This window comes from Aeromonas sp. FDAARGOS 1409, from assembly GCF_019048705.1.
In the GTDB taxonomy this organism is placed as follows: Bacteria; Pseudomonadota; Gammaproteobacteria; order Enterobacterales; family Aeromonadaceae; genus Aeromonas; species Aeromonas sanarellii.
Window position 1 is genome coordinate 1,877,425 of sequence record NZ_CP077395.1, and the last position, 54,590, is coordinate 1,932,014.

Consider the following 54,590-nt stretch of genomic DNA (forward strand, 5'->3'; position numbering starts at 1 on the left):
GACGGCGTGACCGCCGACGTGGTGGTGATGGATCCCCCCCGCAAGGGTTGTGACAAGGCGGTGCTGCAGACCCTGGTCGCCATGGCCCCGCGCCGGTTGGTCTATGTCTCCTGCAACCCGCAGACCCTGGCCCGGGATCTCGCCTGGCTGGTCAAGCAGGGCTTCGTGCTGGACGAGGTGCAGCCGGTGGACATGTTCCCGCACTCCATGCACGTCGAAGCGGTCGCTCGTCTGAGCCTGCCGGCCAAGGCCTGAATTGAATTAGCCAGATGGCTCTGATAAAAACGACTCCAAATGGAGTCGTTTTTTTATGGCCGTGGACCGGTGTAACCACCAGGCAGGGAGATCGGGGGTGATGATTCGTCTGGCAGGGGTGGAGGATGCAGCGGCGCTGGATCACTTCTTTGGGCAACTGGACAGGGAGACCCGCTTCATGCTGTATGAGGCGGGGGAGCGCCCCTCGGATATCGAGGGGCAGCGCCAGCGGCTCGAGGCCATGGCGGCGGCCCCCAATCAGGCCATGTGGCTGCTGGTGCTGGCCGGGGAGGTGCAAGGGTTTGCCGTGCTCATCGGCGGCGGCCTGGCGCGCAACCGCCACTGCGCCCTGGTGGTGATGGGGCTGCGGTCGAGTGTTCGCGGGCTGGGATGGGGTGAACGGTTACTGCGCACCCTGATTGCGGCCGCCGGCGAGCTCGGGATCCAGCGGTTGGAGCTGGGGGTGATGGCCCACAACGAGGTGGCCCACGCCCTCTATCGCAAGTGCGGCTTCCGGGACGAGGGGTTGCGGCGGCGAGCCTATCGGCTGGATGAGGGTTATGTGGACGAGATCAGCATGGGGTTGCTGCTGTCGCCCGGAGCGCAATGACTTGGCTGACCCGGAGGGGGAGGCGACAGAGTGTCCGACGGCTTGATGAAGGGAGGAACGCGCTGATGAAAGGTATCTTGTTACGCTGGCTCGCTCGCTACGACGCCTGGTGCCAGGAGTGGGGACTCACCCCGGAGAACCGGCGCTGTTGCGCGCCGGTGCGCCATGACGAAGACGAGGATGCGCCAGAAACGCGCGACGACGCCCTCAATGATAATTGCGCGTCACGGCGCCGGTGACGCTGTTGTAGTCGAACGAGAGCCCCTCCGGATACGCCGGAAAGCGGCCGATGGAGTCGCGCAGGACATAGCGGCAGTTGTCGTGGCGCAGATTGCCTTCGAGTTGATCATTGGCCGGGATCAGCCGTGAGATATAGTCGCTTTTTGAATCTGTATGGCGTTCATCGGCTGCCGTCAGGTCGGTGTCGAGCAGGGCGCCGAACAGGCTCTCGCAATCGTCCCGGCTGCTGACGGAGATCTGATCGCTGTCGCCACCGGGGAAGATTGCATCGGGGCCCTGACCCCCCTGATCCTCCTTGGTCCCCACCGGCCAGCCATGGCGGTTGATGTCGAGATCCTGCTTGCCCATGCCGCTAAAGTTGTAGAGTGCCAGCGGCTCCCCCTTCACCTTGACCGCCCAGCCAGCGTGGGCGAGCTGCACGGCGCTGGCAAAACTGCCCGCCGTCGCCGAGACGCTGCTCTTGAGCGCATCGTCCTGGATGTTGATGAAACGGGGCAGGGCGGTGACGGCCAGGATCCCCAGCACGACGATGACCAGCACCAGTTCTAGCAGGGTAAAGCCGCGGGAAACGCGTGTTGACATGAGATGAACCCAGTGAGTACGACAAACGGATAGGCGCGATATGGAACTGATAGACACCCACTGCCACCTGGACTTTCCCGTCTTCGATGCCGAGCGGGAGGCCCTGCTGGTCCAGTGGCGCCAGTTGGGCGTGGGCGAGTATATCATCCCCGCCGTGGGAGAGGAGAACTGGGGACGGATCAGGACGCTGGCCGAGCGCCACGACGAGATCCGCTATGGGCTGGGGATCCATCCCTGGTATGTGGGGGCCCAGACGGAGGGGGTGCTGGCCAGGCTGGAGTCCCTGCTGGCGAGCCGGTCCCCTGGGTTGGTGGCGGTCGGGGAGTGCGGGCTGGATCTGCGCACCCAGGTGTCTCAGGAGGGGCAGATCGAGATGTTCGAGGCGCAAGTAAGGCTGGCCATGGCTTACGATCTGCCCCTCATCGTCCACTCGGTGCGGGCCAATGACACCGTCGCCAAGATACTGCGGCGCTTCAAGCCGGCGAGAGGGGGTGTCATCCACGCCTTCAGCGGATCTCAGCACCAGGCAGAGGCGTTCTGGCAGCTGGGGTTCAGGCTGGGGATAGGGGGCGTCATCAGCTATGAGCGGGCCAACAAGACCCGGGAGGCGATCAGAGCCATGCCGCTGGAAGCCCTGGTGCTGGAAACCGATGCCCCCGACATGCCGTTGCAGGGGGGCCAGGGGGAGATCAATACCCCGGGGAGCCTGCCGGTGATCGCCGACATGCTGGCACAATTGCGCCAGCAGCCGCTGGAGGATGTTATTTCGGTGTTACATGAATCCACCCGGCAACTTTTCCCACTGGGAAAATGAAGGTGCAACACTTTGTTAACGATTGATGCCGGTGTGATAAAAAACAGCGTCCATAAAAATCGTTTTCGGTCTAATTAAACGATGTTCAGCCCGTTTCTGGCTTATAAAATGTGACCAGTATTCTATTTTGTCGCACCGTAATTAGTATAATGCGCACCCTTGATTAGCGGCTTTAATGCACAAATCGTTAACAAGCTGGCTGGTGCTACTAAAGAGGAAGTCTGAATAATGAATCTGATAATGGGTCTGGTAGGGATGGCAACGCTCGTCCTTATCGCGGTGCTATTTTCCAGTAATCGCAAAGCAATAAGGGTGCGTACCGTCGCCGGTGCCTTTGCAATCCAAGCCGGCCTGGGTGCCTTCGTGCTGTACGTCCCGGTTGGCCGCGACATCCTGGTGGGCGTATCCGATGCCGTTTCCAGCGTCATCGGTTATGGTCAGAACGGCATCGAATTCCTGTTCGGTGGTCTGGTCGGCAACAAGATGTTCGAAGTGTTCGGTGGCGGCGGCTTCATCTTCGCCTTCCGCGTGCTGCCGGTCATCATCTTCTTCTCCTCCCTGATCGCCGTGCTCTATTACCTCGGCATCATGCAGTGGGTCATCAAACTGCTGGGTGGTGGCCTGCAGAAAGTACTGGGCACCTCCCGTACCGAATCCCTGTCCGCCACTGCCAACATCTTCGTCGGCCAGACTGAAGCCCCGCTGGTGGTACGTCCCTTCATCTCCAAGATGACCGACTCCGAGCTGTTCGCCGTCATGTGTGGTGGCCTGGCGTCCGTGGCCGGTTCCGTGCTGGCAGGTTACGCCTCCATGGGCGTCAAGATGGAATACCTGATTGCCGCCTCCTTCATGGCCGCCCCGGGTGGTCTGCTGTTCGCCAAGCTGCTGGTACCGGAAACCGAGACCCCCAGCTACGACGAGAATACCGCCGAGGGCGAGCTGGACGACAAGCCGGCCAACGTGATCGATGCCGCCGCCGCCGGTGCTTCCGCCGGTCTGCAACTGGCTCTGAACGTCGGCGCCATGCTGCTGGCCTTCATCGGCCTCATCGCCATGATCAACGGCATCTTCTCCGGCGTGGGTGGCTGGTTCGGCTATCCGCAGCTCTCCCTGGAACTGCTGCTGGGCTGGCTGTTCTCCCCGCTGGCCTTCCTGATTGGCGTGCCCTGGAGCGAAGCCGTGGTCGCCGGCTCCTTCATCGGTCAGAAGCTGGTGGTGAACGAGTTCGTGGCCTACCTGAATTTCGCCCCCTACCTGAAGGATGAAGTGCTGATCAACGGCGTGGCCATGTCCGAGCACACTAAGGCCATCATCTCCTTCGCCCTGTGCGGCTTCGCCAACCTGTCCTCCGTCGCCATCCTGCTGGGTGGTCTGGGCTCCATGGCTCCGAACCGTCGCGGCACCATCGCCAAGTTCGGTCTGAAGGCCGTGCTGGCAGGTTCTCTGTCCAACCTGATGTCTGCCACCATCGCAGGCTTCTTCCTGGCGCTGTCCGGCATGTAATACTGCCTGACCGTGAGGGTAAAGACGAACGCCACAGCGACTTGCTGTGGCGTTCTCGTTTGGAGCGGTGACAACCGTTTTCCTTTCTAGACTAATAATAAAATGAGTCAAATCGGAGGTTCTATGAATGAAGTGCTACTGGCAATGGCGGCCGGCTTTATCGTTGGGGTGTTGTTTTCTTTCCTCAAGTTGCCGATCCCGGCGCCTCCCGTACTGTCCGGGGTAATGGGGATTGTGGGGGTGTATCTGGGAGGGATTGCCTACTCCTGGATCCTGACCCGCTTCTTCTCCTAAAGCACCTTACAGTGCTGGATTTGCCGGGTGTGAGGTACCTCTGAAATTGGCAAATCCGGCTTGCAAACACGGGGTATCTCGGCTGAAATAGGCGATGCCAGCAGGGTGCTGGCATTGACTAATGCCCGATGAATTCGGGTGTTGGCGGTCAAATGGAATTGATTGGGAAGTCGGGTCAGACCTTGTCTGCCTTTCTCAAGTCTTCATGGAACCAAGTCCGCACTTTTGTAAGAAAGTGACAGGGCTCTTGCCTTATTTGCAGCCGTATTGCCTGTGCATTTGCGCTGCAATTCCATATCCCGTTGCTCCGGGAGCGTCTCTTGCCGACCCTCAGTGTCCGGTGACGGCCGTTCGCGGGTGATGGGGCTTATCAAGACTTTGGAGACATAGCATGACTGATCTGAAACTGGCCGCCCAACGTGCCCTGAACCTGATGGACCTGACCACCCTGAACGATGACGACACCGATCAGAAGGTGATCGATCTGTGCCGCAAGGCCAAGTCCCCGGCCGGCCTCACCGCCGCCGTCTGCATCTATCCCCGTTTCATCCCCATCGCGCGCAAGACCCTGCGTGAGATCGGCGCCGCCGACGTGCGCATCGCGACCGTGACCAACTTCCCCCACGGCAACGACGACATCGAGATCGCCGTGGCCGAGACCCGTGCCGCCGTCGCCTACGGTGCCGATGAAGTGGACGTGGTCTTCCCGTACCGTGCCTTCATGGCTGGCAATGAACAGGTCGGCTTCGATCTGGTCAAAGCTTGTAAGGAAGCCTGTGGCGCCAAGGTGCTGCTGAAGGTGATCATCGAGACCGGCGAGCTGAAAGAAGAGGCGCTGATCCGCCGCGCCTCCGAGATCGCCATCGACGCCGGTGCCGACTTCATCAAGACCTCCACCGGCAAGGTGCCGGTGAACGCGACCCCGGAAGCGGCCCGCATCATGATGGAAGTGATCAAGGCCAAGAACCCGAGCGTCGGCTTCAAGCCGGCGGGTGGCGTGAAAGACGCCGCCGTGGCCGGCCAGTATCTGGCCATGGCCGAAGAGATCCTGGGCAAGAACTGGGTCTGTGCCCGCACCTTCCGCTTCGGCGCCTCCAGCCTGCTGGCCAGCCTGCTGGCAACCCTGGGGCACGGCGACAAGCCGGCCAACACCAGCGGTTACTAAGCGACGGCAGGGGGCGGTGCGCCGCCCCCTCTTCGGATCCTGTTCGGTCTGTGTTCGTGCGTGACGCACGGAGGGAATGAAAGATGTTTTTGCCTCAAGAGATCATTCGCAAGAAGCGCAACGGTGAAGCGCTCAGTACCCAAGAGATTCAATTCTTCATTCAGGGCATTACCAACAACACCATAGGCGAGGGGCAGATCGCGGCGCTCGCCATGGCGGTCTACTTCCAGGACATGACCATGGACGAGCGGGTTGCCCTGACCTGCGCCATGCGCGACTCCGGCATGGTGCTGACCTGGGACCACCTGAACCTCGGCGGCCCCATCGTCGACAAGCACTCCACCGGCGGGGTGGGCGACGTCGTCTCCCTGATGCTGGGCCCCATGGTCGCCGCCTGCGGCGGTTTCGTGCCGATGATCTCCGGCCGTGGCCTGGGCCACACCGGCGGTACCCTGGACAAGCTGGATGCCATTCCCGGCTACCAGACCTCGGTGGACAACGATCGCTTCCTGAAGGTGGTGAAGGAGGCCGGGGTCGCCATCATAGGCCAGACCGGCGATCTCGCCCCGGCGGACAAGCGTATCTATGCGGTGCGCGACATCACGGCCACCGTGGAATCCATCGCCATGATCACCGGCTCCATCCTCTCCAAGAAGCTCGCCTCCGGGCTCGAAGCGCTGGTGATGGACGTGAAAGTGGGGTCCGGCGCCTTTATGCCGACGTTTGAGGCTTCCGAAGAGCTGGCCAAGAGCATAGTCGCGGTGGCCAACGGCGCCGGCTGCCGTACTTCTGCCTTGCTGACCGACATGAACCAGGTGCTGGCCTCCAGCGCCGGCAACGCGGTGGAAGTGCGCGAAGCGGTGCGCTATCTGACCGGTGAATACCGCAACCCGCGTATCCACGAAGTGACCATGGCGCTCTGCGCCGAGATGCTGATCTCCGCTGGTCTGGCCCGTGATGAGCAAGAGGCCCGTGCCAAGCTGCAGGCCGTGCTGGACAACGGCAAGGCGGCCGAGATCTTCGGCCGCATGGTGACCGGCCTCGGTGGCCCCGCCGACTTCATGGAGCGCTACGACGCCTATCTGCCCAAGGCCGCCATAGTGCGCCCTGTCTATGCCGCCAGCAGCGGTTTCGTGACCGCCATGGATACCCGCGAACTGGGTCTGGCCGTGGTGGCCATGGGCGGTGGCCGTCGCGCCGCTGGCGACAAGCTCGATTACGCAGTCGGTCTGACCGACTTTATCCGCCTGGGGCAGAGCGTCGAGGCTGACAAGCCGCTCGCCCTGATCCACGCTCAGACAGAGGCTCAATTTGCCGAGGCCGCCCGCATGGTGCAGGCTGCCGTCAAGATCGGCGACACTCGACCAGAGGCGCTGCCCGAGGTTTACCGTCGCATCGGTCTGGCTGATTTGTAACAAGGGGAAGTCCCATGAAACGTACCTTTATTCTGATGATGGACTCTTTCGGTATCGGCGCCGCCGCCGATGCCGACAAGTTCGGAGATGTGGGCGCCAATACCCTTGGCCATATCGCCAAGGCCTGCGCCTCCGGTGAGATCGAGGGCCGCGGCCCTCTCAATCTGCCGAACCTCAACAAGCTGGGTCTGGGTCACGCGGGTGAACTCGCGAGCGGCACCTTCCCGGCCGGGTTGAAGAAGGATGTCGAGGTGATCGGCGCCTACGGCTTCGCCCAGGAGCTCTCCTCCGGCAAGGACACCCCGTCCGGTCACTGGGAGATCGCCGGCGTGCCCGTGTTGTTCGAGTGGGGCTATTTCCACGATCACCACAACAGCTTCCCGCAGGAGCTGCTGGACGCCATCGTCGAGAAGGCCGGCCTGCCGGGTTACCTCGGCAACTGCCACGCCTCCGGCACCCAGGTGTTGGATGATCTGGGCGAAGAGCACATGCGCACCGGCAAGCCGATCCTCTACACCTCTGCCGACTCCGTGTTCCAGATCGCCTGCCACGAAGAGACCTACGGCCTCGAGAAGCTCTATGAGCTGTGCCACATAGTGCGCGAGCTGCTGGAGCCCTACAACATCGGCCGCGTCATCGCGCGTCCGTTCGTGGGCAGCGGCAAGGGCAACTTCAAGCGCACCGGCAACCGCCACGACTACTCCGTGCTGCCGCCGGCGCCGACCGTGCTGGACTACATGAAGGAGGCGGGCGGCCAGGTGGTTTCCATCGGCAAGATCGCCGACATCTATGCCCAGCAGGGCATCACCAAGCAGGTGAAGGGCACCGGCCTGACCGAGCTGTGGGACAGGACCCTGGAAGAGGTGAAGGCCGCCGGTGACAACACCATCGTCTTCACCAACTTCGTGGACTTCGACTCCTCCTACGGTCACCGCCGTGACGTGAAGGGCTACGCCGATGCGCTGGAGTACTTCGACTCCCGTCTGCCCGAGCTGTTCGCGCTGATGCAGGATGGCGACGTGGTGGTGCTGACCGCCGACCACGGCTGCGATCCGACCTGGAGCGGCACCGATCACACCCGCGAATACATCCCTGTGCTGTTCTACGGCAAGCCGGTCAAGGCGGGCTCCGTCGGTCGTCGCGAGACCTTTGCCGACATCGGCCAGAGCATCGCGGCCTACCATGGTCTGCCCAAGCTGCAATACGGCACCAGCTTCCTGTAATGCCGACCCGGGGCGGACCTGTCCCGGAGGCAAAGGGGATCTGTTTCCTGTAATGTACCGGCCCGTCGCCGCGAGGTGGCGGGCAACCCAATAAAGACAATAAAACTCAACCTAGTGTGAAGGAATAAAGAGAATGGCAACTCCTCATATCAATGCGAAAGATGGCGCCTTTGCTGATACCGTGCTGATGCCGGGCGACCCCCTGCGTGCCAAGTACATCGCCGAGACCTTCCTGGAGAACGTCGAGCAGGTGTGCGACGTGCGTAACATGTTCGGTTTCACCGGCACCTACAAGGGCCGTCGCATCTCCGTCATGGGCCATGGCATGGGCATCCCGTCCTGCTCCATCTACGCAAAAGAGCTGATCACCGACTACGGCGTGAAGACCCTGATCCGCGTGGGCTCCTGCGGTGCCGTGCGTGAAGACGTGAAACTGCGTGACGTGGTGATCGGCATGGGCGCCTGCACCGACTCCAAGGTGAACCGTCTGCGCTTCAAGGATCACGACTTCGCCGCCATCGCCGACTTCGATCTGGTGGCCAATGCCGTGCAAGCCGCCAAGAACAAGGGCGTGGCCGTGCGCGTGGGCAACATCTTCTCCGCCGACCTGTTCTACACCCCGGATCCCTCCATGTTCGACGTCATGGAAAAGTACGGCATCCTGGGTGTCGAGATGGAAGCCGCCGGTATCTACGGCGTGGCCGCCGAGTACGGTGCCAAGGCGCTGACCATCTGCACCGTTTCCGATCACATCCGTACCGGCGAGCAGACCACCTCCGAAGAGCGTCAGCTGACCTTCAACGACATGATCGAAATCGCGCTGGACTCCGTGCTGCTGGGCGACTGATCCCCGGCTTCGGCTCCATGCAAAACGGCGACCTGGGGTCGCCGTTTTTTTATGTCTCATTGGGGATGCAAGCCCAGAGGGCTGGCTGTGCCACCTAGGCTTCCTGGCCTCAATCAAGAGAGTAAGACCATGAAATGAAAGCATATGCTTACCCAATCGATCTTCATTCTGCTCCCAAGCATCGGGTGGGTCAGCGAGGGACCGACCGGCCCCGCGTCATCTTCTGTGATCTCCATGACGCTGCTCTCGGCCCATGCTAGCTGCCAAGCTCCTAGGGTAGATAAAGTGCCCTAATCCCCCTCAGCGCTAACCACCAGTGACCAGCTCTTGTCGGGATCAAACAGCTGGATCGCCTCGACAGCGGTGGCCGTATCGGCCCCGAGATCCTTTTGATAGACCCGTCCCTCGTGATTCACCATGAAGGTCATCACCCCGCTGGTGGCATAATCGGCAGGCCAGGCGAGCAGGGCGACACCGTCTCTTAACTGCCCTTCGACAAAGTACTCTTTCTGCCCCCCATTGGCAGCGGCTCCCTGAGCATACAGGATACGGTAGTAGTAGCCATGATAGGGGGTGCGTTGACCGACCACGGCCCTGTAGCCCTCGGCCGCGGCACGGACGACCTCCTCTCCGGCCGGGCTGGCTGGTTCTCCCTCGCCAACGGGCCAATAGAGCCCATTGTGTTGTCCTGGATCACTGCGCAGTTTTGCCGCAAAGAGTCCCGCAGGTTGGCCATCATGCCCCAGGGCGGCGTACTCCAGCTGTGCGTCGATAAAGCCACGGCACACTGCAATGGCCCCCAGCTCATTGCGACCGATGCGGCGATAGACGATCTCTTTGGCTCCGGCGGCGCCATCGAGATACCACTTGCCATTTTCGGCCACGAGGGGGATGGGCAGTGGCCAATCCGACTCCCCCACGACCAGGATCATTTTATCCCTGCCTTCGGCCACCAGTTGGTGCTTGCTCTTGAAGCTCGCGACGAAGGCGGAGCGATCATTGGCATCGGCCACCTCATCCCCCGAAGTGACGGCCTCCTCACTATTTTCACCGAGCAACAGCGTCAGTGCGGCGACGTCGTTCTGCTCCAGGGCCGTGATCAGGGCCTGCACCGCCTCATCCGGGGTCGCGAAGGTGCGCTGCGCCATGGCGCTCGCATCGCTGGCGCAGACCAGGGCCAGCAGGGCCAAACCCCATGAGGGGGCCCAACTCCATTTCAACAAACGCTTCATCATCGCGTACTCCGTCTGGGTTGAGTGGTGCGCCCTGTACGCGCGCTACTGGCCACGCTTTCGCGGCCACGTTGGCTGGCGGCGCGTTCGGTTCTGCCCGAGTTATGTACCCCTTGGAAGGCACTCCTTGCGGTTGAGGCCGAGGCCACAGGGGCTCTGCGCGTCGCCGTCTGTGTCGCACTCTTGGTGTGAGTGGTGCGTGGTTGGACATAGCCGCGGTCACGTGCTCCTGCGGTCTGTGGCGTGATTTGCGGGCGCTTGACCCTGTCTCCCGCGTAGTCGCCCTGGCGCGGCGTGCGCTGGGCCACATTCGCCTCCCTGTTCGCCTGTCTGGCGTCGCGCGTCACCTTGGCATTGTCGCCTTGGGGTTGGCGGTTGGCTCCCGCATAGCTTCCCTTCGGGGCGGTTGCGCGAGCCTCGCGGTTCACCTCGTTGACCGCGCGCGGTGCGCCGGCGTATTCGCCTTTAGGCTGGCGATCGGCCCCCGCATAAGTCCCCTTGGGTGCTGCATCTCGTTGGACCGCCCCTGCCGCGTTATTCAATGGGCGCTGTGCCAGGGTCGTCAGCTCAGGGCGGTTGGGGCGCGCCGCCGTGATGGGGCTGTCGGCCTGGCGCAGGTAGTTGTTGGGGCCGCGCTCAAACTTGTTGAAGTAATCGTCCCCCTTGGCGTTGATATAAATATTGTTGTTGGAGCCCCGCTGATAGTTAACCGGACGGTTGTAGCCACTGGTGGGACGAAAACCGTTGCCATAGTTGGGGTTGTAACGATAGGGGACGTAACCGCTGGGATAACCTGCTCCCCACCTAGGGTAATAGGGGTGATAGTCGTCCTCATAGTCATCGTCGTTGAAGACTTCGTTGACCAGCATGCCCGCACCAAAGGCGAGCAAGCCCGTCAGGACCATATCATCGCGGTCGTATTCATCATCGTCATCGCTGTCATGGTCGTGATCGTCATGCTCCACCACTGTCGTGGTCGTTGTCGCAGGCACGGTCGTTGTCGTGGTCTCTGTGGTCACCGGTGCCGGCCCGGCAGCCGGCGCGCTATAGACGGCGGTTGGGTCGTATTGCGGGGCATAAATGACGTCAGGGTTGGCAGGAGCAATGGTGACGATCTGCTGATTGTTCTGTTCATCTTTGGCGACGTCCATCTGCTCGGAGTCTTTCAGGTTGCCCACCTCCATTGCTTGCTGGCGCAGGCGCTGAACGGCAGCCAGAACGCCCGGCTCATCGGCCAGGAAGGCACTGCCCAGCTCGGTCGTCCACTCCATCTTCAAGCACATCATGTCCATGACGGTCGGGAAGTGCATCAGCGACATGGTTGGCGGAGTAAAGCCCAGCGGCGCAATGGCGGCTGTCAGTTCCTTCCCCTTGAGATTGGGGTGGGCGACCAGCCAGTTGCCGGCATCGAGCACCTCTTGCGGATTGGTGGCGCTGGCCAGCACCTGAGCCAATAACGCATCCGGGTAGAGCGCTACGGGTGCAAGCAAGGTCTCAAGCGCCTCTGGGGTATATTTCGATGCTTGCGCGTTAACGGGCTGCCCTTGCGGTGCGACCGCTGCACTGGTGGTGCTGGCGGCCGAGACCGCGTTGGGCTGAACACTTTGCGCGACGGAAGGCGGCTCCTCTTTGCAGGCAGCCAATCCCGTGCTGAGGGCGAGCATGGCTGCCAACACGCTCCGGCGAAATAGAGGTTGCTTCATGACTGTGCTTCCTTCTGCTGGAGTGGCTGATGCACCCCTTGCCTGATGATTCGCATAAATGTGGTATCTCATCGCATTCAAGGCGGGCGTTTCATACCGAAAACATAAACCACGAATCGAGATCACACCCAACACCGGCAGGAAAGGCGTGAAAAATTCGAGTGCGCCTGTCTCAGGCTATGCCCGGCACCTTAAGGTGAGCAGAATCAGATGGGCAGACAGTTGAACGCCGGTGCAGCGCAGATGGGGGGATAGCCTTCAGGCAACGGCGGCATGAGGTGAGCGAGGAGAGGTCACTTCGTTGACGGGCGTTTCGGCGACGACGGCGTGCCAGACGCCTCGATGCTCCGCTCGATAGTCATCTCGAGCAGTTGAGGGAGACGGGTATCGCGAGCAGTACCTTATTCGATGCCAGGCGGTGGGGCATTGTCGCCTGTCTGGGGCGGTGCCGGGCGCTTCTTGTGCTTGCGCACCCGCACGTAGTTGCGGCGCACCCCGTAGGAGATGAGCAGGCCGGCCAGCAGCATCACCAGCAGCATCAGCCGCTGCTTCTCCTGGCTTATCTTGAGCTGGGTGTCCTGCGCGGCCAGCAGCTTCTGCTCCTCCAGGGTGATCCTCAGGTAGCCCAGGGTCAGGTTCCCCTCCAGGATCTCCTGGACGAACTGGATGCGCCCCTTGCCCTGCTCCGGCAGGGACTTGTTGTCGGTGCCGATGGGCAGCAGGCTGTCCAGCGGCACCGCCTGATCCGACTGGGCGAGGGGGATGCCGCGGGCGTCGTAGAGGGTGACATCTAGGATGTCGGGGTCGGCGGCGAGATCCTGCGCCAGCCGCTCCAGCTCGCTCTCCTTGTCTTCCTTGATCCAGCGCCCCATGTCCCGGGCGGCATAGGCGACCAGCGCCTGGGCCCTGTCCCGTGCCGCACTGTGCAGCGCGGCCTGGCTCTCTCCCTGCATGTGGATGAGCAGCACCAGCACCCAGAGGCCGAGCAGGATCCCTGCCGCCAGGCTGATGACTCGTTTGATGGGAAGGTGACGCACAGCACAGAGCCTCTGGTGGTGAATGAAGGAGGGGCCGGGTTTCTGGTGGCCCCTCGGCGGGGCCGGGAGGGGCCTGCGGCACCGCAGGCGGGATCTTGGCGCTTGCCTGTACAAAAAGCAATACGCTACTCTGGGCCGGCATGATGAACCCCATGATTTCCAAGGAAGGCGTCTCTCTTATGTTGTTGTCCCAACTCCCCCGCTCCCTGCACGACTGGTCCAGTGCCCTGTGCAGCGCGCCCTGCTGGCAGCTCACTCCCGAAGCCCTGCTGCCTGCGTCCCGTGCCCACGATGGCGCCTGGCTCGTCCTGTTTGGCAGGGCGCTGGACGCCGGCCATCTGGGGCGGCTGGCCAGGCTGCTGGCCAGCCACGAGGTGGAGGCCAGTCTCTATCCCGTGGGGGAGCAGGCCGGCATCCCCCTGCTGCTGCTCGGGGCGAGCCGCTTCTCCCCTGAACTGGTGCAGGAACTGAAAGCCCAGGAGTGGGACATCGATCTGTGCCACCTGCCGACCCTGCCCACCCTGGGGGAACCCGGTTTGCTGGTGATGGACATGGACTCCACCGCGATCCGGATCGAGTGCATCGACGAGATAGCGCGGCTGGCGGGCGTGGGCGAACAGGTGGCGGCCGTCACGGCGGCGGCCATGCAGGGCAAGCTGGAGTTTGCCGACAGCCTGAGGGCCAGGGTGGCCCTGCTGGAAGGGGCGCCGGTCACCATCCTCGACGAGGTGGCGGCGAACATGCCCTGGATGCCCGGCTTGCCACTCATGGTCGATACCCTCAAACAGGCGGGCTGGAAGGTGGCGATCGCCTCGGGCGGTTTCACCCGGTTCGCCGGTCAATTGCAGCGGGAGCTTGGACTGGACGCCGTCTTCGCCAACGAGCTGGCGGTGGAGGGGGGTCTGCTGACCGGCAAGGTGAGCGGCCCCATAGTGGATGCCGCCGTCAAGGCCGAGGTGCTGCGGCGGCTCGCGGCGGAGCACGGCATCGCCGCCAGCCAGACGGTGGCCGTCGGCGATGGGGCCAACGATCTCAGGATGATGGGGGTGGCCGGTCTGGGCATCGCCATCCACGCCAAGCCACTGGTGCGTGCCCAGGCGGCGGCCACCCTCAACCACCACGATCTGGAAGGGGTGCTCTGCCTGCTCGGCGCGCTGGCCTGTCGCGACCGGCGCTGGGGCTGAGCAGGCTCAAGGAGGAGCTGAAAGCAAGATGGAACTGTTGCAACAATCCCTGTTTGTCCCCTGCGGCGAGCATCGACTGCACGTACGCCACATCCAGCCCGGTGTCGCGGTGCATGCGGATCCCATCCTGATGGTGCACGGCGCCATCGAGAACGGCCGCATCTTCTACACCGAATCCGGCAAGGGGCTGGCCTGTTTCCTGGCACGGCACGGCTATCAGGTGTATGTGGCGGATCTGCGGGGGCGGGGGCTCAGCACCCCGGCCATCGCCGAACGGGCCGGTCACGGCCAGCATGAGCTGATCACCGAGGATCTGCCCGCCCTGCAACGCTGGGTCGCCGCTCGCCATGCCGGCGCCAGGGTGCACTGGATGGCGCACTCCTGGGGGGGGGTCATCATGGCCTCGACCCTGGTGCGCTTCCCCGCACTGGCCGACCAGATAGCCAGCCTGGTGTTCTTCGGCACCAAGCGGGGGGTCTCGGTGCAGAACCCCGAGCGCTGGTTGAAGGTGGATCTGATTTGGAACCGGCTGGCCCCCTGGCTGGCGCGCCATCGCGGTTTTCTGGCCGCGCGCCGGTTGCGGATAGGGGCGGACGATGAGCCGCTGCGCTACCTGCAGGAGACCATCCCCTGGGTGAAGTGCGGCCCCTGGCAGGATCCGTTCGATGGCTTTGCCTACGGGGAGGCGGCAGCCAGGGTCAACTGGCCGCCGCTCTGGATGATCTCGGCCAAGGCCGACAAGGTGCTGGGTCACCCGACCGACGTGCGCCGTTTCAGCGACGAGATGGGCTCGGCCACCCGCCATACCCGCCTCGGGCGGGACAACGGCAACCGGCTCGACTACGACCACATCAACATGCTGACGGCGCCCCAGGCCCAGGAGGATCACTTCCCCGAGATCCTGGCCTGGCTGCGCAACCCGCAGGCGGCTTGAGACGGACAAGGGCGGCCCCGGGGCCGCCCTTGTCGTGAATGGCGCTCGCCCCGCCAGGGTCAGTGCGCGGCGATGCCGAGCCGGAACAGGGTGGCCTGGGTGGTATCGGTCAGCTCGCCCACCCCCACCACGCTCCAAAGCTCCTCTTCCAGCTTCTTGGCCTTGTGAATGGCGAACTTGGCGATGTAGTCCAGCTCGTTGGCGATGAAGCTGGTGTCCGGCCGGCCGGTGCGGGAGATGCCGACCAGCACCGAATAGAACTCACCCTGCTGCCGGGCCGACTCGATGAAGCGGCGCTTCTGCTCCACCGATGCAAAGCTGCTGGCAAGCTGGCTGCGAAACAGGGGCGCGCCCCCCTTGGTGTGCAGGCCGGCGATATAGACCTCCTCCTCCTCCGGCTTGTCTTCCCGAAGGATGGTGCGCAGGGGGGCGAGCAGCAGGGTCTTGAGCAGGGAACCCTGCAGCAAGGGGTAGAGGTTCGCCTGCCCCTCCCGCTCGGCGCAAGCCTGCAACAGGCCGGCGAGACTGCGCGGCCTGGGGGCCAGCCCCAGGGCTGCGGGGCGGGGCGGCCCGTTGAGCTTGTTCACGTAGACAGGGGTGTTGAACAGGTGGTGGGTATAGAGGTTGCGCAGCGCCCTGGCCATGCCACGGTAGCGCTTGTGCTCCCGGGTGGTCTTGAGCTTGTTCTGGTTGCTCTCTATTAGCAGGCTGAAGAACTGGTGGCCGATGTGGCGCTCCGCCACCCCCTCGATGCACAGGTGCAACACGGTTCGACTCTGGTTGAGGCTGACCAGCCGGTAGGGGAGACGCTGCAGATCCATGTTCCTGGCGAGATCCTGCAGGCGGGGCAGGGCGACCTGGAGTATGTCCCCCTTCTCGCCGGCAAACGGCTCCTCCAGCTCGATCTGCATGCCGTGGGCCGAGATGTCGCGGGTCCAGCCGAGCCAGGCGCGATCCTGGTGGCGGACCACGATGGCCGTCTTGTGGACGTAGCGGGCCTCCTTGCGCAGTTGCACATAGTGCAGCGTCTCTATTTCGAAGGGGACCGCATGAATGTCGTGGCCGAAGCGCTGCAAGTCGTTGGCGTTGTGCGCCTGGCGGCTGTCGAACCGGAATTCCTCGCGCTGATTGTCGAGCCCTATCTCCTGCAGCATGCCCACGTAACCCAGCTGGTCTAGCCGCTCGCGCAGCAGCCTGTCCTGCAGCTGGTGTGCCCCTCCCGGCTGGCTGTCGAGATCGGCCTCGGCCAGGGTGCAGGCCTCCAGGCTGAACTTGTAGACGCGCCAGCTGGGGCGGCGGGCGCCTACCTGGAAGAACAGGGTGGTCAGCCCGCTCTGCTCCAGCTCTTCCCGGGTGGCGGAGAAGAAGTAGAGGTGGCTGCGTACCGAGTGGGTGAAGCTGTAGATCAGGGTCTCTCGCAGCCCCCCCCTGTCCGGCAGCAGGGAGGGCATCCGCGCCGCCGGGAAGAGGGTGGCGAGCATGTCGCGGTTCTTGGCGTCGCGCCAGTACTCCAGGATGTGCTGGTTGTTCTCGGTCCGCAGGGCGATCTCGAGGGCCGGGGCACTGCCCTTGCCGAAGAAGAGCGGCATGCCCGTCATGCGCGGCAGGTAGAACTGTTCATACCCCTTGATGACGGCGGCCGACAGCAGGTAGTCGACGCTGACCCGGTAGCGGTTGCGGTTGTGTTCGATGAAGTCGCGCAGGAAGCTGTCGAAGGCGGGGTGCTCGCCGCTCTTCACCAGGCGGAGCCAGTACTTCCCCTCTTTCTGCTCCTCCCCCAGGATCTGGTAGACGATCGGCTGGCGCAGCACGGGGTGAGGGTGTTCGCGCTCCAGGCCGGTGAAGAAGACCTCGATCTGCTCGCCGGTCTGATACTCGGGCAGGTAGGGCACCGAGACCCGGATCCCGCCGAGGGAGATATCCGAGCTCTTGACCTGCAGTTTCTCCCCGCTCGCCAGGTGCAGCACCATGGGCGAGCTGAAGTGCATCCGCTCCTCCTGCCTGCCGTAGTGGCTGGCGAAGGGGATGGCGTTGACCTCGAAGGGCTGAAACGGATTGAGCGGCAGGGAGAGGTGCTCGCTGCGCCCCTGATTGAGCCTGTACCAGGCTTGCAGCGCCTCGTAGACCCCCAGGGTATAGGCGTCCCGGTAGAGGTAGCACTGGGATTGAAACAGCTCGATGGCCTCGGCGGGCATGAAGTGGGTGACCCCCTCGAACTCGTATACCTGGCAGAGGGCGCCGAGCTCGTTGCGCATGTCGATCACGCGTCGGCAGGGGGTGCACTTGCGCTTGAGCTCCATCTTCAGCAGGAAACGGCCGTTGGTATTCTCGTTCTGGGTCAAGCGGTTGAAGATGTCGTCGAAGTCCTTTTCCCGAAGCAGGGGGACAAGCTGTTCTATCAGGTGTAGGGGCTGTTCTGAATCCATGTATTCCTGCCGCGGAAAGTCACTTTTCCGATTCTGGGTTTGATCTGTCGGTCGCAAACCAGTATATCAAGCAGGAATTCATCCTGTCCCCGAGTTATCCATGGCCAAAAACAAAACCGCCTATGTTTGTTCCGAATGTGGAGCCGACTTCACCCGCTGGCAAGGTCAGTGCAGCGAGTGCAAGGAGTGGAACACCATCACCGAGGTGAGGCTGGGGGTCGCGACGCCCGGCAAGAGCGCCCGCTACACAGGTTATGCCGGTGCCGTCGGCAGCCAGGTGCAGACCCTGGCGGAGATCGCCACCACCGAGATCCCCCGTTTCAGCTCCGGCTTCAAGGAGCTGGACCGGGTGCTCGGCGGCGGCGTGGTGCCCGGCTCGGCCATCCTCATCGGCGGCAATCCGGGGGCGGGCAAGTCGACCCTGCTGCTGCAGACCATGTGTGGCCTGGCGCAGCGGATGAAGACCCTCTACGTGACCGGGGAGGAGTCCCTGCAGCAGGTGGCGATGCGGGCCGGCCGGCTGGGCCTGCCCACCGATCGGCTGCGCATGCTGTCCGAGACCAGCGTCGAGCAGATCTGCCTCATCGCCCAGCAGGAGCAGCCGCAGATCATGGTCATCGACTCCATCCAGGTGATGCACGTGGCGGACGTGCAGTCCGCGCCGGGCTCCGTCTCCCAGGTGCGCGAGTCCGCGGCCCTGCTCACCCGCTACGCCAAGCAGAACCATGTGGCCATCTTCATGGTGGGCCACGTCACCAAGGACGGCACCCTGGCCGGCCCCAAGGTGCTGGAGCACTGCATCGACTGCTCCGTGCTGCTGGACGGGGGTCATGACTCCCGGTTCCGTACCCTGCGCTCCCACAAGAACCGCTTCGGGGCGGTCAACGAGCTCGGCGTGTTCGCCATGACGGGGCAGGGGATGAAGGAGGTGAGCAACCCCTCTGCCATCTTCCTCAGCCGGGGCGAGGAGCAGGCCCCCGGCTCCATCGTCATGGTGATCTGGGAGGGCACCCGCCCGCTCTTGGTGGAACTGCAGGCGCTGGTGGACTACTCCCAGCTCTCCAACCCGCGCCGGGTGGCGGTGGGGATGGATCACAACCGCCTCGCCATGTTGCTGGCGGTGCTGCACCGTCACGGGGGGTTGCAGATGGCGGATCAGGACGTCTTCATCAACGTGGTCGGCGGCGTCAAGGTGGAGGAGACCAGCGCGGATCTGGCGCTGCTGCTGGCCATGGTGTCCAGCTTCAGGGATCAGGCCCTGCCCAAGGATCTGGTGGTGTTCGGCGAGGTGGGGCTCTCCGGCGAGATAAGGCCCGTGCCCTCCGGCCAGGAGCGGCTGCAGGAGGCGGCCAAGCACGGTTTCCGCCGCGCCATCGTGCCCCACGCCAATGCCCCCAAACACCCCATTGAGGGGATGGAGGTGGTGCCGGTGAAGAAACTCTCCGATGCCCTCGAGGCCCTGTAGCCGATGGCGGTCGACAGACAATGAAAAGGAGCGCCTCGGCGCTCCTTTGTGTATCCGCGCCTCTCAGGGCGTCGTCGGCGGGACGTGCTCCCTGTGTTCTTGCAGCAACTGCTCCAGCTCGCGATGGAGAAGCTGCTCTTCCCCGATGTTCAGTTCAATCATCCGCTTGAGGTGGGTGGCGCTGTCGATGTCGATGTGGTGGCAATAGAAGCCCAGCTTCTTGCTGGCCTCGTGGGTCAGCTCGACCTGCATCTTGATCTCGATGTCGCTGCCCCCCAGCACGAAGCAGATTTCGTACTCCTTGTCGTCGCTGGCGACCCAATCCTCTGGCCTGAGCAGCAGGGCCCCCTGCAGGGAGACATCGACCAGCTGGGTGCGCCACTGGAGTTCACCCTGGGTGAGCCTGGCGGCGGTCAAATAAAAAATGCGTGTGAAGTGGCGGCGCTCGGCCATGGTCGTCTCCGGTCTGCGTGCGAGCACAGTGCTCATCGTTCATGTTCCAGAGTGTAATGTAGCTGGCGCATCAGGATGTTGAACTGGCTCCGGTATTGGATATCAGACCCGCTGATGGCTGAGGGATTCCACCACCTGCAGCGCCTTGACCAGGCGGTCTTCCTGCTTAAACCTGTCTTCCAGCACGGGGCCCAGCTGGTTCAGATCCTCGTCGAGTTGCAACAGCTGTGCCTCGTCGGCATTGCTGTACTTGTCGTTGAACTCCAGCGCGAACTCGGTACAGGCCCGGATGTGGGGGTAGATGCGTTTGGCCAGCTCCAGCTTGTCGCCGCTGGCCTGCTCGAAGGCAGTGACCACGTGGTTGTAGATCTCGAAATGGCCGGCGCTGACGTAGTCGACCAGCTGTTCGCAGAAGCGTTGCAGCTCGATGTGACCGGGAAGGGATCGCTGCTTGGACTTGGTGGGCATGAGCCCGGCCAGTCGCATGTACTCGACCAGCAACGCCTGTCTGGCATCGAGCCAGTCGTCTATCGCTCTGTGCTTTCCTGCCAGTGCGCGCTTGGTGTTTTCCAGTTCAGTTAACATAGTCCCTCCATGGGCATGGCATGCGGCACTCTGGTCGCACACCTCCGGTCATTCTCATCGACTGACGACACTCCTATAACTAGGGAAAATCCTGTTGACCGTCAATAGGAGTGTAGGGATATTGTTACATCAGGCTGGGGGCTGCATACAAGTCTCCGCCGGTTTCGCGCGCCGTGTCGCCCATCTGGGTGACAAAGGGGCGAGATATGTGACTATTTCCGCAGATCTTGATGAAAACCCCAGCATTCAAGCCAATCCGGCTGATAAAGCCTTTGCCTGAGTGTTTTTTTTTGAATAGAGTGGCCCGGTGCTAAATGCCCGATCATAAAGGAAATGTTATGAACAAAGCTCAACTTGTCGATGCAATTGCCGCCAAAGCAGACCTGAGCAAAGCTCAGGCCAAAGTCGCTCTGGAAGAGATCATCAATGGTATTACCCAGAGCCTGAAAGAGGGCGATGCCGTTCAGTTGGTGGGTTTTGGTACCTTCAAGGTCAACCATCGTGCGGGCCGCACCGGTCGCAACCCGCAGACTGGCAAAGAGATCCAGATTGCAGCCGCCAATGTGCCGTCCTTTGTGGCAGGCAAGGCGCTGAAAGACGCCGTCAAGTAATCGCGTAAAGTAATCAAATGAAACCCGGCTCATGCCGGGTTTTTTCTTGCCATCTTCGTTAGAATTTGTTTCAGATACACTCAGGATATGGCATGCGCTGTAGTGAGGTGGATATGGAACAGAAGAATGCCATTCGGCAGGTGGCCGTACCCTGGGCCCCCTCTCGTCAACTCCCCCCCGGCCTGGTGGTGGCCGAGCTGCATCAGGACATCTGGAGCGACACCCTGACCATTATGCTGGGCCGTGCCCGCAGCATAGACCTGCCGCCGCAGCCCCTCTGCCGGGTCAATTTCCGCCACATCTTCGCGGTGCGGGTGATGGAAGACTGCGATCTGGCGGAAGGGCGCGACAGCCACATCATCGAGGAGCAGATCCAGCTGATCATCCCGTCCCGCTTCGCCAGCTGGTTCCATCAGGAGTCCGATGGCCTGCATCTGGACGAGGACTTGCAGCATTACCGCATCTCGACCTGGGATTACTGCGCCGACGTGCTGACCTCGTCCCCCCCCGAGCTGCAGTTCGTGGCGTCGGAGGAGTGAATCGGCCCCCATTCCCGTCAAGGAAACAAAAAAGCCGGCGCATCGCAGCGCCGGCTTTCCTGTCTGGGGTGTCAGCCCAGCAGCTGATCCCGGTGCAGGCCCAGCACGATCAGCAGCCCGATGAAATAGAAGGCGCTGAGCTTGATGCCCAGGATGGCGAGCAGGCCGGCGCAGAGGCGCACCAAGGCCTTGTGCAGCCAGGAGCCGGTGAAGCGATACATGGTTACTCCACCGACTCGGCGCTGGCGAATTCCGGCACCTTGGCCATGGCGTCTAGCACCACCTGGATGCCGGCGCCCGGCTTGCAGGCATTCTCGCTCAGGTGACGACGCCAGGCGCGGGCGCCCTGCATGTTCTGGAACAGGCCCAGCATGTGGCGGGTCATGTGGGAGAGGTAGTTGCCCTTGGCCAGCTCCTGTTCCATGTAGGGCAGCATCATCCGCACCACCTCGTGGCGGCTCGGCACCTCGCCCGCCAGGCCGAAGATCCGGTTGTCGACCTCGGCCAGGAGGTAGGGGTTCTGGTAGGCCTCGCGCCCCATCATGACACCGTCGAGGTGCTGCATGTGTTCGAGGGACTGCTCCAGGCTGGTGACCCCGCCGTTGATGGCGATGGTCAGATCCGGATAATCCTGCTTGACCCGGTAGACGCGGGGGTAGTCCAGCGGCGGGATCTCGCGGTTCTCTTTCGGGCTCAGGCCGCTCAGCCAGGCCTTGCGGGCGTGGACGATGAAGGTGTCGCAGCCGGCGTCGCGCACCTGCTCGATGAAGGTCTGCAAAAACTCGTAGGAGTCCTGCTCGTCGATGCCGATGCGGGTCTTCACGGTTACCGGGATCTTGACCACGTCGCGCATCGCCTTGACGCAGTCGGCCACCAGGGCGGGCTCGCCCATCAGGCAGGCGCCGAAGCGGCCGTTCTGGACACGATCCGACGGGCAGCCCACGTTGAGGTTGATCTCGTCATAGCCGCGCTCCTCGGCCAGTTTGGCACAGCGGGCCAGATCCGCCGGGTTGCTGCCTCCCAGCTGCAGGGCGAGGGGGTGTTCCTGCTCGCTGTAGCCCAGATAGTCCCCCTTGCCGTGGATGATGGCGCCCGTGGTCACCATCTCGGTATACAGCAGGGTCTGGCGGGTCATCAGACGGTGGAAGTATCGGCAATGCCGATCGGTCCAGTCCAGCATGGGGGCAATCGAGAATGTCTGGCGGTGGGCAGGCTTGCCAGATATGGCCTCAGAGCCTGATTTCACGGGGTTTTCACTGATTTGTTTCTGAGTCATTTGCGGGTGTTTCCAGACATTTGTTGATTGAACCTGCCCCATATCTGCCCCACCATTTCATGGGGCAGGTGTACTCCACGAGGTATCTATGGCCGGCTACACAATAGAAAAACGTAAGACCAGCAAAGGCGAGTTACGCTATCGCTGTACCGTCAGGGAACATAAAGGCGAAGAGGTAGTATACCGAGAATCCCGAACCTTTGGCAGACAGTCCGACGCCAAGAGCTGGGGAATGCAGATGGTTGCGATGATCGAGAGGGATGGTTTGCCTGGCCTGGTGCAACCCGTTCCCACCATCCGCGAACTCATTTCACTCTACCGTGCCCATCCAGCTATCAGCCCCACCATAGGCAGAACCAAGGCCTACTGCCTCGATCTGGTTGCCGACTGCGATATCGCGGCGCTCAATGCCGACCAGCTCACCATCAAGGATCTGGTTGACCACTGTCAGGCGAGAAAGCGTGCAGGAGCCTCGCCTGCCACCATAGCCCACGACATCAGCTACCTTGGCTCTGTCTTTGCAGCGGCCAGCCCCGTCTTCAATATTCCGATCGACAACAAGCTCATCTTGGAAGCTCGCAAGACCCTCAACAACCTGAAACTGGTGGGGAAGGCCCAGAAGCGCACTCGCCGCCCGGTGAGCAATGAACTGGAGCGGATCATCCAGGGACTGGAAAAACGGCAGAGCCACAGCATGGCCAAGATCCCCTACACAGACCTGCTCAACTTCGCCATCCTGAGTTGCATGCGAATAAGCGAGGTGTGCAAGATCAAGTGGTCTGGCGTAGATGAGAAGAACCGTGCAGTAATGGTGGAAGACCGCAAAGACCCGAGAAAGAAGATAGGGAACCATATGCTGGTTCCTCTGTTGGGCGAAGCCTGGGAGATCCTCAAGCGTCAACCCAGAACCGACGATCGCATCTTCCCCTACAACGGCAAGAGCGTCACCGCCGGTTTTCAACGAGTCAGAACAGAGTTTGGTATTGAAGACCTGCGCTGGCACGACCTACGCCGCGAAGGAGCCTGCCGTCTGTTTGAGGCAGGCTTTGTCATCGACGAGGTCGCCCAGGTTACCGGCCATAGAAACATCAACATCCTCTGGCAGATCTATACCGACCTCTATCCCAACCGGGTACATGCCAAGTTTGAGCGACTACAACAGGCCAAGGTGGTAGAAGAGGCCAGATAAAGTGGGAAAAGTGGGAGCATCTGCTCCCATTCACAGGCCTTTGAGATCACAGTACGAGAATGTAATACCAACGTGGCACATCTTTCGCAGCCCCAGGCAGACGCAGAGATTTCAAGCTCACTTCATCGTTATGACAGCACTAACCTGAATCGCTGAGAATAGCATAATCGGCATTATGCTACCTTTTCCCATCCATATTTTTGTCCAACCGACGTCGGCTTCGAGATGATTTGACCACCACAGTAACTACGGGAAACTACACAACTCTTAATCAGTTGATAGGGCGACATTTGATTTTCGTCACTTCAAGAGCGCAGCTAACGCCGCGTCGAACTCGAAGCGTTCCACCTGCTGTGCCACCTTGGCCAGGCGTTCGACCAATTCGGGCTGCAGGGAGAGGGCTTGCAACTCGACCAGCACCTCGATCGCTTCGCTGTCGCTCTCTGCCAGTAGTTGGCCAAGCCTGGCCAATCGTGGCTGTATGTCCGCATCGGGGAGGGCTACCGACGGCGCAGGCTCTAGCGTATCTGCATCCAATACGGCCAGGGCGGCGAGCACAGGGGCCAGGCTTTGTTCCACCCTGTTGAGCGCAGTCTGGAGCTGCTCACCCCTCGCACTGGATTGACAACACAACTCCAGCTCGGCCGCCGCTTGGGCGACCTCGAAGGCTCCGATGTTGCCGGCCGTCCCCTTCAGGCTGTGCGCGAGCCGGGTTGCCGCCGAGGCATCGGGATCCGCGAGGGCGGCCGCGAACTGCGCGGCGAAGCCCTGATTGGCGGCATGGAACTTGCGAAGCAACCGCTGATAGAGCTCAGCCTTCCCCTGGCAGGTGGCCAGGCCGGCAGCCTGATCAATGCCATCCAGCTCGGTAGGTAAGAGACCTGTAGGCGGCACAGCCTCGAGCGCAGTCACGCTGGCCATTACTGGTTGACGGGCGCGTGGCTTGATCCATTTGGCCAGGGTCGCGAACATACTGGCCACGTCGAGAGGTTTGGCGATGTGATCGTTCATGCCACAGGCCAACGCCTGCTCCCGATCGCCGCTCATGGCGTTGGCGGTCATGGCGATCACCGGCAATGTGGCAAAGCGCGACTGCTGGCGGATAAACTTGGTGGCCGTATAACCGTCCATCACCGGCATCTGGCAATCCATCAGGACGCCGTCGAAGTCGGCGTCCTGCGCAAGCAGGTCGAGCGCCTCCTGGCCGTTGACCGCCAGGCTGAGGGATATGCCCGCCTCCTGCAGCAGCTCGCTGGCCAGCTCGCGGTTCAATTCGTTGTCTTCCACCAGCAGCAGGCGGGCACCACTCAGGCTGGCCGTGGCGCTGGCATTCAGTTCTGATCGCTCGGTCGTCCGGCTGTCGACGAGTCGGATCTTGCCAAGTACGCTGCCGAGCGCCTCCAGCAGGTTAGATGGAGTAACAGGTTTGGTCAGCACCACGGGCAATTCCACCCCCTGCGACTCGGCCTGCTCACGAACCTCCTCGCGGCCGAAGGCGGTGACCATGATCACCGACGGCGTCTGCGCCAGATTGGCAGCATGCATCTGCCGCACCGTCTCCACTCCGTCCATGCCCGGCATGCGCCAGTCCATCAGCACCAGATCATAGGGCAGTGACTTGCCCTCGGCCGCTATCAGCATCGCCAGAGCGGCGCGGCCACTGTCGGCCACATCCACCTCAATGCCGAAGCTGCGGGCCATGCCATAGAGGATTTCGCGGGCGCTGGCGTTGTCGTCCACCACCAGGGCCCGCACACCTAACAGCTCATCCTGGGTGAACATGCGCCGCGGCAGCTCGCCACGCTGCCGCCCCAGCATGACGCAGAAGTGGAAAGTCGAACCTTGTCCCAACACGCTTTCCACCCAGATGCGTCCCCCCATCAGTTCCACCAGCCGCTTGGAGATGGCCAGACCCAGACCAGTACCGCCGTACTTACGGGTGGTCGAGCTGTCGGCCTGGCTGAACGACTGGAACATCCGTTCGCACTGCTGGCCGCTGATGCCGATGCCTGTGTCGCGCACCCAAAAGTGCAACTCCAGGTGTTCACCCTCGTCATGGAGCACCTCGGCTCCCACCACTATCTCCCCCCGCTCGGTGAATTTGGCCGCGTTGTTGCCGAGGTTGATCAGGATTTGCCCCAGCCGCAGCGGGTCGCCGATCAGCGCCGTCGGCAGATCGTGCGCCGTGTCGAACAGCAGCTCCAGCCCCTTCTCCTCGGCCCTCAGGCCAATCATGTTGGCGAAATTGTCCAGCACGTCCTCCAGACGGAAGGGGATAAGCTCCAGCTCCATCTTGCCCGCCTCGATCTTCGAGAAATCGAGGATGTCGTTGATGATCCCGAGCAGATTCTCCGCCGAGCGGTGCACCTTCTCGATGTAGTTGCGCTGACGGCGATCTAGCTGGGTGCGCAGGGCGAGATGGCTCATGCCGATGATGGCATTCATGGGGGTACGGATCTCGTGGCTCATGTTGGCGAGGAAGGCGCTCTTGGCCTGGGTCGCCTCTTCCGCTACTGCCCGCGCCTCGGTCAGCGCCGTGACATCGATGTTGACCCCGGTTGCGCGCAGCGGAGTACCGTCTGGTGTGCGTGTGAAGCGGCATAGCGACTTGAAGGTTCGCACTGCCCCGTCACTTTGACGCACGATGCGAAAGTCGAACTCAATCCGATCGGCCCCCCCCTCGATCGCGCGCTCGAAGACCTGGCTGGCTGACTCGACATCGTCAGGATGCAGCAACCTCTTCCAGTGCTCCTGGGTGCCGCCGAAGCCCCTGGGCTCGAGCCCGAACATCTGCTCCAGTTGCGGCGTCCAGTAGTTGCGGCCTGTCACGAGATCGATGTCGAACAGGCCGATGCCGCCTGCCTCCTGCACCAGGGTCAGGCGTTCGCTGGCCGTGCGCAGGGCCTGCTCGGCTATCCTGCGCTCGGTGATGTCGCGGATGGCGCTGGATACCAGCACCCCATCCTCGGTCTCAATGGGGCTCAAGCTGATCTCCACTGGAAACTCCCGGCCGTCCCTGTGCAAGCCGAACAACTCCTGTCCCTGCCCCATAGCCCTCGCCTGAGGCTGACCAAAGAACTGATCACGCTGGCTCGGATGATGGGGGCGGTAGCGCGCCGGCACCAGCATTTCGATCTTGCGCCCCAGCAGCTCCTCACGGTTCCAGCCGAACAGCTCGAGGGCCCGCCGGTTGACCAGCACTATGTCACCCTCGTGATTGACTATCACCATGGCATCCGGAGCGGACTCTAGAAGATCCCTGAACTTGCGCTCGGCCGCCCGGCGCCGGGTAATGTCCCGATACACCACCACAGAGCCGATCAGCGTATCGCCCTTGAGCATCGGGGTGGTTGAGTATTCCACTGCAATCGAGCTACCGTCCTTACGCCAGAACACCTCACTGTCCACGGTGCGCGGCTGGCCGTCGCGCCCGGTCAGGTACATGGGGCACTCCTCGAGGGGAAACTCGCGCCCATCGGCATGATGGTGATGCACCAGCGCATGCATCTGCCGGCCGACCAGCTCATCCGTGCGGTAGCCGAGCATGGCCGGTGCCGCCGGATTGGCAAAGGTCATCACGCCCTCGGTATCCAGCCCGACGATGCCATCGTTGACCGATTCCAAGAGCAGCCTGGTACGCTCTTCCAGCTCGCTGCGCTCCTGCAACTCGCGCAATGTCGCTTGCTTGCTCATCAACAAGGCAAGACTGAAGGCGATCACCGGCACCGCGTCGGTCAGCACCTCCTCCTGATATCGGGGAACATTCATGTAGCCCAACTCCAGCACGGCGATCACCCTCTCTGCACTTCGGATAGGGACGATGGACAGCGTGCGTGGCACGGCAGAAAGAAGGCCGGACTGGATCCTGATTGCCTCATCCGGCAGGTTCTGACACTGTATCACCCTGCCCGTCGCCACAGCCTCACCAGCCAACCCCTCACTCATCTTGAACGGCCTGCAACCCGATGGTTCGATGCCAAATCCGGCCCGGCAGCGAAAATCGCCCTCGTCCTCATCGTGGACGAAGAAGGCCCCCACATCGGCCCCCAGCCAGGGGATAAGATATTGCAGCAATCGCTGGCCGAATTGGGCCAGATCGTCGCTGTTTTGCAACTGCTGCGACAGCTCGCCAGCCCGCGCCTTGCCCCCCAGCACAGTTTCCTGCCTGTTCGCCTCCTCGCGGATCCGGCGCAACGCCAAGTTAAAGCCGCGGATCAGGCCGGCAAGCTCCTGATGCTGGCCCTCCGGCAACTCGGTGATGCCGCTGGCGGTCTCTCCGTTCTGTCCACCCAGCATCATGAGCGCCTCACGCAGATCGGCCAACGGCCGGAAGACGATGCGCAGGCTGGTGAGCAACAGGACTATCAGCACCAGATCCACGGCCAGGATCTGCAGGATGAGCTGGTAGAAGTTGCTGCGGATGGTCGCGTCGAGTTTGTCGCGGGAGAACTGTACGCGCAGGAGACCGATACGTTCATCGGGCTTATCGGTGAGGACGATCACCTTCTCCAGCGTGAGCGCATGCATCGGCAAGTCGTCCTTGAGCGCCACGATAGCTCCCGTGGCATCGCGGTTGAAGGCGGCAATCGTCACGTCATTTACATCTTTGATTTCCAGTGCGGCAATCTCGGGAATAGCCAGTTGGGCGCGCAAAAGATTAGCGATCACATCCTTGTTAAGCTCCCACAGTGGCGTTGCCGCGCTCTGGGCGATGCGGTTCAACGCCCCCACCTGAAGATCGCCGAAGCGTTCGTTTAGTTCGCCGACGAGGCGCGAGTGACCGTAGAAGCCGGAAACGGCCAGGGTCAGGGTGACTGCCATCATGAGCAGGAGCGATAAACGGGCACGCAGTGAATGAAACACACAGCCTCCTTGCTAGGGCTCAACGGAGAAATATCGCTCGGTGTACTTGCGGTAAATGGCCTCATAGCGCCCATCCTTGCGCATGAGAGCGATAGCCTTGTCAAAACCGTCGCGTACCGCAGGATCAGTAAAGGCGGCCTTGAAGCGCGTCGGCGGGAAGATGTCGTAACTGATGACCTCCTGCCCGGGCTCAACCTGACGCTCGGCGATCAGCTTCTGGTGGTAATAACGGAAGATGCTCTCATCCATGATCGCGACATCTATCCGGCCGAGCAGCAGCATATGAACCTGGCTCTGTTGCTGAGCCAGCTCCTTGTAGCGGGGGTTGCCGGCAACGGCCCGAGCAAACTCCTCCCCCAGATAGCGTTCGGCATACTGGAAGGCGATCACAGACTTACCGCCCAGATCGGCAATACGGTGAATGACCTGCTGGCTGGACTTCAGGACAAAGGCCCGGTTGTGGTATTGCATGAAGTAATCGGAGTATTCAGCCTGTAGCCCAGAACTCTCCTGAATAATGGTCGTGCCGTCTACCTGCCGATCGGCAAACATCCTGAAACCGCGTTCGATAGGAACATAGATAGGCTTGACCTGATAACCGCCCTCCGCCAGAGCGGTGCGAACTATGTCAAGCAGGATGCCACTACCGTCTTCGAAGACATAGGGAGGCGTGTACTGGCTGACGACGATCTTAAGCTCGGTCGCGAACCCTTGGCCGCCGAGACAGATAAACAGAGACAGGGCCTTGAACAATCGCATCAACACGATATCTTCCCTCTTACCTTGAATGCCGAGCTCCATACAGCACCCTGCAGCTCAGCATTAGACAGAAAGTCAGCGCAGGTACCCGGATGGAAGGCTCAAAGACCCCTGGCGAATGATGTCCGGTGCTTCCTCGTGAGGCATTCCCGGCAGCAGAGTGGCTCTTTGTCTTGGCTCAGGGGGTTGGCTGTTGCTTGGCCAAACCCTGCTCGCTGTCGCTGAAGCGTTCGGCGATGGCCTTGAATTGCTCGGTGGCGGACAGGAAGGCGGCACAGACGTCCGGATCGAAGTGCCAGCCCCCTCCCTGGCGGATGATATCCACAGCCTCCTCGTGCGGCATGCCCGGCTTGTAGACCCGGTGACTGATCAACGCATCATAGACATCGGCCACCGCCATCAACCTGGCACTGATGGGGATGTCATCCCCAGAGAGGCCCAGGGGATAACCGCTGCCATCCCACTTCTCCTGATGGCTGTAGGCGATCTCCTTGGCCAGGCGCAGAAAATCCACCGGAAACCCGAGCTGATCCTCGGCCCGCTGGATAGCATCGCGCCCGAGCGTGGTGTGGGTCATCATGATCTCGAACTCTTCCTTAGTGAGGCGACCGGGTTTCAGCAGGATATGATCGGGGATGCCGACCTTACCAATGTCATGCAAGGGAGCCGACTTGAACAACAGGTGAATGGTCTCGTCATTGAGGAAGTGGCGAAAACGGGGGTGATCACGCAGCAGCTCGGCCAGTAGCTTGACGTAGTGCTGAGTCCGGCGAATATGGTTGCCGGTTTCATTGTCGCGGGTCTCCGCAAGAGAGGCCATGGCCTGGATGGTCACCTCCTGGATGGCCACCACCTCACGGGTCCGGCGCTGGACCTCCTGCTCGAGAAAATCGTTCTGATCCCGCAGAAAGTCGGCGGCCGCCTTAAGCTTAATCTGGGTTTCGACCCGCGCCAGCACTCGCGACGGGCTGATGGGCTTGGTGATGTAATCGACGGCCCCCAGCGCCAGCCCCTGGAGCTCGCTCTCCACCGCCGCCATGGAGGTGAGGAAGATGATGGGGATATGGCGGGTGCGGGCATCTTGCTGCAACTGTTCAGCCACCTGCAACCCGGACAGTCCGGGCATCATGATATCCAACAGAATGAGATCCGGCAGCGGATCTCCCGCCAGAATGCGCAGCGCCTTCTCACCATTGTTGGCTAGCTTGACCCTGTACTTGTCCTTGAGCAGCTCTGCCATCAGCATCAGGTTGTCCGGGGTATCGTCCACTACCAGTATGGTGGCGGGTTGATGGGAATTATATGAGTCTCTCATGATAGGCGCCATTCATGTTTAATTGAGAGGTGATAGCTAACATGTTTAAAAACAACATAAATTCCAAAAAATGCAACACTTAGTATGAGCTAACGATAGTACATGTAGTGATGTAATGGATGAATCGCCCCTACTTTCCTAGACACCTCAAGAGCCTCAAACTGAGGTCAATCAGGAGGTGTTATGAGCAAGCAGCAACGTTACACAGAAGAATTCAAACTGGCAGCCGTCAAGCAGGTGACTGAGCGCAATTACCCAGTAGCAGAGGTCGCTGAACGACTTGGTATTTCCAGCCACAGTCTTTATGTCTGGATCAAACGCTACAGCCAACCCGAAGCGCAGCAACAGGATGACTCCAGCCAGCAAGCCGAAATTCGGCGCCTCAAGGCTGAACTGCGTCGCGTCACCGATGAGCGAGATATCTTAAAAAAGGCCGCCGCGTACTTTGCCAAGCTGTCAGGGTAAGGTACGCCTTCATCCGGGAGCACGCGTCCGCACATCCCATCCGCAGACTGTGTCGGATGATGAATGTCCACCCGAGCGGTTATTACGCCTGGCAGCACCAGCCTTTATCTGCCCGAGCCCTGGAAGACCAACGCCTTCTTGGCCAGATCAAGCAATGTTGGCTAGAAAGCGGGGGCATCTATGGTTATCGCAAGATCCGGGATGACCTGCGAGAGATGGGCGAGACCTGTGGGAAACACCGGGTGGCGCGATTAATGCGTCATGAAGGTTTACGTTCACAAACCGGTTATCGCCGCCGTCCCGGTCATTATGGTGGCCGGCCAACGGTGGTTGCACCGAACCATCTTGAACGCCAGTTCGATGTGACTGAGCCAAATAAGGTCTGGGTAACAGACATCACTTATATCCGAACCCATGAAGGTTGGCTCTATCTGGCTGCGGTATTGGATTTGTTCTCACGACAAGTCATTGGTTGGTCAATGGGGCCACGTATCGACCGAGAGCTGGCTATCAGCGCGTTACTGATGGCGGTGTGGCGACGGCGACCGGAGCAGGAAGTGCTGGTTCATTCCGACCAAGGGAGCCAGTTTAGCAGCTATGACTGGCAGGATTTTTTGCGGGATCATCGGCTTAAGGCCAGCATGAGCAGACGTGGCAATTGTCATGATAACGCGGTGGCGGAGAGTTTCTTCCAGCTCCTAAAACGCGAGCGGATCCGACGTAAAACCTATGCGGATCGCGAGGAAGCCCGGCAGGATGTGTTCGATTACATTGAAATGTTTTACAACCCCAAGCGCCGGCACAGTTTCAACAATGGGCTATCGCCAGTAGAGTGTGAAAAGCAATATTTCGAGCGGCTCGAAAGTGTCTAGAGAAGCCGGGGCGATTCAGCCCGCTATTTTGCCATCTGGCCAGAACGTATCAAGAGAGACCTGACCGAGCTGGAGGTGGATTAATGGATTTCCCGGTTTTCCCAGTTTCACCGGCTCTGTTGTGAGGTGACAGCATGCAAACCGTTTTTATGCTCTTGGCGCAATACGAGAAACCTGTCGTGCCGCTTAAAGACATTTGTAGTGATTATTTTGGTCTGTCATATCAAACAGCCAGACAGCGGGCAAACGCAGGGATGTTACCCATCCCGACGTTCAGAACCAGCCAAAAGAGCGACTATCTGGTGCACCTGACTGACCTGGCCAGCTATATAGATCAGCAGAGAGAGAAAGAAGTGCGTAGGCTAACTGCGATCACGAAGATGGAGGCTCGAAGATAATCTTCTGGAAGGGCAAGCCCGCGAATCGCGGGCTTTTTCATTTTTGGTCTTTGTCAGTGGCCTAGGTCAGGTGGTAGACGTTCCTGCTAGCACAGCAAACAGCTCAAGGAAGGCACATAGGCAGAACCGTACGACGATGCTACTACCCATGTTCCCTCCTATTCGCTCTTAAGATCTGGAGTGGGTATAATCAAATGGTCACCAACATCAACATAACCTGTTGATGATGTTGATTTTTGTATTTAACGAACAAAGTTGTTGGGACATATTCGCAGAGTAGACAAGAAAAGCTGAAAGGCTTGAGAAAACTCCTGATTAAAGCCGTTTTGGCCGCCACCTGCCCCATATCTGCCCCATGGAAATTGAAGGCCACGCCTGATAAGGGCTAGAGAAAAAATCTCACCAATCCAGCATGGGGGCGATGGAAAAGCGCTGCGCCTGCATAAAAATCATCCGGGTTGGCCAAACAAGGGGGCGGATTCTACCACAACGTGAGACAGGCTCCGAAAATGAATTTTGTCGCCGCGCCGGGTAGGCCCTGTGATAGTATCCGGCTAATTGACAGGGTATCTGCGTGATCATGAATCAAGACCAACTTCTACAACGAGCGGAGCGCCTCTGCGAGCAGCGCGGGATCCGCTTCACCCCCACCCGGCGCCAGGTGTTCCGACTGCTTGCCGCTCATGGCAATGCCATCAGCGCCTACGATCTGCTGGCCCAGTTGCAGCGGACCGAGGCCCATGCCAAGCCCCCCACCGTCTACCGGGCGCTCGACTTCCTGCTCGAGCAGGGGTTTGCCCACAAGGTGGAGTCGCTCAACGCCTTCATCTTCTGCTGCCATTTCGACCATGCCCATCCGATGCAATTGTTGATCTGCGACCGCTGCAAGGAGGTGGTGGAGCTGCATGATCCGGCCATCGACGGCGCCTTTTCCGAGCAGGCTCGCCAGCATGGTTTTACTATTACCAACAAGACCATAGAAGCTCATGGCCAATGCGCTAGCTGCTCTGCCATCCTAGGAAGTCAAGATGAAGGCTGATTTTGTAAACCCGTTCCTGCTCTCCCTGCTCAACGTGCTCTCCACCATGGCGCAGCTGGAGCTCAAACCTGGCGCCCCCAAGCGCAAGACGGACGAGCTGGCACGGGGAGACGTCTCCGGCCTCATCGGCATGGTGGGTCCGCAGACCCGGGGCTCCCTCTCCATCAGCTTCGAGAAAGGGCTGGCCCTTGAGATCATGCGCCGCATGCTGGGGGAGGCGCCGGCCACCCTCAACGAGGAGGTGACTGACATGGTGGGAGAGATCACCAACATGGTGACGGGCGGCGCCAAGCGCATGCTGGGAGAGAAGGGCTATGAGTTCGACATGGCGACCCCCATCATCGTCTCCGGCCCCAATCACACCATTACCCACAGGGCCGACGGCGCCAAGATCATGATGCCGTTCGATTCTGAATATGGCCGCGCCACCATAGAGATCTGCTTCGAGTAATCGCCATGTGGAAGATGCTGAAATGGAGTGTCATCGGAGGGGTTGTGCTGCTCATCCTGTCGGATATCGAGATCCGCACCTCCCTCTACAAGTACGAGGACAACAGCGTGCAGATCAGTTTCCCGCGCTGGCAGGCCGAACAGCCCTGGGGCACCCTGCGCTGGCACGCCGGCCGGCTCGAACATCACTGGTACGGCCTGGCAGGCAAGCCCAAGCCTGCTCCCGTGCTCTGAGCGAGCGACCATTTCGCACCCACTAACACCAATGAAAGAGGCCAGCAGATGCTGGCCTCTTTTTTATCTAGCGATGGCGCCGGGGTGACGGTCAGGCGGCTTCGGCAGCCAGCTTGTCGGCACCGCGTACCATGACACCCAGGCCGCAGGCCAGCAGGGTCGGCAGCAACCAGGCCAGGCCCTTGTCGAACAGCGGCAGGAAGGCGAACGCATCCATCTTCATGCCGGCGGCGCCCAGGCCGTCCAGGCAGCCGAACAGGAAGGCGACCAGCAGCACGGAGCGGAACACCAGGCGGGGGCGGCCGAAGTAACCCTTCAGGAAGGTGACCAGCACCAGCGCCACGGCCACCGGGTAGATGGCGACCAGGACAGGGATGGAGAGGCTGATGAGCTGGCTCAGACCCACGTTGGCCACCACGGCGCAGATGACGCCCAGCAGCACCACCAGCTTCTTGTAGCTCATGCCGGTGAGGTTGTGGAAGAAGTCGGAGCAGGCGGAGATCAGACCCACTGCGGTGGTGAAGCAGGCCAGGGTGATGATGGCCGCCAGGATGAACTGACCGGGCTGGCCGAACAGGCTCAGCACATAGGCGTTGACGATGGCACCGCCGTTGCTGACGTCGGTGGCGACGCCGGCCGCGGTGTTGCCGAGCTGGAACAGGGAGACATAGACCACGGACAGGCCGATGGCGGAGATGATGCCCGCGATGGCCAAGTACTTGAACTGGCTCTGGTAGTCGTTGATGCCCTTCTGGCGCAGCAGATCGACGATCAGGGCGCCAAACATCAGGGACGCCAGGGTGTCCATGGTGTTGTAGCCCTCCAGGATCCCTTTCACGAAGGGGGTGTTCTGGTAGTCACCGGAAGCGGCAGGCATGGTGCCCTGGGGCGCGACGAAGACACCGACGGCCAGGGTCAGCAGCAGCAGCATCAGCACCGGGGTCAGGTACTTGCCGATGGCGTCCATCAGCTTGCCCTGATTCATGGAGACCAGGATGGAGATGCCAAAGAAGACGACAGTGTAGGCGATCAGCCCGGCCTGGCCCATATCACCGATAAAGGGCTTGAGGCCCATCTCGTAGGCTACCAGGCCGGTACGGGGAGCGGCGAAGGCCGGGCCGATGATGATGTAGATGGCGACGGCCAGGGCGGTGGCCACGCCAGCCGGCAGCAGCTTGGTCATGCCGGCCCAGCCGTTGCCCGCCTTGGCGACGGCGATGATGGTGATCAGGGGCAGACCCACGGCGGTGACCAGGAAGCCCAGCATGGCCAGGGAGAGGTGCTCGCCCGCCATGAAGCCGGCCAGGGGCGGGAAGATGATGTTGCCTGCGCCCAGATAGAAGGCGAAGGTCATGAAGCCCAATCCGAGTACGTCGGACAATGTGAGTGATTTCGTCAAGTTCAACCTCGTCTGTCTTGTAAACTATTGCTTGTTATAGTTTTTTATTGGTCGGTGACCGGCGTTGTTCAGGGGTAAAAAAAAGAGCCCCGCTGATTTTTTCATCGCGACCAGTGGTTTGAACTGGTCTGGAGCGGGCGCTCATTTAGCAGTCAGCATAATGATGTGAAAAAATAGTTCAAGGCAAAATTTACATCTTCAAATAGAAGGGGCTGGTGAGTTGGATATATCTGTCGGAATAGCCGCCGGTAGCAGAATGGATGACAATTTCACCCCTGTTGCACTTGTTTAATCCTCTGCCAAGTAGCAATAAAACACGATTTGCCTCTTTCCCCTCCCTGGTGATAACAGCCAGATAACAACTCGCATGCAGATCATAACTCGACGAAATGCATAAAATTTCATCCGCCATCGCCGTCGGCAGCACCAGGGCCAGCTGTCCATGCCGGTTCAGCAGACGGTTGCTTGCGGCCAGCAATCCGTGGGGATCGAGTGCTCCCGTGTGACGGGCCAGGGCCCTGGCCGGATCGCGAAATGGCTGGCCTGCCACGAAGTAGGGAGGGTTGGAGACGATCAGATCATAGGGTTCGGCGTGATAATCCTGAATGGCGCTCTCTATGACGGTGACCCGGCTGTGCCAGGGGGAGGTGGCGACATTCTCCCTGGCCTGATCGGCTGCATCCTTATCCAGCTCCACCCCGTCGATCCGGCAGTCGTTCGTGCTGCGCTGGGCCAGCATGAGGGCGATGAGACCGCTGCCGGTGCCGATGTCCAGCACCCGGCGGGCGCCGGTGACCGGTGCCCAGGCCCCCAGCAGGATGCCGTCCGTGCCCACTTTCATGGCGCAACGGTCGTGGTTGACGTGAAATTGCTTGAAGGTAAAACCGCTGCTTCGTCCCATCCGGCTCCCGTCCTGTACCTGCCCGTTGAAAATGGTCGGCGATTATAGCGGCTAAGCCACAGTCACCATAGGAGCCGGCGGCATAATCGCCTATAATCTGCCGTTTCCTTAATGACCGAGTATTGCCATGAGCCAGTCCTTTGATGATTTCGACCTGAATCCAGCCCTCAGCCGGGCCTTGGCCGAGATGGGATTCACCCGCCCCACCACCATTCAGCAGATGGTGCTGGAGCCAGCCCTGGACGGCCGCGATATTCTGGCATCCGCCCCGACAGGCACCGGCAAGACAGCCGCCTTCCTGTTGCCGGCCATGCAGCACCTGCTGGATTTCCCGCGCCGCAAGCCGGGGCCGTGCCGCATGCTGATCCTGACTCCGACCCGCGAGCTGGCCCTGCAGGTCAGCGCCCATGCCAAGGCGCTGGCGGTGCACACCCATCTGAGCATCGAGACCATCATCGGCGGCGTGAGCCACGAGGAGCAACTGCCCGCCCTGACCAAGACTACCGACATCGTCGTCGCCACCCCGGGCCGTCTGCTCGAGTACATCGAGAAAGAGGAGTTCGAGAGCCACGACATCGAGGTGCTGGTGCTGGATGAAGCGGACCGCATGCTGGACATGGGCTTCATCAAGGACGTGAACCGCATCGTGGAAGAGGCGCGCTACCGCAAGCACACCATGCTCTTCTCCGCCACCCTGGAAGGGGCGGGCCTGGAGAAGTTCGCGAGCGAGATCCTGAAAGACCCGGTGGAGCTGCACGCCGAACCGCCGCGCAGCGAACGTCGCCCCATCACTCAGTGGGTGCACTTGGCGGACGATGCCGCCCACAAGCTGGCTCTGCTGGTGCATATCCTGAAAAACCCGGAGACCCAGAAGGCGATTATTTTCGTCAAGACCCGTGAGCGATTGGCGGAGCTTTCCGGCCAGTTGCAGGCGGCAGGCGTGCCCTGTGCCTGGATCCGCGGCGAGATGGAGCAGGCCAAGCGCATCGAGTCGATCCGCAAGTTCCACGAAGGGGAGGTGCCCTTCCTGATTGCCACCGACGTGGCCGCCCGCGGTATCGACCTGCCGAACGTCAGCCATGTCATCAACTACGACATGCCCTACGGCGCCGATGTCTACGTGCACCGCATCGGCCGCACCGGTCGCGCCGGCAACCGTGGCTGTGCCATCAGCCTGGTGGAGGCCCACGACATGGCCATGGTGGCCAAGATCGAGCGTTACACCGAGGAGCGCCTCAAGCGCCGGGTGATCGACGAGCTGCGCCCCAGGCACAAGGAGGCGCGGGTGCCGGTGAAGAAGAAAAAGCCGAAGGATGCCAAGAAGTCGGCCAAGAAGAAAAAGAAGTAAGCCTGCCCGCCAGAACGGCCATCCCCGGATGGCCGTTCTGCTGTCCGGCGCCTGCCGAGGGGTGGAAAAGAAAAAAGCCGACGCATGAACGTCGGCCAACAAAAAGTGCTTACAACAGAGGATTCACAGAGTCAGACCCGAGGATCCCTGACTTGGTTCCCTGCTGGGTGTAATTAATTTTCAGCGCGCTTGAACATCAGGGTGCCTGCATCAGACTCTTCCGGCACGAAGTAGTAGCCGTCGGCGTTGAAGCCGGTCAACTGTTCCACCCTGGTGAGGCGGTGCTTGATGATGTGGCGGGCCATCATGCCGCGCGCCTTCTTGGCGTAGAAGCTGATGATCTTGAACTGGCCGTTCTTCTCGTCCTTGAACACCGGCGTGACGATGCGCCCCTGCAGGGTCTTCGGGCGCACCGACTTGAAATATTCGTCGGAAGCCAGGTTGATCAGCACCTCGTCCCCCTGGGCGGCCAGCGCCTGGTTCAGGTGTTCCGTGATGATGTCGCCCCAGAACTGGTAGAGATCCTTGCCGCGCGCGTTGTCCAGGCGAATGCCCATCTCCAGCCGGTAGGGCATCATCAGATCCAGCGGGCGCAGCACCCCGTAGAGGCCGGAGAGCATGCGCAGGTGCTCCTGGGCGAAGTCGAGATCCCCGTCGTCGAAGTCGTCCGCCGCCAGCCCCGTGTAGACGTCCCCCTTGAATGCCAGCAAGGCCTGGCGGGCGTTGGCCGGGCTGAAGTCGGGTTGCCACTGGGCAAAGCGGGCGGCGTTGAGGCCGGCCAGCTTGTCGCTGATCTTCATCAGGCTGGCGATCTGATCCGGGCTCAGCTGGCGGGCCCGGCCGATCAGCTCGGCGGAGTGGTCCAGCAGCTCGGGTTGGGTGAAACGGGACGTCACCAGGGGCGACTCGTAATCCAGCGTCTTGGCCGGGGAAACCACAATCAGCATAACGATCCTTTATAGCGGTGACGCACGCCCCTCATTCATCCAGGGTGACGTTGTCGAGAGTACCTGCACCCAGCTGCTCGCGCCCCGACAGCTTGATCAGCAGTCGCAGGTCGTTGGCGGAGTCGGCATGGGCAAGGGCCTCACTGTAGCCAATTTGGCCGGCGCAGAACAGGGTGAACAGCGCCTGATCGAAGGTCTGCATGCCGAGCTCGGTGGACTTGGTCATCACCTCCTTGAGCCGATGCATCTCCCCCTTGCGGACGATGTCGGTGATGAGGGGGGTGTTGAGCAGGATTTCGAAGGCGGCGAAGCGGCGACTCCCGTCGATGCTCGGCAGCAGTTGTTGTGCGACGATGGCGCGCAGATTGAAGGAGAGATCGAACAGGAACTGGCGGTGCTTCTCCTGGGGAACCAGGTGGAGGATGCGATCCAGCGCCTGGTTGGCATTGTTGGCGTGCAGGGTGGCGAGGCAGAGGTGGCCCGTCTCGGCAAACTGGATGGCGAACTCCATGGTCTCCTGGTTGCGGATCTCGCCGATCAGGATGACGTCCGGTGCCTGGCGCAGGGAGTTTCTGAGCGCCACGTCGAAGGAGCCGGTGTCGATGCCGACCTCCCGCTGGGTCACCAGGCAGCGACCGTGCTGGTGGACGAACTCCACCGGGTCTTCCACCGTCAGGATGTGGCCGTCGCCATGCTGGTTGCGATAGCCGAGCATGGCCGCCTGGGTGGTGGATTTGCCGGCGCCCGTGGCCCCGACGAATAGCACCAGGCCGCGCTTGGCCATGGCGACGTCCTGCAATATCGGGGGCAGCACCAGCTCGTCGAAGGTGGGAATGCGGGTCTCGATGCGGCGCAGCACCATGCCCGGCAGGTCCTGCTGCCAGAAGGCGCTGACCCGAAAGCGCCCAAGCCCCTCACGATGGATGGCGTAGTTGGCCTCCCGGGTGTGCTGGTAGCGTTCGAAATGCTCGGCATCCAGGCTGCTCTTGACCAGGGCCAGCGCGGTCTGTCTGTCCAGCGGGGTTTCTCCGAGCGGCACCAGGCGCCCGTTGACCTTGAGAGTGGGGGGGGCATCGACCGTGATGAAGAGGTCCGAGCCCTTTTGTTCAACCAGTGCTGCGAGCAGAACATCCATGTCCATGGCATCTCCTTGGGTGTGCGAGCTTAAATGGTGTTGGGGTCGACCGCCTTGGCCTTGGCGTCGAGGGCGGCGACGATCCCCCGGTTGACCAGCTGCTTGAGGCTCTGGTCCATGGTCTGCATGCCGTGGGTCATCCCGGTCTGGATGACGGAGTAGAGCTGGGCCACCTTGTCCTCCCGGATGAGGTTGCGCACGGCGGGAATGCCCATCATGATCTCGTGGGCCGCCACCCGGCCACCCCCGATCCGCTTGAGCAGGGTCTGGGAGATGACCGCCCGCAGGGATTCGGACAGCATGGAACGCACCATGTCCTTCTCCGAGCCGGGGAAGACGTCGATGATACGGTCTATGGTCTTGGCCGCCGACGAGGTGTGCAGGGTGCCAAACACCAGGTGGCCGGTCTCGGCTGCCGTCATGGCGAGGCGGATGGTCTCGAGGTCGCGCATCTCCCCCACCAGTATGATGTCCGGGTCTTCCCGCAGGGCCGAGCGCAGGGCGTTGCTGAAGCTCTTGGTGTCGCGGTGCACCTCCCGCTGGTTGACCAGGCAGCGCTTGTTCTCGTGCACGAATTCGATGGGATCCTCGATGGTGAGGATATGGTGGTGGAAGTTGTCGTTGATGTAGTCAACCATGGCCGCCAGGGTGGTGGACTTGCCCGAACCGGTCGGCCCTGTCACCAGCACCAGGCCGCGGGGAAACTCCGCTATCTTGCGAAATATCTCGGGTGCCGCCAGATCGTCCAGGGTCAGGACTGTGCTCGGAATGGTACGGAACACGGCGCCCGAGCCCCGCGCCTGCTGGAAGGCGTTGACCCGGAAGCGCGCCATGCCGGGCACCTCGAAGGAGAAGTCCACCTCGAAGTTCTCCTCCAGCTCCTTGCGCTGGTGGTCGTTCATGATGTCGTAGATGAGGGCATGGACTTCCCGGTGATCCAGGGCGGGCAAATTGATCTTGCGAACCTCCCCGTCAACCCTGATCATCGGAGGGACCCCGGCGGAGAGGTGTAGATCCGAGGCCTTATGCTTTACACTGAATGCCAATAACTCTGTGATATCCATAGATTTGTTATTCTCCCATCACAAGATCACGAACGAAATATGAGCCAGATTGCCCAGCACCTGCTTCAGGTAAAGGAACGTATTGTAGAGGCTGCCCGACGCGTCGGCCGTGGCGCCGATCATATCCAGTTGCTGGCGGTCAGCAAGACCAAGCCGCTGGTGGACATCCAGGCCGCCTATGCCGCCGGTCAGCGGCGCTTCGGCGAATCCTACGCCCAGGAGGCGGCCCTCAAGATAGATGCCCTGCGTGAGCAGGCCGCCTGCACAGACATAGAGTGGCACTTTATCGGCCCGCTGCAATCGAACAAGTCCAAACTGGTGGCGGAGCGGTTCGACTGGGTGCAAAGCGTCGATCGCGACAAGCTCATCGAGCGTCTCAACAACCAGCGTCCTGCCGGGTTGGCGCCGCTAAATATCTGTCTGCAAATCAATATTAGCGGAGAGAGCAGCAAATCCGGTACGTCGGAGCAAGAGATTTTCCGCCTGGCCGCCCTGGTGGCCCGGAGTGAACGCCTGGTGCTGCGCGGCCTGATGGCGATCCCCGAGCACACCCGTGACGAGGCGGTGCTGGCCGCCCAGATGGCACGCATGCAGGCTCTGTTCACCGAGCTTGCGCAACAATACCCGAGTGTCGATACCCTCTCGATGGGCATGACCGAGGATCTCGAGCCCGCCATCGCCCATGGCAGCACCATGGTGCGGGTCGGTACCGCCATCTTCGGTGCCCGCGACTATTCATGAGCAGGCCCCCGCGATGTCAGGCGGGGCTTGCGCTTTTTTCAGGCAACAGGAGCGTTTGATGCCATTGCCGGCCCAGGGCGGTCAGAACGGGCATCCGCAGCGCTGTCAGCAACAGGAGTGTTTGATGCAGCAGAGAACCCTCGTCCTTATCGGGGCGGGCATGCGGGGCTCCGCAGCCATTTCATCAGCAGGAGTCCAGGATGCAGCATAGAATTCTCGCCTTTATCGGCGCAGGCAACATGAGCCGCAGTATCATTGCCGGCCTCGTCCAGGCCGGCTACCCGGCCGATCGTATCATCGCCGCCAACCCCAGCCGTCCCAAGCTGGACGAGCTGGCCAGCCGGTTTGGCATTCGCGTCACCCAGGACAATGCCGAGGCGGCCCGTGAGGCCGAGGTGATCGTGCTGGCGGTCAAGCCCCAGCTGATGGCGGGCATGCTGACGACGCTGGTGGCCGAACTCGGGTCGCTGGCGGGCAAGCTGCTCGTCTCCATCGCCGCCGGCATCAGGGTGGCGCGTTTGCAGGAGATGGCGGGAGGCCATGGCCGCATCATCCGCACCATGCCCAACACCCCCTCCCTGCTGGGGCTGGGGATGACGGGGCTCTACGCGCCGCCCGGCATCGAGCAGGCCGATCGCGACTGCGCCGAGCAGATGATGCAGGCGGTGGGCAAGACCCTCTGGGTGGAGCAGGAGTCCGGCATCAACGGCGTCATCGCGGCGGCGGGCAGTGCCCCGGCCTACTTCTTCCTGTTCATGCAGGCGATTGCCGAAGAGGCGGAGGCCATGGGCTTCTCCCCCGAACAGGCCAGGCTGCTGGTGCAGCAGACGGCGCTGGGCGCTGCCGCCATGGTGGAGCAGAACCCGGCTCTCTCCCTGCAGACCCTGCGGGAGCAGGTGACCAGCAAGGGGGGGACCACGGCCGAGGCCGTCAAGACCTTCCAGGAGCAGGGGCTGATGGCGCTGACCGCGCGAGCCATGCAGGCGGCCGTTACCCGGGCCGGCGAGATGGAAACCCTTTTTTGAACCCTCTTTTAGCAAGGAGCCCGGATGAACACGGCTTACTTTTTGATTAACACGGTTTTTGATCTCTACCTCATGGTGGTACTGCTGCGGGTCTGGCTGCAGTGGGCCCGCGCCGACTTCTACAACCCCATGAGCCAGATGGTGGTCAAGCTGACCAATCCCCTGGTGGTGCCCCTGCGCCGCGTCATTCCCGGCTTTGGCGGGCTGGACATGGCCTCGGTGCTGCTGGCGTTGCTCATCGCCTTCGCCAAGCTGGCGCTGCTCAAGAGCATGAACGTGCTGCTGACAGACTGGCTGACCCTCAGCCTGTTTGCACTGCTCACCGTGCTGAAGAAGGCGGGCTCCATGATCTTCTGGATCCTGCTGATCCGCGCCATCCTGAGCTGGGTCAGCCAGGGTCGCAACCCCATCGAATACGTGATGCACCAGCTGACCGAACCCTTCCTGGCGCCGATCCGCCGCATCCTGCCCGCCCTGGGAGGGCTGGATCTCTCCGTGCTGGTCGCCTTCATCGCGCTGCAGGCCATAAACTATCTGTTGGGGGATCTGTTCGGTCAGCTGTGGTGGATGATCTGATGCCCGCCGTCCTGCTGGAAGGGGACGAGCTGGTGTTGCATCTGATGATCCAGCCCAAGGCGAGCCGGGATCAGATCGTCGGTTTGCACGGGGACGAGTTGAAAGTGGCCATCACGGCGCCGCCGGTGGATGGCCAGGCCAACAGTCACCTGATCAGGTATCTGGCCAAGCAGTGCAAGGTGGCCAAGGGGCAGGTTCGCATCGTGCGGGGAGAGCTGGGTCGCCACAAGACGGTTGCCATCGAGGCGCCGAGGCAGATCCCCGCCGAGATCGCCGCCCTGCTGGAGAGTGGAACACGAGAAGGATGACATCATGAAAACAGTCTGGATGAGCTGCCTGCTGGCGCTCTTGATGACGTTGCCACTGCGGGCCGAACAGATGAAGGAGCTGGGCCCCTGGCAGGTGCACTACAGCGCCTTCAACTCCAGCTTCCTCACCCCCGAGGTGGCCAAGGCCTATGGCCTGGAGCGCAGCCGTTACAACGGCATCGTCAACATCGCGGTGCAGAACAAGCAGGGGGTGGCGCAGGCAGTGGGGATCAGCGGGGAGGCCAAGAACCTCACCGGCACCATCCGTACCCTGAGCTTCCAGGAGGTGAAGGAGGGGGATTCCATCTACTACCTGGCGGTGTTGCCCTACCGCAACGAGGACACCTACCAGTTCACCCTGACGATCATGGGGGAGGGGCAGCAGCAGACGCTGAGCTTCCAGCAGACCTTCTACGTGGACTAGCACTTTGGTGCTGACAAGCTGCCCCGCACCTCCCGGTGCGGGGCATTTTTTTGCCCGCAGGGAGCCGTTCCCCCGGGCTTAGCGGCTGGCCAGCGGATAGGTGAACAGGGCCAGGTGGGCGAAGTTGAACAGAAAGTGCAGCAGGATGGCGACGCCGAGCCGCCCGCTCAGGTGGAACGCCAGGCCGTAGCAGGCGCCCGCCAGGGTGGCGAACAACACCAGCAGCGGGCCGCCGGCCAGGTGTGCCACCCCGAACAGCAGGCTGGCGATGAGAATGCCCAGCCAGACCCGGGTGCGCCGGGTGATGGCCTGCTGGAGAAAGCCCCGGAACAGCGCCTCTTCTGCCACGCAGGTGAACAGCAGGTTGTTGAGGGCGAACAGCCACCACCAGTGAGGCAGACCTACCTCGGGTCTCAGGGCCCCCAGTTGCCAGGCGGTGATCAGCAGGGCCGACAGCGGCAACAGCAGCAGGGCCAGCGGGCGCCACCGCAGGGGGCCACCCGGACCCGGCAGCGCGGGCCAGGCCAGCAACAGGCCGAAGAAGATCAGCGGCTTGTCGAGATTGAGGTACATGTTGAACGGCACGCTGGCGGGGCCGGCCCGCACCTGGTCCAGCACCTTCAGATTGCTGAACCCCGGGACGAGATGCAGGGTCAGGGCGACGGCCCAGAGCAGTACCAGGGCGAGGGCCATCGGGCGCCAGGGTGGTGGCAGGCTGGGAGTTTGCCAGGCCAGCAGCAGTCCGGCGAGGCTGATTAGCAGGGCCGGAGGCGTGATGCGGCCAAGGGTAAGGGCACCGAGCAGGGCGATGCCCAGCAGGATCAGGCCGGGTGTGCGTTGGCGGGCGAGGCAAAGCAGCACGGCCAGGGCCAGGGCGGCCCAGATCAGGGCATCGGGAAGTGGCAGCATTGAGTCTCCTTGTTGGTTCCAAGGGGCGCACCTTAACGAGCTGCTTCCTCTTGCACAAGGCGCAATGGACTGGTCGGAGCCCTGGATCACCATCTTGCCGAGGCTTCTGACCGGCTTGGACAATAAAAAAGCCGGAGCTGAGGCTCCGGCTTTGGGGACAGGTGGTGGCCAGGCTGACGGGGCCCAAGCCAGATTAACGGCCGGATTCGGCGATGACCCGGGCGATGATGTCGGCACGCTTGCTCGCTTCCAGCTCGCCCAGGGCGATGAGGCCGGCCTTGAAGATCACGTTCTTCGGCAGGCTGACGTCGTCCAGGGTGGTGATGGCCTCCACGTGCATGCCGTTCAGGCGGCTGGCGTCTCGGGGGCTCAGGTTGACCTGGGTGTTCAGCACCTGCTTGCCCTTCTTCTTGGGCTGGGCGGCTTTCTTCGGTTGATCCTGTTCGTCTTCCGGCAGTTCGTCATCAAAATCGTAAATAGACATAGTCAATCCTGTTGGGTTGCAATGGGCATGCTCGCCCGAAATATGAGAGATCAGCCCATATCCTCGTTGCGGATAAAGGCGCGCCAGGAGACAAGCACCTGGGCAAAGTCTTCCAGCCCGCACATGGCCAGCTGTTCATCATCGTAGTAGGCGAGATCGTCGAGATCCTCGTCCTGCTCGATATTGAGGACATTGGCCTTCACCTCGGCCTCCTCGTGGGTCAGCAGCAGGGAGTAGTCGCCGCCGAGCAGCCGATATTCGGTGCGGGTCCGGCCGGAGAGCTGGTCGATGACGGCGAACAGCTCGTCGAGCTTCTCCTCGTCCTTGCCCACTTCGTCGATCAGCCACTGGCCGATGGCCTCGTGGCCCATGGAGAACCGGGCGCGATAGCCACCGAACGGGTCGCGGCGAAATTCATAATCCATAGCGGAGTCCATACCGGATGGGTGGAGCCACCCTGCCACGGTGCGGCATGACGCCGGATCCCTGATCCAGGGCGGGGCACAGATGGCGTAAAGTGGCCTATTCTAGCGATCCCCCCCGCACTTGTCTTGAAGATGTGGGATCTTTGCCCCGGCGCCGGCACTTTACAGCCAGCCCGGTCCCCGTGTTGGAGATGTTATGCAGTTAAACGAGACCCTGGCCCGGCAGATAGTGAGCAGGGCGATGAAGATACTATCGTTCTCGGTCAACGTGATGGACGAGCGGGGCCTGATCATCGCCTCCGGCAACCCGGAGCGGCTGCACCAGCGCCACGAGGGGGCCGTGCTGGCCCTGACCGAGAACCGGGTGGTGGAGATCAGCGACGCCACCGCCCGTCAGCTCAAGGGGGTAAGGCCCGGCATCAACCTGCCCATCGCCTATCAGGGGGAGCTGCTGGGGGTGATCGGCATCTCGGGGGATCCGGACATCGTTCGTGCTTACGCCGAGCTGGTGCGCATGACCGCCGAGCTGATCCTGGAGCAGGCGGCGCTCACCGAGCAGTTGCAGTGGGACAAGCGCCACAAGGAGGAGCTGGTGCTGCAGCTCATTCGCGGCGAGGGGCGGGTCGATCAGTTGCAGCAGGCGGCCCGCTTCCTCGAGCTGGATCTGGCCCAGCCCAGGGTGGTGGCCGTGCTGGCGCTGGAGGAAGCGGAGCCCGCCCGTCTGCGGGAACTGGTGCATCTGCTGGAAAACCCGGAGCGGGACAACCTGGTGGCCATCAACGGCCTGGACGAGATAGTGGTGCTCAAACCGGCCCAGCTCAGTGACGGCGTCTGGCAGTCGGCGCAGGAGCGCAGCCGCATCAGGCAGTTGCTGACCCGTATCCCCCACTTTCGGGTGCGCATCGGGGTGGGTGATTACTTCGCCGGGATCGAAGGGCTGGCGCTCTCCTACCAGACGGCGCGGGACACCTTGCGCCGGGGTATGCGCCAGGCGCCGCGCAAGCAGGTCTACTTCTTCGAGGATTACCGGCTGCCGGTGCTGCTCGGCAGCCTGGCGGACTCCTGGCAGGCGGATCAGCTGCGCGCCCCCCTGCTCAGGCTGGCAAGGGAGGACGCCAAGGGGGTACTGCAGAAGACGCTGCGCCAGTATTTCTTGCAGGATTGTGATCTGCATCCCTGTGCCGAAGCCCTGTTCATCCATCCCAACACCCTGCGCTACCGGCTGACCCGAATAGAGCAGATAACAGGCTTGAGTTTCAACAAGTTAGACGACAAATTCCTGCTCTATCTCGGCCTGAATCTCGACGGCTGATTTGTTCGATTGAACAAAAAAAATCGGGATGGCAGCGAAAAGTTTGGCTTTCTGACCAAAGCATTCCGGCCCGGGATCCCCATAATGGCGGCCACTCATTACAACAAAAGGTGCCCGTCATGATCCCTGTATCCGCGCTCGGCGCTCTCGCCGCGCTCTCCATCGCCATCTTCCTCATCCTGAAGAAGGTGCCGCCCGCCTACGGCATGATAGTCGGCGCCCTGGCCGGCGGCCTGATCGGCGGGGCCGATCTGACCCAGACCGTCGCCCTGATGATCGGCGGCGCCCAGGGGATCACCACGGCGGTGATGCGGATCCTGGCGGCAGGGGTACTGGCGGGCGTGCTCATCGAATCGGGCGCCGCCACCACCATCGCCGAGACCATAGTCAAGAAGCTCGGCGAGACCCGGGCCCTGCTGGCGCTGGCCCTGGCCACCCTGATCCTGACCGCGGTCGGTGTCTTCGTGGACGTGGCCGTCATCACGGTCGCCCCCATAGCGCTCGCCATCGCCCGCCGTGCCGATCTCTCCAAGGCGGCCATCCTGCTGGCCATGATAGGCGGCGGCAAGGCGGGCAACGTCATGTCTCCCAATCCCAACGCCATCGCCGCGTCCGACGCCTTCCACCTGCCCCTCACCTCTGTGATGGCAGCCGGCATCATCCCGGGTCTGTTCGGCCTGGTGATGGCCTACTGGCTCGCCAAGCGCCTGAACAACAGGGGCAGCAAGGTCGCGGCCGACGAGGTGGTGAGCTTCGATGGCAGCAAGCTGCCCGGCTTTGCCGCCGCCATCAGCGCGCCCCTGGTGGCCATACTGCTGCTGGCCCTGCGTCCTGTGGCCGGTATCGTCGTGGATCCGCTGATCGCGCTGCCCCTCGGCGGTCTGGTGGGTGCCCTGATGATGGGCAAGTTCGGCAAGGTGAACCAGTTTGCGGTCTCGGGTCTGGCCCGCATGGCGCCGGTGGCCATCATGCTGCTGGGGACCGGTACCCTGGCGGGCATCATCGCCAACTCCGGTCTCAAGGATGTGCTGATCAGCGGCCTGACCGCCTCCGGTCTGCCCTCCTATCTGCTGGCCCCCATCTCCGGTGCCCTGATGTCGCTGGCGACCGCCTCGACCACCGCCGGCACCGTCGTCGCCTCCAACGTGTTCAGCTCCACCCTGATCGAGCTCGGCATCAGCAGCCTGGCGGGGGCCGCCATGATCCACGCCGGGGCCACTGTGTTCGACCACATGCCCCACGGCTCCTTCTTCCATGCCACCGGCGGCAGCGTCCACATGGGCGTCGGCGAGCGGCTCAAGCTCATCCCCTACGAAACCGCCGTCGGTCTGACCATAGCCGCCGTCTCCACCCTGATGTTTGGCGTGTTCGGTCTCGCCTAAGGAACTGATATGAAAATTGTGATCGCCCCGGATTCATTCAAGGAGAGCCTGAGCGCCATGGCGGTGGCCGATGCCATCGAGGCCGGTTTCAAGCAGGTGTTGCCCGACGCCACCTACGTCAAGCTGCCCATGGCGGATGGCGGCGAGGGGACGGTGCAGTCCCTGGTGGACGCCACCGGCGGCCGCATCCTGCCGGTGGAGGTGACCGCCCCCCTCGGCAACCGGGTGCAGGGCTTCGTCGGTCTGCTGGGGGATGGCGAGCGGGCCGTCATCGAGATGGCGGCCGCCTCCGGCCTGCATCTGGTGGAGCCCGAGCGGCGCAATCCCCTGCATACCTCGAGCTTTGGCACCGGCGAGCTCATCCTGGCGGCGCTGGAGATGGGGGTGACTCACCTTATCCTCGGCATCGGCGGCAGTGCCACCAACGACGGCGGCGCCGGCATGATCCAGGCCCTCGGCGGCAAGTTGCTCAAGGACGATGGCTCTGCCATCGAGTTGGGTGGCGCCGGTCTGGCCGAGCTGGCGACCATAGACCTGAGCGGACTGGATCCTCGCCTGGCCGGGCTCCACATCGAGGTGGCCTGCGACGTGGACAATCCGCTCTGCGGTCCGAAAGGGGCCTCTGCGGTGTTTGGCCCGCAGAAGGGGGCGACCCCCGGGATGGTGGCGCAGCTGGACGCCAACCTGGCCCGCTACGCCGACTGCATCGAGCAGGCGCTCGGCAAGCAGGTCAGGGAGATCCCGGGGGCGGGTGCTGCCGGTGGCATGGGCGCCGCCCTGGTGGGCCTGCTCGGCGCCGAGCTCAAGCCCGGCATCCAGATCGTCATCGAAGCCCTGAAACTGGCCGAGGCAGTGGCCGACGCGGATCTCGTCATCACCGGCGAGGGGCGCATCGACAGCCAGAGCATCCACGGCAAGACGCCCATCGGGGTGGCCCGCTGTGCCAAGCGGTTCGGCAAGCCGGTGATCGGCATCGCCGGCTGCCTCACCGATGATTGCGGCGTGGTGCATGAGCACGGGCTCGATGCGGTGTTCGCCGTGGTCAACCGCGCCATGTCCCTGCCGGAGGCGCTGGCCACCGCCACCACCAACCTGCAGCTCACGGCCCGCAACGTGGCCGCCCTCTATCTATTGCGCAAATAGCCCCTCTCCTGGCCGGCGCGACGCGCCGGCCACACCCAGCCCCGTGTAGCGGATGTGGCTGCCTCGCGGCAGACCTTCTGACGCACCTTGCCGATCCCAGGATCGGCTTTTTTATTATCCCGCTGTCTTTTATATGGTTTTTGTATTCTGGCGAGGGGCTTTGCGGCATAGTGATCTCATTATTGCGAGGAGCCATCTTTGAGGAACAACCCATGATCCTGCTGACCCTGGGGGTAGTGTTGTTTGCCCTGACGCACCTCTATCCCTGTTTCGCCGCGACCCATCGCGCCCGTCTGCGTGAGCGGCTGGGGGAGAACCGCTACAAGGGGCTCTTCTCGCTGCTGGTGTTTGTCGCCATCGGCTGCATCCTCGCCGGCTGGCGCAGCGCCAGCCCGTTGCCGCTCTATTTCCTGCCTCCCTGGGGGCCGACTCTGGTGATGGCGGCCATGCCCGTCTCGCTGATCCTGCTGTGCGCAGGCCAGGGCGCGAACCATTTCCGGCGCTGGCTGGTGCATCCCCAACTGCTCGGGGTGCTGCTCTGGTCGGGGGCCCATCTGGCGGTCAACAGCGAGGCCCGCTCCCTGGTGCTGTTCGGCGGTATCGGCCTCTGGGCGCTGGTCAGCATCGTCTGGATTTCGGTGCGGGACTGGCAGCAGAAGCCGCGGCCCGAGGCGAGCTGGCAGGGGACCGGGATCAGCCTGGGGGCGGGACTGGCCCTCACGGCCCTGCTCATCTTCTGGGGCCACGGCTGGCTGACCGGGATCCCGCTGCACTGATCCCTGAACCAGGTTCGGGGATCTTGCGTATGATGGAGAAAACGCGAGGAGTCACGTCGATGAAATGGTTCACCCTGCTGTTGTTGCTCGGCTCGGGCGCGGCGTCCGCCGCCTGCCCCGACTACTTCAACGTGGAGATGCGGGAGCTCAACAGCACCCAGCGCCACAACCTCTGCCGGCTGACCGAGGGCAAGGTGGTGCTGGTGGTCAACACCGCCTCCTACTGCGGGTACAGCGGCCAGTTCCGGGATCTGGAGGCGCTCTACCAGGGTTACAAGGAGAAGGGGCTGATGGTGCTGGGCTTCCCCTCCAACGACTTCTGGCAGGAGGCGGGCAACGAGAACAAGACCGCCGATGTGTGCCGGCGCGACTACGGGGTGACTTTCCCCATGTTCAACCGGGTGGCGGTGCGGGGCTCGGATGCGGTGCCCCTGTTCAAGGGGCTGGCGGCCGCCGCCGACGGTGACGCCCCCAACTGGAACTTCCACAAATACCTGGTGGACCGCGATGGCAAGCTGATTGCGAGCTATGGCGCCAACCAGAATCCGGCCGACGACCCTCTCAAGCGGCAGATCCTCGAGGCGCTCGGGCGCTGACCCTATCCCACGGCGGGCGGCTCTGGAATAATGGGGCCCCGCCATCCACCCTGGTTATGCCGTGCTGCAACGTCTTCCCCAAATGGTGATCTTCGACGCCCTGGTCCGCGAGCAGGGTATCTCGGCGGCCGCACGCCGGCTCGGGGTCTCCAAGTCCCACATCAGCAAGCAGCTCGCCCTGCTGGAAACGGCGCTCGGGGCCCAGCTGGTGCAGCGCACCACCCGCCGCTTCGCGCTCACCGAACTGGGTCAGGAGTATGCCCGCCACTGCCGCGCTCTGGTGGCGGTGGCGCTGGAGGCGGAATCCATGGTGGCGGAGCGCCGCGGCAAGGTGAGCGGCGTGCTCCACCTGGGGGTGGGCCAGTCCTTCGGCCGACTGCACGTGATCCCGCGGCTCAAGGCGTTTCAGGCGCGCTACCCGGATCTGGAGTTGGAGGTGTCCCTGTTCGATCACCGCACCAACCTGGTGGACGAGGGGCTGGATCTCTGGATCACCACCTACGAGGACAAGCCTGAGGCCCTGGTGGGGCAGCGGTTGGCGGACATCGGCTTCGTGCTGGTGGCCTCGCCGGACTATCTGCTGAGTCACGGCACGCCACTGCATCCCAGGGATCTGGCCCGCCACAACTGCATCACCTACCAGAGCCGGGAGCGGCGCTACCACGAGTGGTCGTTTCGCCAGGGCAAGGAGCGGCAGACGGTGCAGGTGGCGGGCAACTACCGGGTGGATCTGGCGGAGGCGGTGCGGGACGCCGCCCTGGCCGGGCTCGGCATCGCCTATGTGGCCAACTACCTGCTGGACAAGGAGTTGCAGTCCGGCCAGCTCATCCCCCTGCTTCCCCAGTGGCAACCGAACCAGAAGATGGCGGTGCACGCCGTCTATGCCAGGCGGGAGCATCTGGACCCCAAGATCCGCCTCTTCATCGACTTCCTCAAGGAGTGCTTCGGACCCGAGCCCTACTGGGCGCAGCGGTTGGCCCCCTGGCTCGGGGGCAAATTGTCCGGCCTGGAGGAATGATCGTTTCCATGCAAGAAAGCTGGCTTGAGTCCGGCTTAAAAGTCGAGTCAAATCAATCAGTTGACGAAACCGATATCGTGCAAACGTTTTTGCTAACAGGGTTGTAACCAGGCGGGCTTGCAGTGGCGAGGGCAGGGGAGCAGAATCCGCGCCCATCTTTTGCCCCACTGGATGGAATCCCCATGATCGCCCTGCTTGGTATCCTGAGCATCCTGGCCCTGGCCGCACTCTGCTCCGATAATCGTCGTCGTATCCCGTTGCGAACAGTAGGCTTCGCCCTCTGCCTGCAAGTGCTCTTCGCCGCCCTGGTGCTCTGGCTGCCCGCCGGCCAGCAGGCGCTCAACGGCGTCAGCGAAAGCGTCAGCAGCGTGATCGGTTACGGCCAGGAGGGGATCGCCTTCCTGTTCGGGGATCTGGCCAAGTTCAAGCTGGGCTTCATCTTCGCCTTCAACGTGCTGCCGGTGATCATCTTCTTCTCTGCCGTGATCGCCATCCTCTACCACATCGGCCTGATGCCCAAAGTCATCGCCCTGCTTGGCGGCGGCCTGCAGAAATTGCTGGGTACCGGCCGCGCCGAGAGCCTCTCCGCCACCGCCAACATCTTCGTCGGCATGGTGGAGGCGCCCCTGGTGGTCAAGCCCTATCTCTCCAGGATGTCCGACTCCCAGTTCTTCGCCGTGATGAGCTGCGGCCTGGCCTCGGTGGCCGGTGGCACCCTGGTGGGGTACGCCAGCATAGGGGTCGAGCTGAAGTATCTGATCGCCGCCGCCTTCATGTCCGCGCCTGCGGGGCTCGCCATGGCCAAGATCCTGGTGCCGCCCGCTGCCGAAGAGGTGGATCATCACGAGGACGTGGAGATCCCCCGCGCCACCAACGTCATTGAAGCGGCCGCCGATGGCGCCATGGCGGGTCTCAACATCGCGGTTGCCGTGGGGGCCACCCTGCTGGCCTTCGTCGGGGTGATCGCCCTGCTCAACGGCCTGCTGGGCTGGGCCGGTGACCTGGTGGGGCTGGAGTTGAGCTTCCAGATCATCCTGGGCTGGCTGTTTGCCCCCGTCTCCTGGCTCATCGGGGTGCCCTGGGAGCAGGCCCAGGCGGCTGGTGCGCTTATCGGCACCAAGATCGTCATCAACGAGTTCGTCGCCTTCATCGCCCTAGTACAGGATCAGACACTGAACGAGTCGAGCAAGGCCATCGTCACCTTCGCCCTGTGCGGTTTTGCCAACATCTCCTCCATGGCGATCCTCATCGGCGGCCTGGGGGCCATGGTGCCGGAGCGCAAGTCCTTCATCGCCCGCTACGGCATGCGCGCCATCCTGGCGGGGGTGCTGGCGAACCTGATGAGCGCCTCCCTGGCGGGGTTGTTCCTCGCGCTCTGATGCCAACGCATCGGACAGGAGCCCGCTTCGGCGGGCTTTTTTGTGGCCGGACGACGGACAAAAAAAGCGCCTCTGGGGAGGCGCGGGGAAAAAGACAGATTGGAAGCGTCACATGGGTGCCACCTGGATGAGGGATGAGCCGTGCCATCCAAGTGTGACGCCATGATGCCTGACGGTGTCTGAAGCCCTTCTGAGGCGATTCTTCATACTCTGTTCATTTTGGAAATGCTGCCTGACGCCTGTGTGGTGCAGGACTCATGCTGCATTCATTCAAATGACTAGAGTTTTATCTTGCCTCCTCGCAAGGGGCTTATCCCCGGCAGCTTGCTGCGCCAGCAACCAACGCTTGATGGGGTGCCGCCTGATGGTCAGGGGGTCAGCGTGAAGTTGTCGGCAGTCTGTTGCTCCAGCGCCAGCAGCCAGCGTTTGATGGGGATGCCGCCGGCATAACCGGTCAGTGCGCCGCTGCGACCGATCACCCGGTGGCAGGGCACTATGATGCTCAAGGGGTTGCGGCCGTTGGCGGCGCCCACGGCGCGCACCGCCTTGGGGTTGCCGATGGCCTGGGCAATCTCGAGGTAGCTGACGGTCTCGCCATAGGGGATGTCGCACAGGGCGTGCCACACCGACTGCTGGAACGGCGTTCCCCGGGCGGCGAGGGGCAGATCGAACTGGCGCAGCCGGCCGGCGAAGTAGGCGGCGAACTGCTCGACGAAGGGGGCCAGGGCCTGATCATCCCGTTGCCATTCCGCCGTCGGGGTGACCGGCTGCTCTCCCCGGACGAATTCTACATAACGCAGGCCATGCCGATCGATGGCGACGAGCAGGGGGCCGTGACGACTCTCGCAAAAACTGTATTGCATCCTCTTCTCCTCCGGAGGGCGGCAAGGCTGGTCACTCCAGCCCGGGTTTGCCGCGGGCGGACTTGATCTCGCCCTTGCGCTTCTTGGCCTCGACCCGCTTGCGCTGGGCGCTGCGGGTCGGCTTGGTGGCGTGACGCGCCTTGGGGCGCCAGGCGGCTTTTTTCAGCAGCTCGGTCAGGCGGCTCATGGCCTCCTTGCGGTTCATGTCCTGACTGCGGTGGGTCTCGACCCTGATCTGGATGAAGCCGTCGTGGACCCGGCTGTCGGCGAGCCTCTCCAGCCCCTCCTTGTAGAGGGGGGGCAGGCTGGGGGAGTCTCTGTAGTCGAAACGCAGCCAGACGGCGGAGTCGGTCTTGTTGACGTGCTGCCCCCCGGCCCCCTGGGCTCGCATGGTCTGGAACTGCAGCTCATGCCAGGGAATGATCACGCTCTGGGAGATGACTAACATGGGGCGATGC

Annotated in this window: 55 protein-coding genes (1 of these 55 running past the window's edge); 33 read left to right on the forward strand and 22 right to left on the reverse strand. The window is 62.2% G+C overall.

Features of this window, described 5'->3' with window-relative positions; translation table 11 throughout:
* Positions 1-255: the 3' end of a 23S rRNA (uracil(1939)-C(5))-methyltransferase RlmD gene (gene rlmD / locus I6L39_RS08975; protein ID WP_216991595.1), read on the forward strand. The gene continues 1,098 nt to the left of window position 1, outside the view; only the last 255 of its 1,353 coding nucleotides appear in the window; its start codon lies off the left edge, out of view; it ends in the stop codon at positions 253-255.
* Positions 256-355: 100 nt separating this feature from the next.
* On the forward strand, positions 356-865 hold the full coding sequence (locus I6L39_RS08980) for a GNAT family N-acetyltransferase (protein WP_216991775.1): 510 nt from the start codon (positions 356-358) through the stop codon (positions 863-865).
* Between the two features lie 207 nt (positions 866-1,072).
* Here I6L39_RS08980 and tppF read toward each other — a convergent pair whose 3' ends face one another.
* Positions 1,073-1,687, reverse strand: a complete 615-nt coding sequence (gene tppF / locus I6L39_RS08985) for a type IVa pilus pseudopilin TppF (RefSeq protein ID WP_216991596.1) — start codon at positions 1,685-1,687, stop codon at positions 1,073-1,075.
* Between the two features lie 40 nt (positions 1,688-1,727).
* Between tppF and I6L39_RS08990 the strand changes: the two genes are divergently transcribed.
* The 7 genes from I6L39_RS08990 to deoD all read left to right on the forward strand — a co-directional run bounded on the left by I6L39_RS08990 (position 1,728) and on the right by deoD (position 8,948).
* Positions 1,728-2,501 (forward strand): TatD family hydrolase, encoded by a 774-nt coding sequence (locus I6L39_RS08990; RefSeq protein WP_216991597.1) that lies wholly within the window; start codon positions 1,728-1,730, stop codon positions 2,499-2,501.
* Positions 2,502-2,729: 228 nt separating this feature from the next.
* Positions 2,730-4,004, forward strand: a complete 1,275-nt coding sequence (locus I6L39_RS08995) for a NupC/NupG family nucleoside CNT transporter (RefSeq protein ID WP_209793664.1) — start codon at positions 2,730-2,732, stop codon at positions 4,002-4,004.
* Positions 4,005-4,127: 123 nt separating this feature from the next.
* Positions 4,128-4,298 (forward strand): XapX domain-containing protein, encoded by a 171-nt coding sequence (locus I6L39_RS09000; protein ID WP_010673027.1) that lies wholly within the window; start codon positions 4,128-4,130, stop codon positions 4,296-4,298.
* 391 nt (positions 4,299-4,689) lie between these two features.
* Positions 4,690-5,463, forward strand: coding sequence for a deoxyribose-phosphate aldolase (gene deoC, locus I6L39_RS09005; RefSeq protein WP_216991598.1), 774 nt, complete (start codon positions 4,690-4,692; stop codon positions 5,461-5,463).
* An 83-nt stretch (positions 5,464-5,546) separates the two neighbouring features.
* Positions 5,547-6,878, forward strand: a complete 1,332-nt coding sequence (gene deoA / locus I6L39_RS09010; protein WP_216991599.1) for a thymidine phosphorylase — start codon at positions 5,547-5,549, stop codon at positions 6,876-6,878.
* Positions 6,879-6,892: 14 nt separating this feature from the next.
* The gene (locus I6L39_RS09015) at positions 6,893-8,101 is read left to right on the forward strand and encodes a phosphopentomutase (RefSeq protein ID WP_042079344.1); all 1,209 of its coding nucleotides are present in this window, start codon (positions 6,893-6,895) and stop codon (positions 8,099-8,101) included.
* A 133-nt stretch (positions 8,102-8,234) separates the two neighbouring features.
* Positions 8,235-8,948, forward strand: coding sequence for a purine-nucleoside phosphorylase (deoD, locus tag I6L39_RS09020; protein ID WP_039039949.1), 714 nt, complete (start codon positions 8,235-8,237; stop codon positions 8,946-8,948).
* A gap of 290 nt (positions 8,949-9,238) precedes the next feature.
* On the opposite strand, the gene I6L39_RS09025 is transcribed toward deoD, so the two are convergent.
* The 3 genes from I6L39_RS09025 to I6L39_RS09035 all read right to left on the reverse strand — a co-directional run bounded on the left by I6L39_RS09025 (position 9,239) and on the right by I6L39_RS09035 (position 12,920).
* Entirely contained in the window at positions 9,239-10,183 is a 945-nt protein-coding gene (locus tag I6L39_RS09025; protein WP_216991600.1) for a DUF2950 domain-containing protein, read from the reverse strand.
* Positions 10,180-11,883: a DUF3300 domain-containing protein gene (locus I6L39_RS09030; RefSeq protein WP_216991601.1), complete on the reverse strand. Its 1,704-nt coding sequence runs from the start codon at positions 11,881-11,883 to the stop codon at positions 10,180-10,182. The genes I6L39_RS09025 and I6L39_RS09030 overlap by 4 nt, the downstream gene beginning before the upstream one ends.
* 401 nt (positions 11,884-12,284) lie before the next feature.
* The gene (locus I6L39_RS09035; RefSeq protein WP_042079342.1) at positions 12,285-12,920 is read right to left on the reverse strand and encodes an AhpA/YtjB family protein; all 636 of its coding nucleotides are present in this window, start codon (positions 12,918-12,920) and stop codon (positions 12,285-12,287) included.
* Between the two features lie 179 nt (positions 12,921-13,099).
* Here I6L39_RS09035 and serB point away from each other — a divergent pair, with 179 nt between their 5' ends.
* Complete coding sequence (gene serB / locus I6L39_RS09040; RefSeq protein WP_216991602.1) at positions 13,100-14,104, forward strand: phosphoserine phosphatase SerB; 1,005 nt, start codon at positions 13,100-13,102, stop codon at positions 14,102-14,104.
* A gap of 28 nt (positions 14,105-14,132) precedes the next feature.
* The gene (locus I6L39_RS09045; protein WP_209793657.1) at positions 14,133-15,038 is read left to right on the forward strand and encodes an alpha/beta fold hydrolase; all 906 of its coding nucleotides are present in this window, start codon (positions 14,133-14,135) and stop codon (positions 15,036-15,038) included.
* A gap of 59 nt (positions 15,039-15,097) precedes the next feature.
* Here the strand turns inward: I6L39_RS09045 and I6L39_RS09050 are convergent, their stop codons facing one another.
* Positions 15,098-17,464 carry a PilZ domain-containing protein gene (locus I6L39_RS09050; RefSeq protein ID WP_216991603.1) on the reverse strand — a complete coding sequence of 789 codons (2,367 nt, stop codon included), beginning with the start codon at positions 17,462-17,464 and terminating at the stop codon, positions 15,098-15,100.
* A gap of 100 nt (positions 17,465-17,564) precedes the next feature.
* Here I6L39_RS09050 and radA point away from each other — a divergent pair, with 100 nt between their 5' ends.
* The gene (radA, locus tag I6L39_RS09055; RefSeq protein WP_042079338.1) at positions 17,565-18,929 is read left to right on the forward strand and encodes a DNA repair protein RadA; all 1,365 of its coding nucleotides are present in this window, start codon (positions 17,565-17,567) and stop codon (positions 18,927-18,929) included.
* A gap of 63 nt (positions 18,930-18,992) precedes the next feature.
* On the opposite strand, the gene I6L39_RS09060 is transcribed toward radA, so the two are convergent.
* The gene (locus I6L39_RS09060) at positions 18,993-19,382 is read right to left on the reverse strand and encodes a PilZ domain-containing protein (protein ID WP_216991776.1); all 390 of its coding nucleotides are present in this window, start codon (positions 19,380-19,382) and stop codon (positions 18,993-18,995) included.
* Between the two features lie 102 nt (positions 19,383-19,484).
* Positions 19,485-19,967, reverse strand: coding sequence for an Rsd/AlgQ family anti-sigma factor (locus I6L39_RS09065; RefSeq protein ID WP_042079336.1), 483 nt, complete (start codon positions 19,965-19,967; stop codon positions 19,485-19,487).
* 338 nt (positions 19,968-20,305) lie between these two features.
* Here I6L39_RS09065 and hupA point away from each other — a divergent pair, with 338 nt between their 5' ends.
* Positions 20,306-20,578: a nucleoid-associated protein HU-alpha gene (gene hupA, locus I6L39_RS09070; RefSeq protein WP_005305063.1), complete on the forward strand. Its 273-nt coding sequence runs from the start codon at positions 20,306-20,308 to the stop codon at positions 20,576-20,578.
* 113 nt (positions 20,579-20,691) lie between these two features.
* Positions 20,692-21,117, forward strand: a complete 426-nt coding sequence (locus I6L39_RS09075) for a hypothetical protein (protein WP_209793654.1) — start codon at positions 20,692-20,694, stop codon at positions 21,115-21,117.
* 71 nt (positions 21,118-21,188) lie between these two features.
* On the opposite strand, the gene I6L39_RS09080 is transcribed toward I6L39_RS09075, so the two are convergent.
* Both I6L39_RS09080 and dusA read right to left on the reverse strand, forming a co-directional pair.
* Complete coding sequence (locus tag I6L39_RS09080) at positions 21,189-21,338, reverse strand: hypothetical protein (protein WP_084203124.1); 150 nt, start codon at positions 21,336-21,338, stop codon at positions 21,189-21,191.
* 2 nt (positions 21,339-21,340) lie between these two features.
* Complete coding sequence (gene dusA, locus I6L39_RS09085) at positions 21,341-22,297, reverse strand: tRNA dihydrouridine(20/20a) synthase DusA (protein ID WP_254203760.1); 957 nt, start codon at positions 22,295-22,297, stop codon at positions 21,341-21,343.
* 328 nt (positions 22,298-22,625) lie between these two features.
* Here dusA and I6L39_RS09090 point away from each other — a divergent pair, with 328 nt between their 5' ends.
* Positions 22,626-23,582 (forward strand): site-specific integrase, encoded by a 957-nt coding sequence (locus tag I6L39_RS09090; protein ID WP_216991605.1) that lies wholly within the window; start codon positions 22,626-22,628, stop codon positions 23,580-23,582.
* A gap of 300 nt (positions 23,583-23,882) precedes the next feature.
* Here I6L39_RS09090 and I6L39_RS09095 read toward each other — a convergent pair whose 3' ends face one another.
* The 3 genes from I6L39_RS09095 to I6L39_RS09105 all read right to left on the reverse strand — a co-directional run bounded on the left by I6L39_RS09095 (position 23,883) and on the right by I6L39_RS09105 (position 30,519).
* On the reverse strand, positions 23,883-28,445 hold the full coding sequence (locus I6L39_RS09095; protein WP_216991606.1) for a PAS domain S-box protein: 4,563 nt from the start codon (positions 28,443-28,445) through the stop codon (positions 23,883-23,885).
* A 12-nt stretch (positions 28,446-28,457) separates the two neighbouring features.
* Positions 28,458-29,246: an ABC transporter substrate-binding protein gene (locus I6L39_RS09100; RefSeq protein ID WP_209794922.1), complete on the reverse strand. Its 789-nt coding sequence runs from the start codon at positions 29,244-29,246 to the stop codon at positions 28,458-28,460.
* A gap of 136 nt (positions 29,247-29,382) precedes the next feature.
* Positions 29,383-30,519: an HD-GYP domain-containing protein gene (locus I6L39_RS09105; protein ID WP_216991607.1), complete on the reverse strand. Its 1,137-nt coding sequence runs from the start codon at positions 30,517-30,519 to the stop codon at positions 29,383-29,385.
* A 183-nt stretch (positions 30,520-30,702) separates the two neighbouring features.
* Between I6L39_RS09105 and I6L39_RS09110 the strand changes: the two genes are divergently transcribed.
* The 5 genes from I6L39_RS09110 (at position 30,703) to I6L39_RS09130 (ending at position 33,977) form a co-directional block, all read left to right on the forward strand.
* Positions 30,703-31,856 (forward strand): IS3 family transposase gene (locus tag I6L39_RS09110; protein WP_216990557.1). Its coding sequence is split into 2 segments (ribosomal slippage): positions 30,703-30,940 and positions 30,940-31,856, totalling 1,155 coding nucleotides; the frame shifts between segments, so codons are not numbered across the junction.
* A gap of 134 nt (positions 31,857-31,990) precedes the next feature.
* Entirely contained in the window at positions 31,991-32,254 is a 264-nt protein-coding gene (locus I6L39_RS09115) for a pyocin activator PrtN family protein (protein WP_045523228.1), read from the forward strand.
* Positions 32,255-32,834: 580 nt separating this feature from the next.
* Positions 32,835-33,293, forward strand: a complete 459-nt coding sequence (zur, locus tag I6L39_RS09120; RefSeq protein WP_209793651.1) for a zinc uptake transcriptional repressor Zur — start codon at positions 32,835-32,837, stop codon at positions 33,291-33,293.
* On the forward strand, positions 33,283-33,744 hold the full coding sequence (locus I6L39_RS09125; RefSeq protein WP_042079333.1) for a chemotaxis protein CheX: 462 nt from the start codon (positions 33,283-33,285) through the stop codon (positions 33,742-33,744). Before zur ends, I6L39_RS09125 begins: the two co-directional genes overlap by 11 nt.
* Positions 33,745-33,749: 5 nt before the next feature.
* Positions 33,750-33,977, forward strand: coding sequence for a hypothetical protein (locus I6L39_RS09130; RefSeq protein WP_042079332.1), 228 nt, complete (start codon positions 33,750-33,752; stop codon positions 33,975-33,977).
* Positions 33,978-34,068: 91 nt separating this feature from the next.
* Here I6L39_RS09130 and brnQ read toward each other — a convergent pair whose 3' ends face one another.
* Positions 34,069-35,331 (reverse strand): branched-chain amino acid transport system II carrier protein, encoded by a 1,263-nt coding sequence (brnQ, locus tag I6L39_RS09135; protein ID WP_254203776.1) that lies wholly within the window; start codon positions 35,329-35,331, stop codon positions 34,069-34,071.
* A 235-nt stretch (positions 35,332-35,566) separates the two neighbouring features.
* Positions 35,567-36,277: a tRNA1(Val) (adenine(37)-N6)-methyltransferase gene (locus I6L39_RS09140; protein ID WP_216991609.1), complete on the reverse strand. Its 711-nt coding sequence runs from the start codon at positions 36,275-36,277 to the stop codon at positions 35,567-35,569.
* Positions 36,278-36,404: 127 nt separating this feature from the next.
* On the opposite strand from I6L39_RS09140, the gene srmB reads away from it, so the two are divergent.
* On the forward strand, positions 36,405-37,625 hold the full coding sequence (gene srmB, locus I6L39_RS09145; RefSeq protein WP_209793648.1) for an ATP-dependent RNA helicase SrmB: 1,221 nt from the start codon (positions 36,405-36,407) through the stop codon (positions 37,623-37,625).
* 173 nt (positions 37,626-37,798) lie between these two features.
* Here the strand turns inward: srmB and yaaA are convergent, their stop codons facing one another.
* Genes yaaA through tapT form a run of 3 tightly spaced genes read right to left on the reverse strand, consistent with a single transcriptional unit; the run spans position 37,799 to position 40,771 of the window.
* On the reverse strand, positions 37,799-38,572 hold the full coding sequence (gene yaaA / locus I6L39_RS09150; RefSeq protein ID WP_216991610.1) for a peroxide stress protein YaaA: 774 nt from the start codon (positions 38,570-38,572) through the stop codon (positions 37,799-37,801).
* Positions 38,573-38,603: 31 nt separating this feature from the next.
* The gene (locus I6L39_RS09155; protein WP_042079328.1) at positions 38,604-39,713 is read right to left on the reverse strand and encodes a PilT/PilU family type 4a pilus ATPase; all 1,110 of its coding nucleotides are present in this window, start codon (positions 39,711-39,713) and stop codon (positions 38,604-38,606) included.
* 23 nt (positions 39,714-39,736) lie between these two features.
* A complete protein-coding gene (gene tapT, locus I6L39_RS09160) occupies positions 39,737-40,771 on the reverse strand; it encodes a type IVa pilus ATPase TapT (RefSeq protein WP_042079327.1) in 1,035 nt (344 codons plus the stop codon).
* A gap of 39 nt (positions 40,772-40,810) precedes the next feature.
* On the opposite strand from tapT, the gene I6L39_RS09165 reads away from it, so the two are divergent.
* The 5 genes from I6L39_RS09165 (at position 40,811) to I6L39_RS09185 (ending at position 43,845) form a co-directional block, all read left to right on the forward strand.
* On the forward strand, positions 40,811-41,512 hold the full coding sequence (locus I6L39_RS09165; RefSeq protein ID WP_042079326.1) for a YggS family pyridoxal phosphate-dependent enzyme: 702 nt from the start codon (positions 40,811-40,813) through the stop codon (positions 41,510-41,512).
* Between the two features lie 200 nt (positions 41,513-41,712).
* Positions 41,713-42,537 (forward strand): pyrroline-5-carboxylate reductase, encoded by an 825-nt coding sequence (gene proC, locus I6L39_RS09170; RefSeq protein ID WP_216991611.1) that lies wholly within the window; start codon positions 41,713-41,715, stop codon positions 42,535-42,537.
* A gap of 24 nt (positions 42,538-42,561) precedes the next feature.
* On the forward strand, positions 42,562-43,113 hold the full coding sequence (locus I6L39_RS09175) for a YggT family protein (RefSeq protein WP_209793643.1): 552 nt from the start codon (positions 42,562-42,564) through the stop codon (positions 43,111-43,113).
* Entirely contained in the window at positions 43,113-43,421 is a 309-nt protein-coding gene (gene yggU / locus I6L39_RS09180; RefSeq protein ID WP_209793642.1) for a DUF167 family protein YggU, read from the forward strand. Before I6L39_RS09175 ends, yggU begins: the two co-directional genes overlap by 1 nt.
* Before the next feature lie 4 nt (positions 43,422-43,425).
* Positions 43,426-43,845, forward strand: a complete 420-nt coding sequence (locus tag I6L39_RS09185) for a DUF4426 domain-containing protein (RefSeq protein WP_042079322.1) — start codon at positions 43,426-43,428, stop codon at positions 43,843-43,845.
* Between the two features lie 78 nt (positions 43,846-43,923).
* On the opposite strand, the gene I6L39_RS09190 is transcribed toward I6L39_RS09185, so the two are convergent.
* The 3 genes from I6L39_RS09190 to I6L39_RS09200 all read right to left on the reverse strand — a co-directional run bounded on the left by I6L39_RS09190 (position 43,924) and on the right by I6L39_RS09200 (position 45,663).
* Positions 43,924-44,754, reverse strand: coding sequence for a CPBP family intramembrane glutamic endopeptidase (locus I6L39_RS09190; RefSeq protein ID WP_216991612.1), 831 nt, complete (start codon positions 44,752-44,754; stop codon positions 43,924-43,926).
* A gap of 193 nt (positions 44,755-44,947) precedes the next feature.
* Entirely contained in the window at positions 44,948-45,238 is a 291-nt protein-coding gene (locus tag I6L39_RS09195; RefSeq protein ID WP_042079320.1) for a hypothetical protein, read from the reverse strand.
* Between the two features lie 50 nt (positions 45,239-45,288).
* Positions 45,289-45,663 (reverse strand): YacL family protein, encoded by a 375-nt coding sequence (locus I6L39_RS09200; protein ID WP_216991613.1) that lies wholly within the window; start codon positions 45,661-45,663, stop codon positions 45,289-45,291.
* A 196-nt stretch (positions 45,664-45,859) separates the two neighbouring features.
* Between I6L39_RS09200 and I6L39_RS09205 the strand changes: the two genes are divergently transcribed.
* The 7 genes from I6L39_RS09205 (at position 45,860) to I6L39_RS09235 (ending at position 53,269) form a co-directional block, all read left to right on the forward strand.
* The gene (locus I6L39_RS09205; RefSeq protein WP_209793639.1) at positions 45,860-46,975 is read left to right on the forward strand and encodes a sugar diacid recognition domain-containing protein; all 1,116 of its coding nucleotides are present in this window, start codon (positions 45,860-45,862) and stop codon (positions 46,973-46,975) included.
* Positions 46,976-47,094: 119 nt separating this feature from the next.
* Complete coding sequence (locus tag I6L39_RS09210) at positions 47,095-48,357, forward strand: GntP family permease (protein ID WP_042079317.1); 1,263 nt, start codon at positions 47,095-47,097, stop codon at positions 48,355-48,357.
* Positions 48,358-48,366: 9 nt separating this feature from the next.
* Positions 48,367-49,500, forward strand: a complete 1,134-nt coding sequence (locus tag I6L39_RS09215; RefSeq protein ID WP_216991614.1) for a glycerate kinase — start codon at positions 48,367-48,369, stop codon at positions 49,498-49,500.
* 212 nt (positions 49,501-49,712) lie between these two features.
* The gene (locus I6L39_RS09220; protein ID WP_216991615.1) at positions 49,713-50,276 is read left to right on the forward strand and encodes an NnrU family protein; all 564 of its coding nucleotides are present in this window, start codon (positions 49,713-49,715) and stop codon (positions 50,274-50,276) included.
* A 59-nt stretch (positions 50,277-50,335) separates the two neighbouring features.
* On the forward strand, positions 50,336-50,872 hold the full coding sequence (locus tag I6L39_RS09225; protein ID WP_216991616.1) for a glutathione peroxidase: 537 nt from the start codon (positions 50,336-50,338) through the stop codon (positions 50,870-50,872).
* An 82-nt stretch (positions 50,873-50,954) separates the two neighbouring features.
* The gene (locus I6L39_RS09230; protein ID WP_042079313.1) at positions 50,955-51,890 is read left to right on the forward strand and encodes a LysR family transcriptional regulator; all 936 of its coding nucleotides are present in this window, start codon (positions 50,955-50,957) and stop codon (positions 51,888-51,890) included.
* Positions 51,891-52,072: 182 nt separating this feature from the next.
* Positions 52,073-53,269, forward strand: coding sequence for a NupC/NupG family nucleoside CNT transporter (locus tag I6L39_RS09235; RefSeq protein ID WP_042079312.1), 1,197 nt, complete (start codon positions 52,073-52,075; stop codon positions 53,267-53,269).
* Positions 53,270-53,637: 368 nt separating this feature from the next.
* On the opposite strand, the gene I6L39_RS09240 is transcribed toward I6L39_RS09235, so the two are convergent.
* Both I6L39_RS09240 and arfB read right to left on the reverse strand, forming a co-directional pair.
* Entirely contained in the window at positions 53,638-54,132 is a 495-nt protein-coding gene (locus I6L39_RS09240; protein ID WP_042079311.1) for a methylated-DNA--[protein]-cysteine S-methyltransferase, read from the reverse strand.
* Positions 54,133-54,163: 31 nt separating this feature from the next.
* On the reverse strand, positions 54,164-54,580 hold the full coding sequence (gene arfB / locus I6L39_RS09245) for an alternative ribosome rescue aminoacyl-tRNA hydrolase ArfB (RefSeq protein ID WP_042079310.1): 417 nt from the start codon (positions 54,578-54,580) through the stop codon (positions 54,164-54,166).
* Between the last annotated feature and the right edge of the window lie 10 nt (positions 54,581-54,590).

What these genes read in the sequence shown, in the direction of transcription:
- I6L39_RS08980 (WP_216991775.1), top strand. Translation starts at nt 356, where the DNA reads ATGATTCGTCTGGCAGGGGTGGAGGATGCAGCGGCGCTGGATCACTTC.
- tppF (WP_216991596.1), bottom strand. Translation starts at nt 1,687, where the DNA reads ATGTCAACACGCGTTTCCCGCGGCTTTACCCTGCTAGAACTGGTGCTG.
- I6L39_RS08990 (WP_216991597.1), top strand. Translation starts at nt 1,728, where the DNA reads ATGGAACTGATAGACACCCACTGCCACCTGGACTTTCCCGTCTTCGAT.
- I6L39_RS08995 (WP_209793664.1), top strand. Translation starts at nt 2,730, where the DNA reads ATGAATCTGATAATGGGTCTGGTAGGGATGGCAACGCTCGTCCTTATC.
- I6L39_RS09000 (WP_010673027.1), top strand. Translation starts at nt 4,128, where the DNA reads ATGAATGAAGTGCTACTGGCAATGGCGGCCGGCTTTATCGTTGGGGTG.
- deoC (WP_216991598.1), top strand. Translation starts at nt 4,690, where the DNA reads ATGACTGATCTGAAACTGGCCGCCCAACGTGCCCTGAACCTGATGGAC.
- deoA (WP_216991599.1), top strand. Translation starts at nt 5,547, where the DNA reads ATGTTTTTGCCTCAAGAGATCATTCGCAAGAAGCGCAACGGTGAAGCG.
- I6L39_RS09015 (WP_042079344.1), top strand. Translation starts at nt 6,893, where the DNA reads ATGAAACGTACCTTTATTCTGATGATGGACTCTTTCGGTATCGGCGCC.
- deoD (WP_039039949.1), top strand. Translation starts at nt 8,235, where the DNA reads ATGGCAACTCCTCATATCAATGCGAAAGATGGCGCCTTTGCTGATACC.
- I6L39_RS09025 (WP_216991600.1), bottom strand. Translation starts at nt 10,183, where the DNA reads ATGATGAAGCGTTTGTTGAAATGGAGTTGGGCCCCCTCATGGGGTTTG.
- I6L39_RS09030 (WP_216991601.1), bottom strand. Translation starts at nt 11,883, where the DNA reads ATGAAGCAACCTCTATTTCGCCGGAGCGTGTTGGCAGCCATGCTCGCC.
- serB (WP_216991602.1), top strand. Translation starts at nt 13,100, where the DNA reads ATGTTGTTGTCCCAACTCCCCCGCTCCCTGCACGACTGGTCCAGTGCC.
- I6L39_RS09045 (WP_209793657.1), top strand. Translation starts at nt 14,133, where the DNA reads ATGGAACTGTTGCAACAATCCCTGTTTGTCCCCTGCGGCGAGCATCGA.
- I6L39_RS09050 (WP_216991603.1), bottom strand. Translation starts at nt 17,464, where the DNA reads ATGGATTCAGAACAGCCCCTACACCTGATAGAACAGCTTGTCCCCCTG.
- radA (WP_042079338.1), top strand. Translation starts at nt 17,565, where the DNA reads ATGGCCAAAAACAAAACCGCCTATGTTTGTTCCGAATGTGGAGCCGAC.
- I6L39_RS09060 (WP_216991776.1), bottom strand. Translation starts at nt 19,382, where the DNA reads ATGGCCGAGCGCCGCCACTTCACACGCATTTTTTATTTGACCGCCGCC.
- I6L39_RS09065 (WP_042079336.1), bottom strand. Translation starts at nt 19,967, where the DNA reads ATGTTAACTGAACTGGAAAACACCAAGCGCGCACTGGCAGGAAAGCAC.
- hupA (WP_005305063.1), top strand. Translation starts at nt 20,306, where the DNA reads ATGAACAAAGCTCAACTTGTCGATGCAATTGCCGCCAAAGCAGACCTG.
- I6L39_RS09075 (WP_209793654.1), top strand. Translation starts at nt 20,692, where the DNA reads ATGGAACAGAAGAATGCCATTCGGCAGGTGGCCGTACCCTGGGCCCCC.
- I6L39_RS09080 (WP_084203124.1), bottom strand. Translation starts at nt 21,338, where the DNA reads ATGTATCGCTTCACCGGCTCCTGGCTGCACAAGGCCTTGGTGCGCCTC.
- dusA (WP_254203760.1), bottom strand. Translation starts at nt 22,297, where the DNA reads ATGCTGGACTGGACCGATCGGCATTGCCGATACTTCCACCGTCTGATG.
- I6L39_RS09090 (WP_216991605.1), top strand. Translation starts at nt 22,626, where the DNA reads ATGCAGATGGTTGCGATGATCGAGAGGGATGGTTTGCCTGGCCTGGTG.
- I6L39_RS09100 (WP_209794922.1), bottom strand. Translation starts at nt 29,246, where the DNA reads ATGGAGCTCGGCATTCAAGGTAAGAGGGAAGATATCGTGTTGATGCGA.
- I6L39_RS09105 (WP_216991607.1), bottom strand. Translation starts at nt 30,519, where the DNA reads ATGAGAGACTCATATAATTCCCATCAACCCGCCACCATACTGGTAGTG.
- I6L39_RS09115 (WP_045523228.1), top strand. Translation starts at nt 31,991, where the DNA reads ATGCAAACCGTTTTTATGCTCTTGGCGCAATACGAGAAACCTGTCGTG.
- zur (WP_209793651.1), top strand. Translation starts at nt 32,835, where the DNA reads ATGAATCAAGACCAACTTCTACAACGAGCGGAGCGCCTCTGCGAGCAG.
- I6L39_RS09125 (WP_042079333.1), top strand. Translation starts at nt 33,283, where the DNA reads ATGAAGGCTGATTTTGTAAACCCGTTCCTGCTCTCCCTGCTCAACGTG.
- I6L39_RS09130 (WP_042079332.1), top strand. Translation starts at nt 33,750, where the DNA reads ATGTGGAAGATGCTGAAATGGAGTGTCATCGGAGGGGTTGTGCTGCTC.
- brnQ (WP_254203776.1), bottom strand. Translation starts at nt 35,331, where the DNA reads ATGACCTTCGCCTTCTATCTGGGCGCAGGCAACATCATCTTCCCGCCC.
- I6L39_RS09140 (WP_216991609.1), bottom strand. Translation starts at nt 36,277, where the DNA reads ATGGGACGAAGCAGCGGTTTTACCTTCAAGCAATTTCACGTCAACCAC.
- srmB (WP_209793648.1), top strand. Translation starts at nt 36,405, where the DNA reads ATGAGCCAGTCCTTTGATGATTTCGACCTGAATCCAGCCCTCAGCCGG.
- yaaA (WP_216991610.1), bottom strand. Translation starts at nt 38,572, where the DNA reads ATGCTGATTGTGGTTTCCCCGGCCAAGACGCTGGATTACGAGTCGCCC.
- I6L39_RS09155 (WP_042079328.1), bottom strand. Translation starts at nt 39,713, where the DNA reads ATGGACATGGATGTTCTGCTCGCAGCACTGGTTGAACAAAAGGGCTCG.
- tapT (WP_042079327.1), bottom strand. Translation starts at nt 40,771, where the DNA reads ATGGATATCACAGAGTTATTGGCATTCAGTGTAAAGCATAAGGCCTCG.
- I6L39_RS09165 (WP_042079326.1), top strand. Translation starts at nt 40,811, where the DNA reads ATGAGCCAGATTGCCCAGCACCTGCTTCAGGTAAAGGAACGTATTGTA.
- proC (WP_216991611.1), top strand. Translation starts at nt 41,713, where the DNA reads ATGCAGCATAGAATTCTCGCCTTTATCGGCGCAGGCAACATGAGCCGC.
- I6L39_RS09175 (WP_209793643.1), top strand. Translation starts at nt 42,562, where the DNA reads ATGAACACGGCTTACTTTTTGATTAACACGGTTTTTGATCTCTACCTC.
- yggU (WP_209793642.1), top strand. Translation starts at nt 43,113, where the DNA reads ATGCCCGCCGTCCTGCTGGAAGGGGACGAGCTGGTGTTGCATCTGATG.
- I6L39_RS09185 (WP_042079322.1), top strand. Translation starts at nt 43,426, where the DNA reads ATGAAAACAGTCTGGATGAGCTGCCTGCTGGCGCTCTTGATGACGTTG.
- I6L39_RS09190 (WP_216991612.1), bottom strand. Translation starts at nt 44,754, where the DNA reads ATGCTGCCACTTCCCGATGCCCTGATCTGGGCCGCCCTGGCCCTGGCC.
- I6L39_RS09195 (WP_042079320.1), bottom strand. Translation starts at nt 45,238, where the DNA reads ATGTCTATTTACGATTTTGATGACGAACTGCCGGAAGACGAACAGGAT.
- I6L39_RS09200 (WP_216991613.1), bottom strand. Translation starts at nt 45,663, where the DNA reads ATGGATTATGAATTTCGCCGCGACCCGTTCGGTGGCTATCGCGCCCGG.
- I6L39_RS09205 (WP_209793639.1), top strand. Translation starts at nt 45,860, where the DNA reads ATGCAGTTAAACGAGACCCTGGCCCGGCAGATAGTGAGCAGGGCGATG.
- I6L39_RS09210 (WP_042079317.1), top strand. Translation starts at nt 47,095, where the DNA reads ATGATCCCTGTATCCGCGCTCGGCGCTCTCGCCGCGCTCTCCATCGCC.
- I6L39_RS09215 (WP_216991614.1), top strand. Translation starts at nt 48,367, where the DNA reads ATGAAAATTGTGATCGCCCCGGATTCATTCAAGGAGAGCCTGAGCGCC.
- I6L39_RS09220 (WP_216991615.1), top strand. Translation starts at nt 49,713, where the DNA reads ATGATCCTGCTGACCCTGGGGGTAGTGTTGTTTGCCCTGACGCACCTC.
- I6L39_RS09225 (WP_216991616.1), top strand. Translation starts at nt 50,336, where the DNA reads ATGAAATGGTTCACCCTGCTGTTGTTGCTCGGCTCGGGCGCGGCGTCC.
- I6L39_RS09230 (WP_042079313.1), top strand. Translation starts at nt 50,955, where the DNA reads ATGGTGATCTTCGACGCCCTGGTCCGCGAGCAGGGTATCTCGGCGGCC.
- I6L39_RS09235 (WP_042079312.1), top strand. Translation starts at nt 52,073, where the DNA reads ATGATCGCCCTGCTTGGTATCCTGAGCATCCTGGCCCTGGCCGCACTC.
- I6L39_RS09240 (WP_042079311.1), bottom strand. Translation starts at nt 54,132, where the DNA reads ATGCAATACAGTTTTTGCGAGAGTCGTCACGGCCCCCTGCTCGTCGCC.
- arfB (WP_042079310.1), bottom strand. Translation starts at nt 54,580, where the DNA reads ATGTTAGTCATCTCCCAGAGCGTGATCATTCCCTGGCATGAGCTGCAG.